The sequence below is a fragment of the Acinetobacter sp. 8I-beige genome (assembly GCF_902505955.1).
Taxonomy (GTDB): Bacteria; Pseudomonadota; Gammaproteobacteria; order Pseudomonadales; family Moraxellaceae; genus Acinetobacter; species Acinetobacter johnsonii.
In genome coordinates this window covers 1,377,162-1,434,832 of the sequence record NZ_LR732790.1, presented here as the reverse complement: position 1 = coordinate 1,434,832, position 57,671 = coordinate 1,377,162, and the positions used below count along the sequence as shown (strand labels likewise).

Annotated in this window: 56 protein-coding genes and 2 pseudogenes (1 of these 58 only partly in view); 35 read left to right on the top strand and 23 right to left on the bottom strand. The window is 41.5% G+C overall.

The genetic code is table 11. The features are described 5' to 3' along the window. Positions 1-1,113, bottom strand: partial view of a SmvA family efflux MFS transporter gene (locus GVX98_RS06820; protein ID WP_159127617.1) — the 5' portion only. The gene continues 378 nt to the left of window position 1, outside the view; only the first 1,113 of its 1,491 coding nucleotides appear in the window; the start codon lies at positions 1,111-1,113; its stop codon lies beyond the left edge, outside the window. 115 nt (positions 1,114-1,228) lie between these two features. Here GVX98_RS06820 and GVX98_RS06815 point away from each other — a divergent pair, with 115 nt between their 5' ends. The 8 genes from GVX98_RS06815 (at position 1,229) to GVX98_RS06780 (ending at position 8,857) form a co-directional block, all read left to right on the top strand. Beyond that, positions 1,229-1,822 carry a TetR family transcriptional regulator gene (locus GVX98_RS06815; RefSeq protein ID WP_159127616.1) on the top strand — a complete coding sequence of 198 codons (594 nt, stop codon included), beginning with the start codon at positions 1,229-1,231 and terminating at the stop codon, positions 1,820-1,822. Positions 1,823-2,345: 523 nt separating this feature from the next. Next, on the top strand, positions 2,346-3,332 hold the full coding sequence (locus tag GVX98_RS06810; RefSeq protein WP_159127615.1) for a quinone oxidoreductase: 987 nt from the start codon (positions 2,346-2,348) through the stop codon (positions 3,330-3,332). A gap of 24 nt (positions 3,333-3,356) precedes the next feature. Beyond that, positions 3,357-4,205 (top strand): TauD/TfdA family dioxygenase, encoded by an 849-nt coding sequence (locus GVX98_RS06805; protein WP_087014966.1) that lies wholly within the window; start codon positions 3,357-3,359, stop codon positions 4,203-4,205. Between the two features lie 60 nt (positions 4,206-4,265). After that, positions 4,266-5,369 carry a 3-keto-5-aminohexanoate cleavage protein gene (locus GVX98_RS06800; RefSeq protein WP_159127614.1) on the top strand — a complete coding sequence of 368 codons (1,104 nt, stop codon included), beginning with the start codon at positions 4,266-4,268 and terminating at the stop codon, positions 5,367-5,369. Between the two features lie 150 nt (positions 5,370-5,519). Further along, positions 5,520-6,860, top strand: coding sequence for an MFS transporter (locus tag GVX98_RS06795; protein ID WP_159127613.1), 1,341 nt, complete (start codon positions 5,520-5,522; stop codon positions 6,858-6,860). Continuing rightward, the gene (locus GVX98_RS06790; RefSeq protein WP_159127965.1) at positions 6,860-7,513 is read left to right on the top strand and encodes a DsbA family oxidoreductase; all 654 of its coding nucleotides are present in this window, start codon (positions 6,860-6,862) and stop codon (positions 7,511-7,513) included. The genes GVX98_RS06795 and GVX98_RS06790 overlap by 1 nt, the downstream gene beginning before the upstream one ends. Then, complete coding sequence (locus tag GVX98_RS06785) at positions 7,510-7,836, top strand: Rieske (2Fe-2S) protein (protein ID WP_159127612.1); 327 nt, start codon at positions 7,510-7,512, stop codon at positions 7,834-7,836. The genes GVX98_RS06790 and GVX98_RS06785 overlap by 4 nt, the downstream gene beginning before the upstream one ends. Then, positions 7,829-8,857, top strand: a complete 1,029-nt coding sequence (locus GVX98_RS06780) for a YeiH family protein (RefSeq protein WP_159127611.1) — start codon at positions 7,829-7,831, stop codon at positions 8,855-8,857. The genes GVX98_RS06785 and GVX98_RS06780 overlap by 8 nt, the downstream gene beginning before the upstream one ends. 165 nt (positions 8,858-9,022) lie before the next feature. Here the strand turns inward: GVX98_RS06780 and GVX98_RS06775 are convergent, their stop codons facing one another. Together GVX98_RS06775 and GVX98_RS06770 are read right to left on the bottom strand one after the other, a co-directional pair. Then, entirely contained in the window at positions 9,023-10,039 is a 1,017-nt protein-coding gene (locus GVX98_RS06775) for an AraC family transcriptional regulator (protein WP_159127610.1), read from the bottom strand. A gap of 322 nt (positions 10,040-10,361) precedes the next feature. Beyond that, positions 10,362-11,462: an OmpW family protein gene (locus tag GVX98_RS06770; protein ID WP_159127609.1), complete on the bottom strand. Its 1,101-nt coding sequence runs from the start codon at positions 11,460-11,462 to the stop codon at positions 10,362-10,364. A gap of 344 nt (positions 11,463-11,806) precedes the next feature. On the opposite strand from GVX98_RS06770, the gene GVX98_RS06765 reads away from it, so the two are divergent. The 8 genes and pseudogenes from GVX98_RS06765 (at position 11,807) to GVX98_RS06730 (ending at position 20,167) form a co-directional block, all read left to right on the top strand. Continuing rightward, the gene (locus GVX98_RS06765; RefSeq protein WP_159127608.1) at positions 11,807-12,394 is read left to right on the top strand and encodes an alpha/beta hydrolase; all 588 of its coding nucleotides are present in this window, start codon (positions 11,807-11,809) and stop codon (positions 12,392-12,394) included. A gap of 291 nt (positions 12,395-12,685) precedes the next feature. Beyond that, positions 12,686-14,521 carry a DUF1302 domain-containing protein gene (locus GVX98_RS06760; RefSeq protein ID WP_159127607.1) on the top strand — a complete coding sequence of 612 codons (1,836 nt, stop codon included), beginning with the start codon at positions 12,686-12,688 and terminating at the stop codon, positions 14,519-14,521. Positions 14,522-14,721: 200 nt separating this feature from the next. Beyond that, entirely contained in the window at positions 14,722-15,747 is a 1,026-nt protein-coding gene (locus tag GVX98_RS06755; RefSeq protein WP_159127606.1) for an AraC family transcriptional regulator, read from the top strand. 468 nt (positions 15,748-16,215) lie between these two features. Next, complete coding sequence (locus GVX98_RS06750) at positions 16,216-17,847, top strand: long-chain-fatty-acid--CoA ligase (protein WP_159127605.1); 1,632 nt, start codon at positions 16,216-16,218, stop codon at positions 17,845-17,847. A 42-nt stretch (positions 17,848-17,889) separates the two neighbouring features. Further along, positions 17,890-18,486, top strand: a pseudogene (gene prpB, locus GVX98_RS16980) (methylisocitrate lyase); the annotation flags it as partial. 37 nt (positions 18,487-18,523) lie between these two features. Beyond that, positions 18,524-18,901, top strand: a complete 378-nt coding sequence (locus GVX98_RS16975) for an isocitrate lyase/phosphoenolpyruvate mutase family protein (RefSeq protein ID WP_159127604.1) — start codon at positions 18,524-18,526, stop codon at positions 18,899-18,901. A 2-nt stretch (positions 18,902-18,903) separates the two neighbouring features. After that, positions 18,904-19,809: pseudogene (locus tag GVX98_RS06735) on the top strand (citrate/2-methylcitrate synthase); the annotation flags it as partial. Next, a complete protein-coding gene (locus GVX98_RS06730; protein ID WP_228716272.1) occupies positions 19,754-20,167 on the top strand; it encodes a citrate/2-methylcitrate synthase in 414 nt (137 codons plus the stop codon). The pseudogene GVX98_RS06735 and the gene GVX98_RS06730, both read left to right, overlap by 56 nt. A gap of 358 nt (positions 20,168-20,525) precedes the next feature. On the opposite strand, the gene GVX98_RS06725 is transcribed toward GVX98_RS06730, so the two are convergent. The 3 genes from GVX98_RS06725 to GVX98_RS06715 all read right to left on the bottom strand — a co-directional run bounded on the left by GVX98_RS06725 (position 20,526) and on the right by GVX98_RS06715 (position 22,408). Next, a complete protein-coding gene (locus tag GVX98_RS06725; protein ID WP_159127602.1) occupies positions 20,526-21,152 on the bottom strand; it encodes an aminotransferase in 627 nt (208 codons plus the stop codon). A gap of 78 nt (positions 21,153-21,230) precedes the next feature. Next, the gene (locus GVX98_RS06720) at positions 21,231-21,713 is read right to left on the bottom strand and encodes a CinA family protein (protein ID WP_159127601.1); all 483 of its coding nucleotides are present in this window, start codon (positions 21,711-21,713) and stop codon (positions 21,231-21,233) included. Positions 21,714-21,757: 44 nt separating this feature from the next. Continuing rightward, positions 21,758-22,408, bottom strand: coding sequence for a hypothetical protein (locus GVX98_RS06715; RefSeq protein WP_058869513.1), 651 nt, complete (start codon positions 22,406-22,408; stop codon positions 21,758-21,760). Positions 22,409-22,509: 101 nt separating this feature from the next. Between GVX98_RS06715 and ispF the strand changes: the two genes are divergently transcribed. After that, the gene (gene ispF, locus GVX98_RS06710; protein WP_004979990.1) at positions 22,510-22,998 is read left to right on the top strand and encodes a 2-C-methyl-D-erythritol 2,4-cyclodiphosphate synthase; all 489 of its coding nucleotides are present in this window, start codon (positions 22,510-22,512) and stop codon (positions 22,996-22,998) included. Here ispF and GVX98_RS06705 read toward each other — a convergent pair. From GVX98_RS06705 to GVX98_RS06680, 6 genes are all read right to left on the bottom strand, one after another. After that, positions 22,986-23,510 (bottom strand): protein tyrosine phosphatase family protein, encoded by a 525-nt coding sequence (locus tag GVX98_RS06705; protein ID WP_125273626.1) that lies wholly within the window; start codon positions 23,508-23,510, stop codon positions 22,986-22,988. The two genes, ispF and GVX98_RS06705, sit on opposite strands and share 13 nt — an antisense overlap. A 56-nt stretch (positions 23,511-23,566) precedes the next feature. Beyond that, on the bottom strand, positions 23,567-24,658 hold the full coding sequence (locus tag GVX98_RS06700; protein ID WP_004693350.1) for a 3-deoxy-7-phosphoheptulonate synthase: 1,092 nt from the start codon (positions 24,656-24,658) through the stop codon (positions 23,567-23,569). 139 nt (positions 24,659-24,797) lie between these two features. Beyond that, entirely contained in the window at positions 24,798-25,694 is an 897-nt protein-coding gene (locus GVX98_RS06695; RefSeq protein ID WP_151837202.1) for a sulfite exporter TauE/SafE family protein, read from the bottom strand. Between the two features lie 220 nt (positions 25,695-25,914). Continuing rightward, positions 25,915-26,394, bottom strand: a complete 480-nt coding sequence (locus GVX98_RS06690) for a hypothetical protein (RefSeq protein WP_228716271.1) — start codon at positions 26,392-26,394, stop codon at positions 25,915-25,917. Positions 26,395-26,589: 195 nt separating this feature from the next. Beyond that, the gene (locus tag GVX98_RS06685) at positions 26,590-26,886 is read right to left on the bottom strand and encodes a hypothetical protein (protein WP_159127600.1); all 297 of its coding nucleotides are present in this window, start codon (positions 26,884-26,886) and stop codon (positions 26,590-26,592) included. After that, positions 26,883-28,442, bottom strand: coding sequence for a PepSY domain-containing protein (locus GVX98_RS06680; protein ID WP_159127599.1), 1,560 nt, complete (start codon positions 28,440-28,442; stop codon positions 26,883-26,885). Before GVX98_RS06680 ends, GVX98_RS06685 begins: the two co-directional genes overlap by 4 nt. A gap of 683 nt (positions 28,443-29,125) precedes the next feature. On the opposite strand from GVX98_RS06680, the gene lpxB reads away from it, so the two are divergent. Next, positions 29,126-30,298, top strand: a complete 1,173-nt coding sequence (gene lpxB, locus GVX98_RS06675) for a lipid-A-disaccharide synthase (RefSeq protein WP_159127598.1) — start codon at positions 29,126-29,128, stop codon at positions 30,296-30,298. Positions 30,299-30,367: 69 nt separating this feature from the next. Here lpxB and GVX98_RS06670 read toward each other — a convergent pair whose 3' ends face one another. Together GVX98_RS06670 and GVX98_RS06665 are read right to left on the bottom strand one after the other, a co-directional pair. Beyond that, the gene (locus tag GVX98_RS06670) at positions 30,368-32,572 is read right to left on the bottom strand and encodes an OsmC domain/YcaO domain-containing protein (protein ID WP_159127597.1); all 2,205 of its coding nucleotides are present in this window, start codon (positions 32,570-32,572) and stop codon (positions 30,368-30,370) included. A 282-nt stretch (positions 32,573-32,854) separates the two neighbouring features. After that, positions 32,855-33,787, bottom strand: coding sequence for an AraC family transcriptional regulator (locus GVX98_RS06665; protein WP_159127596.1), 933 nt, complete (start codon positions 33,785-33,787; stop codon positions 32,855-32,857). A gap of 169 nt (positions 33,788-33,956) precedes the next feature. Here GVX98_RS06665 and GVX98_RS06660 point away from each other — a divergent pair, with 169 nt between their 5' ends. The 10 genes from GVX98_RS06660 to GVX98_RS06615 all read left to right on the top strand — a co-directional run bounded on the left by GVX98_RS06660 (position 33,957) and on the right by GVX98_RS06615 (position 47,242). Continuing rightward, positions 33,957-35,153 (top strand): alkane 1-monooxygenase, encoded by a 1,197-nt coding sequence (locus GVX98_RS06660; RefSeq protein WP_159127595.1) that lies wholly within the window; start codon positions 33,957-33,959, stop codon positions 35,151-35,153. A gap of 167 nt (positions 35,154-35,320) precedes the next feature. After that, a complete protein-coding gene (ybaK, locus tag GVX98_RS06655; RefSeq protein ID WP_159127594.1) occupies positions 35,321-35,788 on the top strand; it encodes a Cys-tRNA(Pro) deacylase in 468 nt (155 codons plus the stop codon). 415 nt (positions 35,789-36,203) lie between these two features. Continuing rightward, a complete protein-coding gene (locus tag GVX98_RS06650; RefSeq protein ID WP_159127593.1) occupies positions 36,204-37,988 on the top strand; it encodes an IucA/IucC family siderophore biosynthesis protein in 1,785 nt (594 codons plus the stop codon). Continuing rightward, positions 37,981-39,429: a lysine N(6)-hydroxylase/L-ornithine N(5)-oxygenase family protein gene (locus GVX98_RS06645; protein WP_159127592.1), complete on the top strand. Its 1,449-nt coding sequence runs from the start codon at positions 37,981-37,983 to the stop codon at positions 39,427-39,429. The genes GVX98_RS06650 and GVX98_RS06645 overlap by 8 nt, the downstream gene beginning before the upstream one ends. Further along, positions 39,426-41,261: an IucA/IucC family siderophore biosynthesis protein gene (locus tag GVX98_RS06640; RefSeq protein ID WP_159127591.1), complete on the top strand. Its 1,836-nt coding sequence runs from the start codon at positions 39,426-39,428 to the stop codon at positions 41,259-41,261. Before GVX98_RS06645 ends, GVX98_RS06640 begins: the two co-directional genes overlap by 4 nt. Before the next feature lie 28 nt (positions 41,262-41,289). After that, entirely contained in the window at positions 41,290-41,934 is a 645-nt protein-coding gene (locus GVX98_RS06635; protein ID WP_159127590.1) for a GNAT family N-acetyltransferase, read from the top strand. Continuing rightward, entirely contained in the window at positions 41,931-42,311 is a 381-nt protein-coding gene (locus tag GVX98_RS06630; RefSeq protein ID WP_004979960.1) for a hypothetical protein, read from the top strand. The genes GVX98_RS06635 and GVX98_RS06630 overlap by 4 nt, the downstream gene beginning before the upstream one ends. Then, complete coding sequence (locus GVX98_RS06625) at positions 42,299-43,558, top strand: MFS transporter (RefSeq protein WP_159127589.1); 1,260 nt, start codon at positions 42,299-42,301, stop codon at positions 43,556-43,558. Before GVX98_RS06630 ends, GVX98_RS06625 begins: the two co-directional genes overlap by 13 nt. Before the next feature lie 15 nt (positions 43,559-43,573). Then, on the top strand, positions 43,574-45,940 hold the full coding sequence (locus tag GVX98_RS06620; RefSeq protein ID WP_159127588.1) for a TonB-dependent receptor: 2,367 nt from the start codon (positions 43,574-43,576) through the stop codon (positions 45,938-45,940). Between the two features lie 75 nt (positions 45,941-46,015). Beyond that, positions 46,016-47,242 carry an MFS transporter gene (locus GVX98_RS06615; RefSeq protein WP_159127587.1) on the top strand — a complete coding sequence of 409 codons (1,227 nt, stop codon included), beginning with the start codon at positions 46,016-46,018 and terminating at the stop codon, positions 47,240-47,242. Positions 47,243-47,261: 19 nt separating this feature from the next. Here the strand turns inward: GVX98_RS06615 and GVX98_RS06610 are convergent, their stop codons facing one another. Further along, on the bottom strand, positions 47,262-47,963 hold the full coding sequence (locus GVX98_RS06610) for an LrgB family protein (protein ID WP_159127586.1): 702 nt from the start codon (positions 47,961-47,963) through the stop codon (positions 47,262-47,264). Between the two features lie 9 nt (positions 47,964-47,972). Continuing rightward, entirely contained in the window at positions 47,973-48,389 is a 417-nt protein-coding gene (locus GVX98_RS06605) for a CidA/LrgA family protein (protein WP_114837029.1), read from the bottom strand. Between the two features lie 100 nt (positions 48,390-48,489). Here GVX98_RS06605 and GVX98_RS06600 point away from each other — a divergent pair, with 100 nt between their 5' ends. The 3 genes from GVX98_RS06600 (at position 48,490) to GVX98_RS06590 (ending at position 52,358) form a co-directional block, all read left to right on the top strand. Next, a complete protein-coding gene (locus GVX98_RS06600) occupies positions 48,490-49,389 on the top strand; it encodes a LysR substrate-binding domain-containing protein (protein ID WP_159127585.1) in 900 nt (299 codons plus the stop codon). A gap of 205 nt (positions 49,390-49,594) precedes the next feature. Next, on the top strand, positions 49,595-51,736 hold the full coding sequence (gene mtlD, locus GVX98_RS06595; protein WP_159127584.1) for a bifunctional mannitol-1-phosphate dehydrogenase/phosphatase: 2,142 nt from the start codon (positions 49,595-49,597) through the stop codon (positions 51,734-51,736). A gap of 133 nt (positions 51,737-51,869) precedes the next feature. After that, complete coding sequence (locus GVX98_RS06590) at positions 51,870-52,358, top strand: helix-turn-helix domain-containing protein (RefSeq protein WP_159127583.1); 489 nt, start codon at positions 51,870-51,872, stop codon at positions 52,356-52,358. Between the two features lie 2 nt (positions 52,359-52,360). On the opposite strand, the gene GVX98_RS06585 is transcribed toward GVX98_RS06590, so the two are convergent. From GVX98_RS06585 to tusD, 4 genes are read right to left on the bottom strand one after another with little or no spacing between them, the layout of a single operon-like run. After that, the gene (locus GVX98_RS06585) at positions 52,361-52,672 is read right to left on the bottom strand and encodes a TusE/DsrC/DsvC family sulfur relay protein (RefSeq protein ID WP_159127582.1); all 312 of its coding nucleotides are present in this window, start codon (positions 52,670-52,672) and stop codon (positions 52,361-52,363) included. Between the two features lie 14 nt (positions 52,673-52,686). Beyond that, positions 52,687-52,968, bottom strand: a complete 282-nt coding sequence (locus tag GVX98_RS06580) for a DsrH/TusB family sulfur metabolism protein (protein ID WP_004979943.1) — start codon at positions 52,966-52,968, stop codon at positions 52,687-52,689. A gap of 10 nt (positions 52,969-52,978) precedes the next feature. After that, a complete protein-coding gene (locus tag GVX98_RS06575) occupies positions 52,979-53,329 on the bottom strand; it encodes a hypothetical protein (protein WP_004979941.1) in 351 nt (116 codons plus the stop codon). A gap of 44 nt (positions 53,330-53,373) precedes the next feature. Beyond that, positions 53,374-53,742, bottom strand: a complete 369-nt coding sequence (tusD, locus tag GVX98_RS06570) for a sulfurtransferase complex subunit TusD (RefSeq protein WP_004979940.1) — start codon at positions 53,740-53,742, stop codon at positions 53,374-53,376. Positions 53,743-54,024: 282 nt separating this feature from the next. On the opposite strand from tusD, the gene GVX98_RS06565 reads away from it, so the two are divergent. Further along, on the top strand, positions 54,025-55,044 hold the full coding sequence (locus tag GVX98_RS06565) for a site-specific integrase (RefSeq protein WP_159127581.1): 1,020 nt from the start codon (positions 54,025-54,027) through the stop codon (positions 55,042-55,044). Here GVX98_RS06565 and GVX98_RS06560 read toward each other — a convergent pair. Genes GVX98_RS06560 through GVX98_RS06550 form a run of 3 tightly spaced genes read right to left on the bottom strand, consistent with a single transcriptional unit; the run spans position 55,041 to position 56,270 of the window. Beyond that, on the bottom strand, positions 55,041-55,325 hold the full coding sequence (locus tag GVX98_RS06560; protein ID WP_159127580.1) for an HTH domain-containing protein: 285 nt from the start codon (positions 55,323-55,325) through the stop codon (positions 55,041-55,043). The two genes, GVX98_RS06565 and GVX98_RS06560, sit on opposite strands and share 4 nt — an antisense overlap. Further along, positions 55,325-55,567 (bottom strand): hypothetical protein, encoded by a 243-nt coding sequence (locus tag GVX98_RS06555; RefSeq protein WP_159127579.1) that lies wholly within the window; start codon positions 55,565-55,567, stop codon positions 55,325-55,327. The genes GVX98_RS06560 and GVX98_RS06555 overlap by 1 nt, the downstream gene beginning before the upstream one ends. Before the next feature lie 46 nt (positions 55,568-55,613). Further along, a complete protein-coding gene (locus GVX98_RS06550) occupies positions 55,614-56,270 on the bottom strand; it encodes a hypothetical protein (RefSeq protein WP_216070679.1) in 657 nt (218 codons plus the stop codon). 91 nt (positions 56,271-56,361) lie between these two features. Between GVX98_RS06550 and GVX98_RS16750 the strand changes: the two genes are divergently transcribed. Genes GVX98_RS16750 through GVX98_RS06540 form a run of 3 tightly spaced genes read left to right on the top strand, consistent with a single transcriptional unit; the run spans position 56,362 to position 57,457 of the window. Then, a complete protein-coding gene (locus GVX98_RS16750; RefSeq protein WP_171503306.1) occupies positions 56,362-56,532 on the top strand; it encodes a hypothetical protein in 171 nt (56 codons plus the stop codon). Positions 56,533-56,534: 2 nt separating this feature from the next. Further along, complete coding sequence (locus tag GVX98_RS06545; RefSeq protein WP_159127578.1) at positions 56,535-57,047, top strand: RusA family crossover junction endodeoxyribonuclease; 513 nt, start codon at positions 56,535-56,537, stop codon at positions 57,045-57,047. Further along, positions 57,044-57,457 (top strand): hypothetical protein, encoded by a 414-nt coding sequence (locus GVX98_RS06540; RefSeq protein WP_159127577.1) that lies wholly within the window; start codon positions 57,044-57,046, stop codon positions 57,455-57,457. The genes GVX98_RS06545 and GVX98_RS06540 overlap by 4 nt, the downstream gene beginning before the upstream one ends. Positions 57,458-57,671 lie beyond the last annotated feature (214 nt).

The following is a 57,671-nucleotide window of genomic DNA, read 5'->3' as shown; positions in this document are numbered from 1 at the left end:
TGTAGAAGACAATAATGCAATTTCAACACTGATACCCATCAACACCATCCATACCCAAGCTTGAATATAATGTGCACCAAAATCGGTCATGGCTAAACCAAAGAAACATACAGCACACATTAACATGCCTACTGTTGCTACAGGACGTAAGCCGTAATGATTCATCAGAACACTGGTGAAAGGACCACCAATACTGATAGCTATCATAAACGGTAAAATAAAAAGTCCCGCTTCAAGCGGTGTATAGCCATATACAAACTGTAATTCTTGAGAAAGCAATAATTCAAAACCTACCAAGGCAATCATGGCAACCATTGCCATCACGATACTGGTTGAAATGACAGGATTCTTAAACAGACTAAAGTCAATCATGGGTTGATCTGCACGAAGTTGATGCCGAACGAAGCCCACCAATAAGCATAATCCAACAGCAAAAAACAACACCATCCAAAAACTAAAAGCGTAGATTGAGGTTTTAATCGAATAGATCAGCATTAAAATCGCGATCACTAAGATTAGTGCTTGTAACAGGTTCAAACGCTGTTTGGTTTGCACTGTTTGTTTAGGAACCAGCCATAAGGTCAAAATGAGTACAAGAATAATAATGGGTACATTAATGAGGAATACTGCACCCCATGAAAAGTGTTCCAATATAAAACCACCTAAAAGAGGACCAAAAGCAGCGCCACCGCCACCAACGGTTCCCCAAATCCCTAAAGCATAATTTCGCTGTTTTTCATCTAAGAAGGTGTTTCGAACACCAGCCAAAGTTGCCGGTAAAATCATGGCTGCCCCGACACCTAAAAAGGCTCTGGCTGCAATCAACATATAAGCTGAATTTGCAAATGCGGCCATCAATGAAGCCACACCAAAAATACTTGCGCCAATTAACATCAGGCGCTTAAAGCCAATGCGATCTCCCAACGCGCCCATTGGCAGAATTAGCCCAGCCATAATCAGCGAATAAATATCGATGACCCATAACATTTCATTGGCTGACAAAGAGAGTGTTGAACTCAATGTCGGGATCGCAACGTGGAGTACTGTTGCATCAATCGAAACAGGTAAATAAATGAGTACGATGATTGCCAAAATCACCCATTTGCGGGACATAAAACACCTAATTAAAGTTGGACGCTTGTTCAAGTTTGCTTATTATATCCATACTTGAACAAGTGTCCAACTTTGTTTAATATCTGTTTTGTAAACTCTGTTGAATACTAATGCAATGAACTATTTAAACCGTGAACAGCGTCGTACGATGATTTTAGATGCAGCAAAACGCGTAGCACTACTAGAAGGGCTTAATGGTTTAACTGTGCGTAGGATTGCCGCTGAAGCCCAAGTTTCGACAGGGCAAGTGCATCATCATTTTGAATCAAGCTCGCACTTAAAAGCTGAAGTATTTATTGAGTTGATGAATCAGCTCGATCAAGTGGAAGATCAAATCACAACCAATAGTAGTCTTGAACGCATATTTTTATTGCTCGGCATTGAAAATATTGAACAAACACAACCTTATTTACGTTTATGGAATGAGGCTGAGATTTTAATTGAACAGGATCAGGAAATTAAAAAAGCTTATAAGGTAACAATGGAACAATGGCATAACTCTTTAGTGGCTACCATTGAGCAGGGGATTACTCAGCAAGAATTTAAAGTTTCTACAGTAAGTTCTAGTCAAGACATTGCTTGGCGTTTGATTGCTTTTGTTTGCGGTTTAGAAGGGATCTATCAACTCGGCTTAAAGGGCTTAGATCAGCATTCTTTTAAGCACCATGTTGAAATGGTACTAAAAATGGAACTGTTTCAATACCAGTAAGTTTCAGCTCGATGTTTCATTGTTTAAGACATTCGGTCTTCCTATACCATGAGCTTTTGTTTAATCCACATTAGTCCAGCACGTGGGAGAATCTGCACCTCGTGCCTTGTCGAAAGAGTCATACCTGCTAAATCATCTAATTCATATCTCTATTTTTAGTATCTAGATTTAAGATGGTTTGAAAATAAAAAGAGATGGGACGTTTAGTGATGACTTACTGTTGCTCAAACTTGGTGTGTTGCTGGATACTTTAAAGTACAGCATGGGTTGATAAATTTGTGCTACGAAGCATTCATTTCAAATGTAACCATATAAGTATTTAAATAAATGATAGTTGTAATAAAAATGATTGATTTTAAACAATTTATATATAAAAAATTTTAAGTGGTTTGGATAGTCTAACTGCATTACGATGTCGTAAAATGCTAAGTGAATGTCGCCTTATGTAAAGTGTTGCTCTATTGAGTGTTGTAGTTTTGATGTGTGATTAATCACTGAATAAAAATATAGCATGGATAGAAAAATGACGTCGAATAAAGCAATACGATTCTATGGGTCGGGTGTTCCTGAAGTAATGCGCTACGAAGATATAGAAGTAGGAAAGCCAGCCGCAGGGCAAGTTCTTCTACGTCATGTGGCAGTAGGGCTAAATTATGCTGACACTTATTTCCGTGACGGTACCTACCAAATTCCACTGCCAAATGGCATGGGTGTAGAGGCTTCAGGTGTGATTGAGGCTGTAGGTGAGGGGGTTACCGACTTTCAAGTGGGTGACCGTGTCACTTATACCGGCTTTTTAAATACCTTGGGTGCTTACAGCACATCACGATTAATTGACGCAAATGTTCTGATCAAACTTCCTGAAGGTATCTCATGTGAAACTGCGGCTGCCATGACCATGCGTGGTTTGACGTCTGCCTATCTCATGCGTCGTATTTATGATTTTAAAAAAGGTGACTCGATCTTATTACATGCCGCGGCAGGTGGTGTGGGCTTAATCGTTTCACAGTGGGCGAAGTTGCTGGGTTTAATCGTGATTGGTACAACGTCATCTGACGAAAAAGCGGCGATTGCAAAAGCTTATGGTTGTGACCATGTCATTAACTATAGCCATGAAAATGTAGCTGAGCGTGTGCGCGAATTAACCCATGGCATCGGTGTCAATGTGGTCTTTGATAGTGTGGGCAAAGACACTTTTATGTCGTCATTAGATTCGTTAAAGCGTCGCGGTTTAATGGTGTGCGTGGGTACAGCTTCTGGACCGATTCCAGACTTTAATCCAGTGCTGCTTGCCATGAAAGGCTCGCTATATATTACACGTCCTGCACTGGCGGATTACATTGCCGACCCTGCTGAAAAGCAAGCTTTGGCCAATGAGCTATTTGACCATGTCGCAAGTGGTCGAATCAAAATTGAAATTAATCAACGTTATGAACTTAAAGATGCCGTACAAGCACACCGTGATTTAGAGGCACGTAAAACAACGGGTTCATCTATTTTCGTTATTTAAGTTTGTTATTAGAAAGGATTTCTTATGCAAATTGAACAATTAAGCTGCAATATTGGCGCAGAGCTCAGCGGCATAAATTTGGCAGATGCGATTCACGATCAAGATTTATTTAGTGAAATTCGCTCGAACCTTCTTAAGCATCGAGTGTTGTTTTTTCGAGATCAAGATTTAACTCGTGCTGAACATGTGGCATTTGCAGAGCGTTTTGGGCAGTTGGAAGACCATCCTGCGGTAGGGAGTCATCCAGATCATCCGGGTTTGGTGCAAATTTATAAAAGCCCAGATAGTCCGATCGATCGTTATGAAAATGCGTGGCATAGCGATGCCAGCTGGCGTGAAATTCCGCCAATGGGTTGCGTATTACGTTGTGTCGAAGCGCCACAGGTCGGTGGAGACACCATGTGGACCAATATGATTTTGGCTTATGAAAACTTACCTGAAGAGATCAAAGCTAAAATTGATGGTTTGCGTGCACGTCATAGTATCGAAGCCAGTTTTGGTGCAGCAATGCCAATTGAAAAACGTCTAGCATTGAAAGCACAGTTCCCCGATGCTGAACATCCAGTAGTACGTACTCACCCAGAAACAGGCGAAAAAATCCTGTATGTGAATGCATTTACTACTCATTTTACCAACTACCACACCAAAGAGCGCGTCCGTTTTGGGCAAGATGCTAATCCAGGGGCAGCTGATTTACTACGCTATCTCATTTCACAAGCCTCCATTCCAGAGTACCAAGTTCGTTGGCGCTGGAAGCCAAACAGTATTGCCATTTGGGATAACCGTAGCACACAGCATTATGCTGTGATGGACTATCCTGCATGCCACCGAAAAATGGAACGCGCGGGCATTATTGGCGACCAGACGTACTAAGTTTGAACATTAAAATATTTAATTAAATTCACAATTTGAACAATATAAAGGAAGATGCACATGCAATTCTTTGACGATTCTTTGCACCCAGAAAATATGGATAAAGTGGTTATTACGGTTGCTCCTTATGGTCCAGAGTGGATGCCAGAAGATTTTCCAGAAGACATCCCTGTCACGATGGACGAGCAAATTCAAAAAGCAGTGGAGTGCTATGAAGCGGGTGCAACTGTACTGCACTTGCATGTACGTGAACTGGATGGCAAAGGCTCAAAGCGTTTGTCTAAGTTCAATGAGCTAATCGCAGGCGTGCGTGAAGCTGTACCTGATATGATTATTCAGGTCGGTGGTTCAATTTCATTTGCACCTGAAAGCGAAGGTGAAGCTGCGCTTTGGCTCAGTGATGATACCCGTCATATGTTGGCAGAACTGACTCCAAAACCAGATCAGGTGACGGTTGCAGTGAACACCACGCAAATGAATATTATGGAGCTGCTGTACCCAGAGTACTTAAAAGGCACGTCACTTGAGCATCCTGCTATTCAAGAAGCGTATGCAGAAATGACAGTACCCGCAGGACCTGCATGGTTGACTGAACACTTAAAGCGTCTCACTCAAAATGGTATTCAGCCACATTTTCAGCTAACCGGTATGCACGGCTTAGAAACCTTAGAACGTATGGTGCGTAAAGGCTTATACATGGGACCATTGAACCTGACGTGGATTGGCATAGGTGGTGGTTTTGATGGTCCAAATCCATTTAACTTCTTTAACTTTATTCACCGTGTTCCAGACGGCTGCACCTTAACTTCAGAATCATTACTGAAAAACGTTTTGCCGTTCAACACCATGTCTATGGCCATGGGTTTGCATGCACGCGTGGGGAATGAAGATACGATTATTGATCACCGCGGTGAGCGTTTTGGTTCAGTGCAGCAAATTGAACAAACGGTTCGTATTGCCCATGAGCTTGGTCGTGAAGTGGCGACTGGCAAAGAAGCGCGTGAGATTTACCGTATTGGTGTGCAGTACAACAGTATTGAAGAAACCTTGCTGGCCAATGGTATGGCGCCGAACCGTAAAGCGGGTCAAAAAGGTGTTCCACAACGTATTCATGAAGTTGCATCTGAGCAAAACTCATATGAAATGAATCGTAAAGCCGGTTAATAAGTCACGATTAAAACAAGTAAATGAACATAAGCCGAGTCAAATGGAATGTTGACTCGGACTTAGTTAAAAAGATGATTGTGCTGCGGATCAAGTGCAATTTTTATGAAGAATGAGAATTAGAACGTATAAGAAACACAAGGAGGTCGTATGGGCGCGCATCAATATGCCAGTTCTACAGATGGTTTAGATACATCGATTGAAGTACCACGTAAGTATGCGTGGTTGGTTTTTGCTTTAACTTTTGGCTTGCTCATCTCTGACTATATGTCACGCCAAGTGCTCAATGCGGTCTTTCCTTTGATCAAAAGTGAGTGGACACTGAGCGATAGCCAGCTCGGTTTACTCAGTGGCATTGTGGCGTTAATGGTGGGCTTATTGACGTTGCCTTTATCCATTTTGGCAGACCGATTTGGTAAGGTGAAAAGCTTAACACTTATGGCCGTGCTATGGAGTTTAGCCACTTTAGGCTGCGCTATTGCGGAAAACTATGAACAAATGTTCATAGCTCGTTTTATGGTCGGCGTGGGTGAAGCAGCGTATGGCAGTGTCGGTATAGCAGTCGTGGTTGCGGTTTTCCCACGCGATATGCGTGCCACTTTAGCCAGTGCTTTTATGGCGGGTGGCGTGTTCGGTTCATTTTTAGGCATGGCGCTTGGTGGTGTGATGGCTGAGCATTTCGGTTGGCGCTGGGCATTTGCAGGCATGGCTGTATTTGGGCTGATTCTGGCCTTTTTATATCCAGTCATTGTGAAAGAAACAAAAATTGGCAAGACTTGTCGTCAACTTCGCGCAGAACAAAAACACGATAAATCGACCAACCCATTACGTTCTATTTATTCTAGCCGCTCAGTCATTGCAACTTATATTGGCAGTGGTTTGCAGTTGTTTGTGGGTGGCACGGTGATCGTTTGGTTCCCGAGTTATCTCAACCGTTACTACGGCATGAGCACCGACAAAGCTGGGTTAATTGCAGCACTTATCGTGCTCAGTAGTGCGGTTGGCACCATTCTTTGCGGCATGTTGTGTGACCGCTTAGGTCGAGATCGTCCCGTTCGCAAAGTAACGTTAGCCATTGCATTTTGCTTGATTGGCTGTGTGTTGTTATCCATTGCATTTGCTATACCTGCGGGTAATGCACAGTTACTGATGATCTGCCTTGGGATGTTTATTGCACTAGGTACCAATGGCCCATCAAGCGCCATGGTCGCAAACCTCACACATAACTCTGTTCATAGCACAGCTTTTGCAACATTAACCTTAGCCAACAATTTCCTAGGTCTAGCTTTGGGGCCTTTAGTGGTCGGCAAAGTTTCAGACCTGATCGGACTACATAGTGCGTTTCAACTCATGCCGCTGATGAGCATTGCAGCTGCGGCGGTATTTTTCTACGCAAAACAACATTATGTACGCGATGTTGCCCGTTTTAATGCGCAGGCAATACCGCTGAATATTCAACACAACCCAGCATTAGATACGGATGATAAGTGATGACTCGTGAAATCAATATTGAAGTTTTTTTTGATTTTATTTGCCCGTGGTGCATGATCGGGAAACGTCAGTTACAGGTCGCAATAGAAAAATTACGATATAGCCATCCCGACGTCATTGTGAAACTTCAGTGGAAGGGGGTGCAGCTTTTGCCACATATTCCTATGGATGGCATTCCTTTCAATGCATTTTACTTACAAAGACTGGGCAGTATGACCGCTGTCCGGATGCGTCAAGCACAAGTTCGTGAGGCGGCCAAAGCGGTTTCGATTGATCTCGACTTTGACCGTATTCCACGTATGCCAAATACAGCCAAAGCACATAGTTTTTATGCAAACGCAAACAAAATATGTGATGCAGCCCAGAGTGATCGACTCCTCGAAGGGCTGTATTCTGCCTATTTTCATCATTCAGAAAATATTAGTGACACTGAGGTGTTGCGTAAAATTGCCACGTATTGTGGTTTTTCTGAGGAGCTGATTGAGGAGCTCTTACAGAAACCGCATATGCCATTTTTTAATGGTGATACGGGAGGGAAAGGCGTGCCGTATTTTGTTTTTGATCGTAGCTTTGCCATGGTCGGTGCCCGTCCTGCGGATGAACTTTATCAAGCCATGCTCGATGTTCTGGTCGAACGGAGAGAAATAGCATGACTACACATTTTGAAGTCCCTCAAGCCAAAGTTCCTGCTTTAGGTGAACGTTGCTTCTTGCAAGTTGGTGATAAGACATTGGCTTTGTTTAACGTTGCACATCAGCTCTATGCCATTGATGACAGTTGCCCACATCAGGGCGCGTCCTTATGTGGCGGCAAGTTAGAGGGAAAAGTCATCCAATGTTGTGCGCACGGGCTGCGTTTTGACTTGGCCAGTGGCTACCTCCTCAATTCCACGAAACTCCGTGTTGCGTCTTATCCTGTACAGAAGGTTGGAGAACAGGTGTTGATCGTGCTAGATAGCGGAGAACAACATGAATAGTTCAAGCCAATTTAGCCTCAGCTATGCAGATAATATTCGTCAGAAAGTTCAAACTTTGGCACCTGGTTTTAGCATCAGCTTGGTGGCAGCGGCAGCGGCAAGTTTTTTATCGGAACACTATGGTGCTCCTGTCATGCTGTTTGCCTTATTACTGGGTATGGGGCTGAGTTTTTTGTCGGTTGAAGGCCGTTGTAAAGCAGGTATTGAGTTCACTGCACGAACGGTGATGCGCATTGGTATTGCACTGCTTGGAATGCGGATTACTTTAGCGCAAATCACCGCATTGGGTTGGCAGCCTATTGCACTCGTGATCACCTTAATTATTGTCACGATTTCAGTTTCAATTATCGTTGCAAAGTTAATAGGCTTTCAAAAACTATTTGGTATGCTGACAGGCGGTGCAACGGCCATTTGTGGTGCTTCGGCTGCGCTGGCTTTATCGGTTGCTTTACCGAACCACCCACAAAAAGAAAAGGCGACATTATTTACGGTGATTGGCGTTTCAGCGCTGTCCACCATAGCCATGATTGTGTATCCGATGATTGCAGAATGGTTGGCCTTGTCACCGACTGAAGCCGGAGTATTCTTGGGTGCAACTATTCATGATGTTGCTCAGGTGGTCGGCGCGGGCTATAGCATGTCGACTGAAACTGGCGATACCGCAACGGTGGTAAAACTGATGCGTGTAGCGATGTTATTGCCTGTGATTATTTGCGCAGCCATGATTACACGCATGCAGGGCGTAGAGTCTACAGGGCCGCGTCCGCCATTATTACCATGGTTTGCTGTTGGATTTTTAATTTTGGCCTGTGTAAACAGTACAGGCTGGGTGCCTGTGGTGGTTCAAGGTGGTATGAATGAGTTGTCGCGCTGGTGTTTGATTATTTCAATCAGTGCATTGGGTATGAAAACACAGTTTAAAGAACTCGCGACAGTAGGTATCAAACCGATCTTATTGATGGTGGGAGAGAGTATTTTCCTTGTGGTCTTGGTACTTTTGTTGATGCATTGGATGTTCTAATGACTTTACAACATTGAGCTACTCAGTACGTTATTTGCCAGTCAATGATTGAAGCGCACAGACTGGCAAAATGCTGTATTACATTGGCGTTTAAATGATTAAAGCTGATTCATTCACATAGGATGAATCAGCTTTAATTTCAAGTAGATCTATTTCATGTGCTTATTAATGAGCAGAACCTTTATGATCATTTCTCCAAGCTAGGGGTGAAACGCCAAATTGACCAATAAACCAACGGGTGAAAGAACTTGGCATAGAATAGCCCAAAATGTCTGAGACTTGTCCCAAAGAGTAGTTCATATTTTGCAGATAGCGGAAGACTAAAGCCCGACGTACATCGTTGGTTAAAATACTAAAACTGGTTTGAGAGGCTTCTAATCTGCGCTGTAAGGTTCTGACATTGATCCCATGTAAATTTGCCACTTGATCAATCGTGGCACGTCCCATAGGTAAAAGGAGATAAATACTTTTTCGAATATCGAAAATGATAGAGGATTCATTTTCATTTTGCAGCAAATCAATATCAAGATAGCGCTTCGCATGATCTGCCATGGCGGTGTTGGCTTGTGGGTTGGCTTTATCTAGCTCTGCTACTGTACAAACAATACCATTAAATTCGCTACCAAACTCTAAAGCGCAACCAAAAACTCGCTGGTGAATAGCCAAGTTTTGAGGTGCGCTATGAGTGAAATGTACACCCAAAGGACGCCACTTTTGCGAAAGCAACATGGCACAAAAACGATGGGTGACACCCAAAGCCAATTCAATGGCTTGGCGGCTGTATGCGGTCGATGCGCCCACAACTTCCAAATGAATAATCACGGTATTTCCAGCTTCTTCAATATACATCTCAAGCGCATTGTTAATGAAGTTTCTATACATAACAATGGTTTGTAGCGCATCTCGTAAAGTGTGCTGATAACTTAATAATAGACTCAATTCACCAAAGTCGGCAATCTGACGCTGTTCCGCCATAAGCAGTCCAAATACTTCGCAGCCGCTCATTTCAGCAGATTGTTCTAACAGCGCAATGGCTTTGTCGACAGGGATACGTTGTTTCGGGTCATTGAGCTGCGCAGGATTAAGTCCTGCATTAGAAAGCAAATAATAAGGATTGAAGTTGAATTGTTGGCTAACATTCAAATAATTTTTGAGTACAGCCGTATGGGCAAGTGGAATCACTTTAAGCTCCCTATTTTTACTTCAGTCGTCCTGACTGAACTTATTTTTAAGCAATATCCAGTACTATAAAAGTATCAGTTTCTGTACTTAAGTTGTGCGGATTTTTGATTAAAATAGACTTTATTTTATCAAGAAACTGTTCAAATTTAAAAATGACTAATTCCTATATCGAATAAGAATTAGCCTTTAAATGAAATGCGATAGCTTGAGCCTCAAACGAGAGTATTTTCAGAGATTGATTTGGGTGGGCAAAGTGACCAACCTGAGTTGCTAAAAATCTGAGTTTGATGCTTCATTTGAGGTGTTCAGTATTTTCTAACTTTTAGAAACGATAGCCAACCCCGACATAAGTCACTAATGGGTCGAGATCAATCTTGGTGGTGGACTTAATTAATTGTCGACCTGTAGAGGTGTCGGTGACAGTCACAGTTGCGACGTTATTAAAGTTAGGCATATAGCTGAGTGAACCTGTACTAAACCAACGGTCGGTAAAGTCATAGGTAAAGCCTGCGGTCAGTACAGGTGCAAAGGCATCACTGGTTTTGACTTTCACCTCAGGGGTTGCTGTAGAGCTGCCTTTGCCGCCATGTAGTGCTTCACCTGCGCGGCCATTCAAAATATTGTCAATCATATAGCCCGCTTGGATCAGATCTTCTTCGACACCGCCATTGAGCTTTAATTTATTGAAATGTCCATACACCACGCCCGCACCTACAAAAGGGCGGAACTTATTTTTACCCGAAGTACCAAAGTGGTATTTTGCTGTGACTGCTGGTGTCCATGCGGTCACTTCAGCCACCGTGCCATGCGCACCAAGGTCTGTAATTAAAGTGTCTTTGAGCAGTTCTAAACCATCAAAATAGGTAGGTGGTGTATGTGCAGGTAGGTGAGACGAATTCGACGTAGATAAAGCCGTTGCACGAATTTCACCTACGCCTTTGACATCGACTTTAGGAGGAATTCCTCCCACTAGCTCTAAAGAGACATTGTCATTGACAAAATAACTTAAAGTCAGACCCAAGGTATCGGTATCATCAATTTCCATACCACCATCAGCGGTATAGTCCGAAATGCCCGTGATATTGGATCTAGCACCATTCATAAAACTATCAGGCACTTTATAGTTTGGGTCTTTCTGACTATTTCGGACAAAGGCATCAAACATGATTTTCCCCAAACCAGTCAATTCTTTGCTGTTGGTTGCATATTTACCAAGATCGGCCCCATATAAAGAGCCGACACCATAACTACCGCCTTCTTCAACCGCCGTTGTGACATGGGTGGAGTTTGCCTTCCCCTGAGGCATGACATGCATCCAACCTGCACTAACAGCCCAACGTTTAAAGTTTGTAGAATCCGCATAAGCAAAATTTACTGACAATAGGCATGCAAAAGGCACGACTATTTTACAGATTTGACTCATTTTAATTTCCTTTTCATTTGCTATTTTTTTTATGGTTTCAGCGGATCCTTTCTGAAACGCAAGCGTATTATTGAGGCAGTTATTTTTTTAAGCAATCGGCAAAATTTGAAGAAAAACGTGAAATGTGTTGCATAAATTAAACTAAAAGTTTCACTTATATTATTAAAATCAGATATTTAAAATATTCATGGGGTGTATTCTAATATGTTATAGATTTGATGATTTGTCATCAAATGAAAAGCAAATGTCGCCCTATGTATATCGAAATGGCGACCATCCCTCTATGTTGGATATAACAATGCGCCGCATTGCTTAAAAAGCATTAGGCTTAAATAGGTGTATCCATGGAAAAAATATTTACACAGGCAACAGTCCTCATTATTCCGGGTTTGCGTGATCATGTTGCTGCACATTGGCAAACATTGCTTGAGGCGAAACTCGTAAAAGTTCGCGCCGTCCCGCCAGCAGAAACGGACAAATTGAATTGTGCAAACCGCGTTGCTCGCATTGAAGCCGAGCTGAAAAAAATTGAAGGGCCGGTTATTTTGGTGGCGCATAGCGCAGGTGTGTTGATGACTGTACATTGGGCTGCGTTGCATCAGCATGATATTCAAGGGGCGTTGCTGGTTACACCACCTGATTTGGCGGAAAGCTGGTCTGAGCATTATCCAAGTCCTGAGATTCTTAAAAACGAAGGATGGAGCCCATTACCGACACAAAAACTGCCATTTCCAAGCATTGTGGTGGCGAGTACCAATGACCATTTAGCGCAGTATCAAGCCGTTGAAGCAATGGCAGAGATATGGGGTAGTCAACTGGTCAATGCAGGTGCTGTAGGGCATTTGAACCTAGCAGCAGGTTTTGGCGATTGGCCGCAGGTGGAACAGTTGATCTTGCAGTTGGATGCTTTACGAATAGAGCAAGTTTCTTAGTCAAGGCACAGATTTCACCTTTGCATTTCAATCTCGAAAAATCAATCCATGCAAATGACCTAAAGACAAATTTGCATGACCAAAAGACAAATTTGAACATTTTAAAACAGTTAATTTAAATCCAGAGCCAAAGGATGGCTTTACAGAATAAATAGAGATGTGGAGAGAAAATGTTGAGTTTAAAGAAAGGTTCTTTGTGGAAGGTGGCGGTGTAATCGCCAGTAATTTTCAGCATTTGTATGGAAATAAAACACAGTATTTAAAAATAAATCATATCGATATGGAGATGATATGGTCGGTCAATTTGTGTCTTTAAATAGACAAAATCATCATATTTCATTGATGAAAAAAACGGTTCTTTGTTTAAGCCTTGCTTTAGTCATCTCAGAAGTTTCAGCAGCGAGTTTTGATCTCAATGAGGAATGGAAGCTTGAAACCAAAACCGCACTGAGCTTTGGGACAAACTGGAGTACCCAAGAGGCATCTAGTTCACTGGTCTATAAACCTGACGCAAACCATATTGGAAAAGAAGGCCATAGTATTGATATCAATGGTGATGATGGTCGCGTGAACTTTAATGAAGGCGATGTGATTTCACAAGTGGTGAAAGGTTTTACCGAGCTGAACTTAAAAGGAAAACAGCAGGGTGCAGTAGTCAGTGCGAAGTATTGGTATGACCATGCTTATGAAACAGGTGAAGGTGATTTAAAAGCTTTTGATGATTCGGCGTGGCCCCGACTGGCGAAATTTAAGGGCATCGACCTGTGGGATGCCTATGTTTGGAAAAACTTTGCTTTAGATAATGGGCAAAGTGCCAATATTAAACTGGGCAAACATACCTTGCAGTGGGGTAAATCACAGTTCTTCCAAAATGGACTCAATAGTGTCAGTGCTTTTGATTATGCTGCGATGAACCGTCCAGGTGGTGATGCACGAGAGCGTGTGATACCAACAGAAATGTTTTCCTTTGAAGCGGGAATCAATGAACATTTGAAATTTGAAGGTTTCTATCAGTTTAAGTTTAGACCGTCTGTGGTCGATGGTTGTGGGACATTCTTTGCCATTTCAGACTTTGTGCCAGAAAACTGTGGGCCGATCGTTATTACCGTGATGCCGGGCGATAAACTTACCGACACGGCTTTAGATGCCAAATCTTATATCCCGCGTAGTGAAAGTCGTTATGCCAAAGACAGCGGACAGTATGGTTTTTCTTTAAAGCAAACGTTGCCCAAGTTGAACAATGCTGAGCTTGGGCTATATTTTGCAAATTATCACAATCGAACCGCGAATTTTGACGGGACCGCTGTCACTGCGGCAGGACCTGCAAACTTTAGTACCGCGCAGTTTTTCTCGATCTATCCTGAAGACATCAAAATGTATGGACTTAGCTTGGCAGGCAAAGTCGGTACGACCTCTGTGTTTAGTGAGTTAACCCATAAACCCAACCAGCCTTTGCAGTTTAATGGCACGGATATTGTCTATGCACAAGTCTTAGACAAAAATACCCCACTAACAGATGCAGGAACATCGGCAGAGTTTGGGCAATATTTGCAAGGTTATGCCCGTGCACCCGTGACCCAGTTTTCACTCGGAGCCGGTAATAGCCTAGCAAATGTCCTTGGAGCCAATACCTTTACTTGGGCTGCCGAATTGGCGGTGAATCATATCGGTGAGATTGGGAATAACCGTTTTGGTCGTGTCGGTGCTTTTGGTCGTAGTGAACTGTCATCGGGTGCTTATGATCCAGAAACCAAAGCCAACCAATGTACGCCTTATGGAACGGCACATCTGTCGAATGATGAAATTGACCGTTTAAATGAACGCTTTTGTAATACTGAAGGCTTTTTTACAGAATGGTCATATGGATACCGTTTGCGCGGTGCTTTAGTTTATAAAGATTTGCTGCCTGCAACTGTGATTACCCCGAGTGTGTTGTTCCGTCATGATGTCGATGGCTTTAGTCAAAAATTTCAGGAAGGTCAAATGAGTGTTGCCGCAGCTGTGTCTGCAACATACCGACAAAGATATACCGCAGAAATGGCCTATACCAGTTTCTTTGGTTCAAATGACTTCAGTACCATCGATGACCGAGATTTCGCCTCGCTCGCATTCAAAGTGAATTTTTAAAAAGAGCTAGGATGTTTGTTTGAAAGTGAATATTTGGCTCATCTGAAGCATGGTCTAAACAAACCATGCTTTCGTTGTATTTGCATCAGATTACATTGCAATCCAAATTTTGAAAGCATGTTTGAAGTATTAAATATTCAAAATGAAGAAACATATCAGACAGTCATGTGCTGAATATATCGACATATATAGAGGGAACTATGCATAGTATCGATTTAACACGACAACCACAGTCCAATCCCATTGGTATTTTGAACCTGATTGCCAACTATTTAGAAGAACATAGTTTCGATGCACGTACTGTATTTGAACATTTTGGGATTCAGCGCGAAGATTTAAAGAACAATTTATTGCCAATTTCTCTACAAACACAGGGCAGTATTTTTCAAGCCGTTGAAGCATTAACAGGCTGTGATCATTTGGGTTTAGTCATTGGAAAAAAAGCACAATTTTCAAATATTGGCCCATTACGTTTTCTGGTGCTGAATGCCGCGACCATGCGGGATGCTATGCAGAGCCTCTTTCAATACGGCAGTATGTGGTACAGAGGGCAAAAGTTAGATTTGAAAGAAGATGATGGCTATGCACGTATTTGCATGCATATCGATGGTGATATTCCTGGAAAAGAACAATATCAAACTGCTTATTTGGTTGCGATGGTGTCTATTATCGAGCTGATTTTGGGGAAATCTTGGCGTCCAGCATTGGTGCGTATTTCATATCCAAAGCCGAAGTGTGCGCATCTGTACGAAAAAGCATTTGGCTGTCCTGTGTGGTTTAGTCAGTCACAGCATGAAATTTTATTTCCGCAGGAACAACTGGATCAAAAAAGAGCAGGGCATGATCGTCAGTTAGATCAATTTTTGCGTCAGCATTTGTCTGAACTGCAAAGCCATGATCGTGTCGATATGATTGGTCAAATTTGTAAAATTATTGAGGAATTATTGCCGCACCGAAGTTGTAATGTCGAACGTGTGGCTGAATATTTCTCGATTCACCGTTTTACGCTGTACCGTTACTTAAATAAACATCAGACCAGTTTTGAAGCCTTGCTTGAAGCGACACGCAAGAAAATTGCAGCGGAGTTACTCAAAAACAAAAAACTCATGATTATAGAAGTAGCCAATCAAGTTGGTTATGACGACCAAGCTAATTTCACTCGTGCATTTAAGCGTTGGTATGGCATTACCCCCGGACGTTGGAGACGTATGAATCTGCATGCTTAAAGTGTGCCGATTAAGCTTCATTCTTATTTCTTAAAATATGCTTTCGGCATTTGATGGGTGCTTAAAATCATTCAATCTGTCCACATTTGCACTATCTCTTTAAATTTCTCATAAGACGTCTTTTCTTGAATTCTCTAGAGTGTACCTCTATTCCAGCTTGACCTTACGCAACGTGTTTTTCATTCAAGGCTTAAAAAATTATATGAAATCAGGAGCATGTCTCTCAGATTCGTTTTGAGTTAATTATCACTTTTTATAATATTGAATATTTTTATAAATAATTAATTAAAACAATAAATTAGAAGATTTAAGTTTTTTGTGTATAAGTGACCAAATGACTAAATAACGCAACCAAATGACAAAATGAAGATGGAAAAAGACAGTATTTTAAAAAACAAATGACCAAGACCGATGATATGCGGATCTTAAACAATAAGTCTAAAAAGATTTTAAAAAAGGAAGTTTCTGATGATTGGAAATATGATGTTTCAACCTTTGTTGATTAGCAGCCTGATTGAACATGCTGCTCGTTATCATGCAGATACAGCCATTATCTCTAAAAATACTGATGGGTCGATGCTGCATACAGACTGGGGACAAATTGCTAAAAACTCAAAGCGCTTTGCCAATGTATTGCAGTCATTCGGTTTTGCGGTCAGCGACCGTGTGGCCACCATTGCATGGAATAATCATCGTCACTTAGAAACGTGGTATGGCATATCAGGCAGTGGGTTGGTTTGCCACACCATTAACCCGCGACTTTTTCCTGAGCAGCTCAGTTATATTATCAATGATGCGAATGATAAGGCACTGATTTTTGATAAAACCTTTCTAAATCTAGTGTTATCGATTAAACCATCCATTCCCTATGTAGAGCATTTTATCTGCCTCGATGCTTATGATGAAGACATTCAAAAAGCTTTACCTGAAGTGCTGTTTTATGATGAGTTAATCGCACAACAAAGGGAACATTTTGAGTGGCCTGAACTGGATGAAACTAAAGCCAGTTCACTGTGTTATACCTCGGGTACGACAGGGAATCCTAAAGGGATTTTATACAGCCACCGTTCTACTATCTTGCATAGTTACGCAACCTGTTTACCCGATTCATTTAATTTTTCAGCACAAGATTGCATTTTGCCGGTTGTTCCTATGTTCCATGTCAACGCATGGGGCACGCCATATGCAGCGGCTATGGCCGGTTGCAGTATGGTGCTACCGGGGCCAATGTTAGATGGAGCAAGCTTGGTTCAGCTGATTGATCAATACAAAGTGACGACAGCTTTAGGTGTACCAACTATTTGGCAAGGGCTGCTTACAACAGCGAAGCAATCTGGCAGCAAGTTAGACAGCTTAAAATGCAATGTGGTCGGGGGCGCGGCTTGCCCACCGTCAATGCTTAAAACGTTTAAAGAGGATTTTCAGTGTGAAACCATTCACGCATGGGGCATGACGGAAACCAGTCCTTTGGGTGTGGTGAATCAACTTAAGGCCAAACATTTGCAGTGGGATAACTCGGCCCAATCGAGCTTGCGCTATGCACAAGGCCGCCCACCATTTGGGGTCAGCATTCGAATTTGTGATGCTGAAAAGGGCAGCACTGAATTGGCTACAGATGGACAAACCACAGGACATTTGCAAATTAAAGGGCACTGGATCGTAGAGTCTTATTTTGATCAATTTAACAATGCACTCACCGCAGATGGCTGGTTTGACACGGGTGATATGGCAACCATTAACCCAGATGGCTATATGGTCATTAGTGACCGTTCTAAAGATTTGATCAAATCAGGCGGAGAGTGGATTTCCTCAGTTGAACTGGAAAATATTGCCATCGCACACCCTGAAATAGACATGGTGGCAGTCATTGCTGCGACACATCCAAAGTGGGATGAACGACCTATACTCATTGCGAAAAAGGCCGCAGTCAGTCAGGTATCAGAAGCTGAACTTTTAGATTATTACACGGACAAAATTGCGAAATGGCAAATTCCTGATCGCGTGGTTTTTGTCGATAGCATTCCTGTCGGTGGCACAGGCAAAGTCCTGAAAAAAGATTTACGAGCAAGCTATGGCTCAATTTTACTCGCAGTGGAATAAACAACACTTCACATTCATTCATAACGCGTCAAGGAAAGGACGATGACAGAACAAAAATCTGCAGGCTTAAGATTTAGACAAGCACTGGAAGTGGAAAAACCATTACAAATTATCGGTACAGTCAATGCTTATGCAGCAATGATGGCGAAACAGGTGGGCTACAAGGCCATCTACCTTTCGGGTGCTGGTGTAGCCAGCTACTCTTATGGATTGCCTGATTTAGGCATGACCAGTCTGGATAATGTTTTGGAAGATGTACGCCGCATTACCGAACGTGTAGACACCCCGTTACTGGTCGATATTGACACCGGTTGGGGTGGGGCATTTAACATTGCCCGCACTGTGAAACAAATGATTGCTGCAGGTGCAGCCGCAGTTCACATCGAAGACCAAGTGGCCCAAAAGCGCTGTGGCCACCGCCCCAACAAAGAAATCGTCACCCAACAAGAAATGGTCGACCGCGTAAAAGCCGCAGTCGATGCTAAAACCGATGCAAACTTTGTGGTGATGGCCCGTACCGATGCCCTACAAAAAGAAGGCCTACAAGCGGTGATTGACCGTGCTTGTGCTTGTGTAGAAGCCGGTGCCGATGCGATCTTTGCCGAAGCAATGACTGACATTACTATGTACAAAACCGTCTCGTACCGATGCCCTACAAAAAGAAGGCCTACAAGCGGTGATTGACCGTGCTTGTGCTTGTGTAGAAGCCGGTGCCGATGCGATCTTTGCCGAAGCAATGACTGACATTACTATGTACAAAACCGTCTGTGATGCAGTTGGTGTCCCTGTATTGGCCAACATCACCGAATTTGGCGATACCCCATACTACACCAAAGAACAACTGGCAGAACAAGGCATCTCGATGGTGCTGTACCCACTGTCACCGACCCGTGCCATGCAAAAGGCAGCACTGGAAGTCATGCATGCCATTCGCAATGACGGCACCCAAGGCAACGTCCTCGACAAAATGCAACAGCGCAAAGAACTTTACGAATTTCTCGATTACCACACCTTTGAAAACACATTAGACAAGCTGTTTAAACAGGAGAATTAAAAATGGCTGAAGGAAAAGTCCTCACAGGCGCAGGATTACGCGGACAAGTCGCAGGAAAGACAGCACTATCAACCGTAGGCAAAAGTGGAGCAGGTCTAACCTACCGTGGTTATGACGTCCAAGACTTGGCTGAAAACTGCCAGTTTGAAGAAGTGGCTTACATGATTTTCTTTGGTGAACTACCCACAGCAGAACAGCTCACTGCTTACAAAGCTAAACTCAAATCACTGCGCCAATTGCCACAAGCACTCAAAGAAGTACTTGAGCGTATCCCAGCAGACTCACACCCAATGGATGTGATGCGTACAGGCGTATCAATGCTAGGTAACCTAGAAACAGAACAATCTTTTGCAGAACAGCAAGATGTTGCAGACCGTATTCTCGCAACGCTTCCAGCGATCATTTGCTACTGGTACCGTTTTAGCCATGATGGCGTACGCATTGAAGAAAACACCGATGACGATTCAATCGGTGCTCAATTCCTACACCTACTACGTGGTGAAAAGCCGAATGAATTGCATGAGCAAGTGATGAATGTCTCATTGATCCTCTATGCAGAGCATGAATTCAACGCATCGACCTTCACAGCACGCGTATGCGCATCAACCTTATCCGATATGCATTCATGTATCACTGGTGCAATTGGTTCACTGCGCGGTCCATTACACGGTGGCGCAAACGAAGCAGCGATGGAAATGATTGAAAACTGGACGTCACCTGAAGAAGCTGAGCGAGAAATGCTGGGCAAACTGGAACGTAAAGAAAAGATCATGGGCTTTGGTCATGCAATCTACAAAGACAATGATCCACGTAATGGCATCATCAAAATCTGGTCTGAGCGCTTAGCGAAAGATGTCGGTGACACGGTCCTGTACCCAGTTTCAGTACGTTGTGAAGAAGTGCTTTGGTCATGCAATCTACAAAGACAATGATCCACGTAATGGCATCATCAAAATCTGGTCTGAGCGCTTAGCGAAAGATGTCGGTGACACGGTCCTGTACCCAGTTTCAGTACGTTGTGAAGAAGTGATGTGGCGTGAGAAGAAACTATTCTGTAACGCTGACTTCTTCCATGCATCGGCATACCACTTCATGGACATTGCGACCAAATTATTCACACCAATCTTCGTGATGAGCCGTGTCACAGGTTGGGCTGCACATGTGATGGAACAACGTGCGGACAACCGTATTATTCGCCCAAGTGCGGACTATACGGGGCCTGAGCTGCGTAAAGTAGTACCGATTGAAGAACGTTCAGCGGCTTAATATAAAGCTCTGATACATTATAAAAAGCCTCTTCGGAGTAATCCCAGTCAGTAAAGGGTTTTAGAAGTAAAGCCCTTAGCTTTTTAGTTATGTACAACGGAGTCTTATATTTTTAAATCATATACTTGGAGCTCATCTATTACTTTGGATAAGCCCAAAGTAATCAAAAGCATTTGTCATCCGCAAAACTCGCCAAATCCATTTTATTGATTAATTAATCGCAGAAAACTTACTTTTTTAAAATAGTTTTGCCTCGAACAGTTGCGGATGACGTTTCCGTGTATTGAATAACATCATGAATTTAAAAATAAAATCCCAGTCAGTGTCTTCACTGACTGTCATTACCTCTTCTGAGGCTTTATTTTTTAGGCATCAATAAAACAGGATCTTCAATGTTATAACCTGTTTCAAAAGGAATTCCGAGATATTGAACAGTTACCAGCGCTTTTTGTTGATTAGGAACTTTATAACTTTGCGAAATGCGCAGCCCATTTTTATAGTCCACCGCTTTGTGTACTGGACTTTTCAAATTGCTGTATTTCACTTGATATTGATAGCTAAACTTCGGGATGGAGAGTTTAGGATCATACCAAGAAGGTTCTTTTGAAGTCTTTTTACTAATAACTTGAATTTTAACCTGCTTGGGCGGAATCGGCGTTAAAGCTTTGAGCCGTTTTTTTATTTTTGCAATGTTACGGTCAAACTTCTGACTATCTTGATCATAGTCAATTTTTTGAGTTTTTGGATTGATATATAAAGATTTCACTTCAATCGGCTTGGAGGGTGTTTTACTGTTGAGTTGATAATAATACAATTGTGGCAAACGACCACGACCATCTAAATAATGTCGCATCACATAAATTTTCTGATCAGCTTGGTCAAGTCCTAAAACTTCAATATTTTGTGGTCCCCCTACAGTTGCAAAACTGTGGCTTGAAAAAAATAAGGTGCTGAAAACTAGCGGATGGATTATTTTCATCATCATGAGGCGCTTCACATTTTTATTGATTATGGTTCAGTTTAAAGGTTTTAAATGTAGAAAAATCAAATTTAGTGTAAAGATTTAAGCATTTTGAACACGTTCAATGACCATTTGAGCTACGTTTTTCGTAAGTTGATCAAGTCGCTCAAGCGCACTGCCCAGTAGTAAATAATGGTAAGTGCTTAAAGTGTTTTGATAATGAATGCCAATATAAAAGGTGCCTTCAGGTTTCTCAGGCGTCGCACTTCCACCAGGTTTGAGCAAACCTGTACAGGAGACAATAATATCGGCATGACGAAATAGTCGATGACCGTGAAGTGCCATAGCTTCAGTGACTTCAATCGACTCCGCTGTGTATTGCTGAATAAGTGCAGGATCAATCTTTAAAATTTCACATTTGATACTGGGGTCATAACTGACCAGTCCACCCAACAAAATGTCTGCTCCGCTATGTTTATAAATCGAAAATTGACTGGATAGATAACCTGAACTGGCACTTTCGATAAAAGCAATGGTCAATTTTTTTTGTTCTAGAAGGTTGCAGCATTGCTTGAGTACTTGCACGACTTTAGCCTCCCGATGTTCATTATTTTGATCTGTTTGACAGCTTAGTCATAAACACGGTACACACCGACAAAACGATTACATGCTTTACTTTCACTTTTTACAGAAAGGATGGCTTTTTGAAAGTTGAACTGGTAGTGGCAGTTGTTTTCATTATCGGTAATATTTTGTTTCTGATCGGGTGTGGTATAAGCCAAAAATGAAATGGTTTGGGTTTCTATGCGGTTATTGGGGCTACGATATGCAATACCTTCGATCTTAATTTTATCTTTGGATAGCTGATGAACTTGTAGGTGCACAGGTTGCTTGGCAATGACCCCATGTTCAAATTTTAAATAGTGTTGCGTCAAACTTTGATTTAACGATGTATAGAAGTTGAGATCATCAATTCTAAAATCCATCTGCTGCTGATAGCAAGCTAAGGATTTACATTGCTGTAGGCGGTTTAACCATAGCTGATGGGTATCGACCAATAAACGCTGCGGCGCATCACTGATTAAAAAAGCAGTCATGGATTGCGTGTCTAATTTTTGTCGAATGTCTTTAAATTGATCGCTACAGATCTTTTTAAGGCTAGATGAAGTCGGATCATCACAGTCAATGACTTGAGCATAACTAAAGCTGGTACAAAGACAACTTAGACACACTAAAATACTAAATTTTTTCATAAGTTTTATGTCGGTTTTCAACAGCATGATCGCTTATACTTTCACTATGTTGCGCTGCTTGTAACTATAGCGAAAGAGAAAGCGTGAATACAAGATTTCAATCATTTATTTCTTAAAGGAAACTGAGCATGGTTGCACATATTCGAATTGGACAGGGACTTGATGTACATGCTTTTGAAGAGGGTGAATTTGTCACACTGGCAGGTATTCAAATTCCGCATACACACGGCTTAAAAGCACATTCAGATGGTGATGTGGTTTTGCATGCTTTAACAGATGCATTATTGGGTGCGTTGGCTTTAGGCGATATTGGTCAGCATTTTCCCGATACCGATCCTCGCTTTAAAGGAGCAGACAGTCGAGTATTACTCAAACATGTCTATCAACTCATATTAGATCGTGGTTATCAGTTAAATAATGCAGACATTACTGTGGCATGCGAACGACCGAAGTTGGCACCGCATAATTTAGCGATGCGCCAAAGCATTGCAGACGTTCTTGATGTTGAAATCACGCAGATTAGCATCAAAGCAACGACCACGGAAAAACTGGGCTTTACGGGTCGTCAGGAAGGTATTTTATCTACAGCTACAGTGCTGATTTCTCACGCAAAATGATCAGGATTGATCATAGCCAGCTTTAATTCTTGTGTTGCTTTACGACCTTGAAGTTGTAAGGCAACAGCATGCGCCAAACCTGTCCATGTGTCATTCGGTTCCCAAATTTGATGCATGGCTTCATGTGCGGTTGGCATATCGATATTCATATAATATTGACGATATAAATACATCAAACTACTGACTCGATAATTTTCTGAACAATGAACCCAAATAGTTTGTTCTTGCACCAAATGATCAATCATATCTAAGACCAATAAGCATTGATCATCAGATGGTGTATCCCATGAAATAGGCACTTGTATATAGTTCAAACCGAGTTCTAAACAGATGTGATCTTCATTGACTAAATGGTTATTGCTATTACTGAGCGCAAGATTGATGACCGTGTTTACGCCATATTCTTTAATTTGCTGTAATTGCTCAGCAGTCGGTTGTCCAGAAGTAAACAAATGCTCGTGGATAAATTGAAAGTTAAGTGTTTGGCTTAAGTGTGTTTCAATAGCGTTCATAATTATTTCTTAATCTTAGAATGAAAAACGCCATCCGAAGATGGCGTTTTAAAAACTTAACGGTTCGGTAAAACGTCTTTGAGTGCTTCGTGCATCTCTAGTAATACCTTTTCTGTGGTATCCCAGTCAATACAACCATCGGTTACTGACTTGCCGTATTCAAGGTCGCATAGGTTTTCAGGAATTTCCTGACGACCACCTTTCAGGTGACTTTCAACCATAATGCCAATAATAGATTTATTTCCATCAATAATTTGTTCGGTAATATTTTTAAGAACAAGTGGTTGAAGAAACGGGTCTTTGTTCGAGTTTGCATGACTGGTGTCAATCATGATTTTGGTACTAACTTTCGCTTTAGCCAATGCTGCTTCTGCTTCTGCTACAGAACCAGCGTCGTAGTTTGGCTTGCCATTACCACCACGAAGTACCACGTGCGCATATGGGTTACCTGAAGTACGAATCACGGAGACTTGGCCTTGGTTGTTGAGACCCAAGAAGTGGTGACCATGTTTCACCGACTGCATGGCATTGGTTGCAACAGTTAAACCACCATCTGTGCCATTTTTGAAACCTACAGGTGAAGAAAGACCTGAAGACATTTCACGGTGTGTTTGGCTTTCAGTCGTACGTGCACCAATCGCTGACCAAGAGATTAAGTCTTGGTAGTACTGTGGTGAGTTTGGATCGAGTGCTTCAGTCGCACATGGCAAGCCTTTTTCATTTAACTCAACCAAAAGTTTACGACCAATGCGTAATCCTTTTTCAATGTTGAATGAGTCATTCATGTCAGGGTCATTGATCAGACCTTTCCAACCCACTGTGGTACGTGGTTTTTCAAAATAAACACGCATTACGACATAGATTGAGTCTTTAATTTTATCGCTTAAAACTTTTAAACGGTCTGCGTATTCGTGAGCAGCGACAGGGTCATGAATTGAACATGGGCCAATCACCACAAAAATGCGTTTGTCTTTACCATCTAAAATATTGCGAATCGTTTCACGACCGTGAAGTACAGTTTGATATGCAGACTCAGTGAGAGGCAATTCAGTTTTTAATTCCGCTGGGGTAACTAGCGGATGAATGCTTTGTAAATTCACGTCATCGATGTCGTTTTGGGTAATAGAGTTTGACTGTAGAGTATTCATTGCCGTCACTGGTTCGATCGTATTAAGTTGCTTTATAAGCTGAATATAACACGGTTTAGCTGATAAAAGGTTATAAAAAAGTCGAATGAATCTTTGAAAAAAAAGTGATGAATCTTAGGTTTATTTTAAATCAGAATGCCTACACTGAGGCATTCTTAACTGTTGAAATTTGAACAACTTGAGCAGTTTCGGCAGGCTTCACAGGTTTGGCTTTGATCGGATTCAACATGAAGTTCACACCCAGCGCAAACAGGGTAATACCCAACACTTTACGGATGATTTTTTCAGGAAGGCGTGAACTAATCAGGGTTCCAATAATAATTGCTGGAATAGACCCCACCAATAACCACATAAGGAGGTGGAAGTCCACATTGCCTGAAGTCATGTGACCCATACCTGCAACGAACGTAAGTAACACCGCATGCACAACGTCAGAACCAATAATACGAATCATCGGTAGATTTGGGAACATAATGACCAAAGCCATGATTCCGAAAGCACCTGCACCGACTGATGACAATGTCACGAAGACCCCAAGAACCACACCCATTATCACAATGTACTTACGTTTATTGCTGGTTTGAAGCTGAACTTTTTCTAAGTCTTCGGTCATGTCTGGGAGTTCATCTTTACGTAATTTGTTGAAAAATTTTTCAATTTGATTACGAAAGACAATCGATAAACCTGTAATGGTCAACATGAAGCCTAAAACCATGGTGAGCACGGCTTTATAGTGGGTAGACTGGCTCAAATAGTTGTCGAGTACCCAGTGCGTTGCAAAGGAAGCAGGAATACTGCCAATTGCAAGCCAAAGCACAATCGGCCACACAATATTTAGCTTTTTGGCATGTACAAATGAACCACAGAATTTTGAAATTGCGGCATAGAGCAAGTCTGTACCAATGGCAATGTGAGGTTCAATTCTGAAAAGGCTGATGAGGATCGGTGTCATTAATGAACCACCACCTACACCAGTAATTCCCACACAAAAACCGACTAAAACACCTGCGAGAATAAATTCGAGTGGACCAAACATTGTTATATGCCAAAATATCAAAAAACGTGCATATCTTATGACGTTTTCATATAAGTCGTTGTCTTGATTGTTGATTTACTTATTCTAAAAAGAGATATAGAAAAGATTATTTGAGCTGTAGCCGCGTTTTTATTTTTATGTCTACAATTATCAGTAACCATAATAGATTAAGACTTATGAGTGTTCGTATAACATAAAGAGGGGCTAGCTGATGCTTTTTCTATTGCTCAAAATTCGCTGCGGTCGTGCTATAGGTCATATCTAAGTGTTGCAGACGTGAATCAGCTAATGTGATCTGATGAATAAATGCCTCCGTTTTGGTATTTTTTAGGTTCCAAAAAATACGCTCCAAATAGTAAACCTCGACCTGCTTTGCCGTAAATTGGTGACGATGCGATGACTGGTCACATAGTGTTTCAATAGGTTCTCCCATTAATACGCAGTTTGCGATCCATAAATGATGCTGTTGTTTAAATTTCAACGTGCTGATTCGTCCTTTACCGACTTCGGCGGTGATTTGATTAAAGGTTTTGCTCTGAATCTGAGAGGGGGGCCAGCTGCTTGGGAAACAAATAAATACAAGCAAATTGAAAATGAGGGAAATAAAAAGTGTCCAGCCAAAATGATGCTTCGACCAACTGCAGAGCTGTTGAAAGGGTGTAATGATTTCTTGTTGTAACCAAGCTAATGTTGAACGCAATGTTTGCCCTGAGAAAAGAGGTGTAAAAGTTCTATTATTGAGCGCGTTATAACTAAAAACTCACGGCGCTTCAACTTAAATGATTTTGATCAGTCTCTAAAATTCTGTTGAGATGGTTCTGGCTCATATATTTACACACCTTTTTATTTGGCTCATGATCGAAATAAAAAAGTGTGTGAGTTGTAGAGTAAATACTTACTTAGATTGAGCTGTTTTTTTGGGTTTTAAGTCATTGATGCTCAGAATCAGTATAAAAAGTATCGGGGTTGCAAATACAAATAAACTGACACTTCCCACACCGCGACCCGTGTATTGAATCAATAAAGTTAATGCCGTGGCCAGTACACCAAAAGCCAGATATCGGCAGATTTGATAATGTTCCGCACACTTGGCCCAACGTGACTTTTGAGTTTTAGGGCGCTGCTTATCGCTCACCAGAAATAACACATAGCACGCGAAAGTGATGAGAAGTCCTACAATCAGGTAGATCATGAGTTGGACTCCTGAATCGTAGGGTTGACATATTTTTTCTGAATTTTTTGTACAGCTTTTTGTTGAATGGGCTGAACTTTTTGATGTAAGAAAATAGCCAATATCGCAAGGATGAAGACCATAAGATCAACTCGCAAGAATAACCAATATTCATTTAAGTCATGCACATATTGGTGACTGATTAAATAGTAAAGATTGAAAATAGGCAAAGATACAGCCAGTAAAATGAAGACCTTCAATTGAGTTTTCCAAAGGTGTTGCTGTGGAGTGAGCAATGCAATGACTAAACTAAGTAACCAAGTGCCGAAAAATGCGTAAATTTCGTAGTTGGGTTGACCAGCTTCTAACTGAAGTAAACGGTTTGCACAAAGATAATTGAGCATAGCAATCGGCAAGCCAATGATGGCAGCCGTATTTAGGCGGTTAACCACATAATGTCCAAAGTGGAAACTTTGTTTCTTATTTTGCAGCTGACGTTTTAAGCTCCAGAGTAAAAGCCCAGATGCAATCATGGCACAGCCTGAAAGCCCTGAGAAAAATAACGCAAAGCGTAATAGAGGCTGCGCAAAGTGTGCCATATGTAAACCATACACTCCATTATTGAGCGTGGCAATTGCACTATTATTCCGAGTGTCACCGAGCAGGGCACCAGATTCGCCGTTAAAGCTGAGTTGGGCTTGGTTTCGCGTGATGCTTCGGTCAGTTGACTCAACCAAGTTCACTTGAGCGATATTGGTATTGGGGTGTTTGACCGTAATATTGCCAATTTCTGTTTTACCCCAACGCTGCTCAGATTGTTGTATGAAGTATTCAATTGGTCGCATCGTAGCAGGTGTCGGTTTAGCCTCAGAGCTGATGCTAATATTTCTAATTTCATCAAAATATTGGAACGGTTGCTCTGGGTAAAGTTTCTTCATGCCATTGGGAAGAATGAGATAAAAGAAAATGGCTAAACCAGTGAATGTAATGGTCAGAAAAAAGGGTAAAGCAATGACAGAGGTAACATTGTGAAAGTCTAGATACGAGCGTTGACCCTTGAAGGCTCTAAGGGTAAAGAATTCGGTGAATATCTTTTTGTGTGTGATGATGCCTGAAATGAGGATGATTAACATTAAGAAGGCAGCAATCGTGACTAATAGCCTACCGATAAAATAGGGCACACCATACAGCTGATAGTGAAAGCCATAGAAAAACTCACCGCCTTGGGTTGCAGATAAGGTGACTTCTTTACCCGTGTTCGCATCCAAAGTCTTATTTTCGTAGCCACCATCGGCCTTTTGCCAGTAGATTTTATTAACAGGTGAACTCGGACTAGCCACGCCGATATACCAACTTTGCGCATCTGCGGCATTTTTTTGTAAGTATTGATATGCCGACTCCATCGCTGTGTCTTGTTTGAGTTGCATGGTGGCAAATTGAGGTTGCATCCACAAATTTATTTCATGACGATAATAGGTCGCAGCACCTGTTAAAAATATGGCAAATAATAACCACCCCAGTGTTAGTCCAAGCCAAGAGTGTAGCCATGCCATTGATTGGCGAACAGATTTTTGCATGGTTTAACCTACGAACTTCAGCAATAGAAAAAAGCAAAGGGAAAGCGAAATGGTTGAAGCGCTTAACTTTTTCAGGGATTGAACACAAAAGCTTACAATGACAAAAATGGTAAAGAAAATAAGAGATAGAAAAGCCGCCAAATAAATGGATTCTGCTTTAGCTAAGTGAGGGTAAAAACTGAGTGTAAGCAGTTCTGATAACATGAATGTACATAAATAGCCTAAGCCAAATGCGATCAAAAACCGGAACATAACGGTTATAGGGTATTTAAGCTGACTTAGGGGCATAAAGATCACATGAATGAAGTCATAAAGGGGGCTTAACGTTGTACTCACTAAGCATTGAACCTAAATTTAATATTTAAGCAAAACACAATCATCTCTATTATGCGTATGAGCAATCTACGTAGCCAAAATACTAGTATGAAGCAGCGTAAGTTGAGCAACAGAGTGCACATAAATTAACGATAATGATTCTCAGTAATTTTATGTTCTAATAGGCATCTTATGCAATATTTAAATGATCGAAAATTGAAATTAACTCGACTTTTTTTGTGCTCTTCATATGAATCAAATAGGTCACTCATTTTATATCTAGACTATAAAATAGAAAGAGTCGACCAATACCCATCCCAAAAGACGCTATGTTATGATGCATGGGTTGAAAAATAAGGAATAATGCTTTGCAAAATCGGAAACTTAAAATTGGAATCGTAGTGGGTGAAGTATCAGGTGATACTTTAGGTGCTAAACTTATTCGCAGTTTTCGTGAGCAAGGAATTGATGCAGAATTTGAGGGCATTGGTGGCCCGCAAATGATTGCAGAAGGTTTCAACAGCTTTTATCCGATGGATATTTTGTCTGTTATGGGGCTGGTTGAGGTTCTTAAAGACATTAAAAAACTTTTTGCTGTACGTGATGGACTGGTAGAGAAGTGGACAGCCCATCCTGTCGATGTGTTTATTGGGATTGATGCACCAGACTTTAATCTGCGCCTTTCAAAAAGTTTAAAACAAAAACAACTGCCAATAAAAACCGTGCAGTACGTTAGTCCTTCCGTTTGGGCATGGCGTCAGGGACGGGTTCATGGCATCAAAGCTTCTATTGATTTGGTATTGTGTTTATTTCCGTTTGAAAAAGCATTTTATAAAAAATGGGATGTTCCTGCTGCGTTTGTAGGACACCCCTTGGCAAGCCAATTGCCTTTGGAAAACCCAATTTTACAAGCCAAAGAAGAACTGGGTTTAGATCTGACCCAAAAGCATATTGCCTTATTGCCGGGAAGCCGACGTGGTGAAATTGAAAAGCTCGGTCCACTGGTTTTAGATGCTGCAAAATTGCTCTACGCCAAATATCCAAACTATCGCTTTGTGATACCTGCTATCAACGATGCACGTAAGCAACAAATCGAAGCTTTGCTTGCCCAGTATCCAAAAGCACTGGTCAATCAAATTGACTTGCTTGAAAACTCAGGCACCGAATCGAAAATTGGGCGCCAAGTTATGAACGCCGCTAATATTGTGGCTTTAGCATCGGGTACAGCGACTTTAGAAGCTATGCTGTTACACCGTCCAATGGTGACCTTCTATAAGTTGAACTGGCTCACCTATCATGTGGTGAAATTCTTGATCAAGATTCAATATTATTCATTGCCGAATATTATTGCAGGCAAGAAAGTGATACAAGAATTAATTCAAAAAGATGCAACGCCTGAGAAATTGGCGGCTGAAATTGAAAAATTAATGAATATAGAAACCGCACAGATTCAGGCTATGCAGCACATTACCATGCATAAACAGTTACTTGCAGGTAATAGTGAAAATCCTGTTGAGGCGATTTTGAATATTTTAGATTAATTTTCTTTAAGACATCGTGATAGTGCAGTAAGAAACAACCCAAACGTATTTGGGTTGTTTCTTTTTATTTTAAGGTTTTAGTCCAACAGCCTTGGCACGTGCAGCGTGTAACTTTTTATAACTGTCGATTAAACGTAAGTGACGGTCTAAACCTTCAAGCTTCATACTTGTTTCTGTTAAACCATAGAAGCGAATACGACCTTCAACTGTGCCTATTACTGCATCCATACGTTCATCACCGAACATACGGCGGAAGTTTGCTTCATACTCTTCCAGTTCCATATCGTCATCTAACATCACTTCGAGCACGACATTCATGCATTGGTAGAACAGACCACGTTCAACGGTATTGGTGTTGTATTGTAAGAATGCTTCAACCAAGTCTTTCGCTTCCTCAAACTGCTCTAATGCAAGATAGATCAATAGTTTAAGTTCAAGCAGAGTCAATTGACCCCATTCGGTATTGTCATCAAACTCAATCCCGATCAAAGTCTTGATTTCAGTATAGTCATCTAGCTCACATTCTTCCAAACGTTCAACCAGCGCTTCGAGTTGTTCATTGTCTAAACGGTGTAAGTTGAGGATGTCTTCACGGTAAAGCAGTGCTTTGTTGGTGTTGTCCCAAACCAAGTCTTCAACCAAGTAAATTTCTGAGTAACCTGGCACCAAGATACGGCAGGCTGTTGCACCTAAATGTTGGTAAATGGCCATATAGACTTCTTTGCCCATATTTTCCAAAATACCGAACAGTTCATCAGCCTCATCAGCATTTGAGTTTTGGCCTTGATTGGTAAAGTCCCACTCGACAAAGTCATAGCCCGATTTGGCACTAAAGAAACGCCATGACACCACACCACTTGAGTCAATGAAGTGTTCAACAAAGTTATTGGGTTCGGTGACCGCATTTGAGCTAAATGTTGGGCGAGGTAAGTCGTTCAGACCTTCAAAACTACGACCTTGTAGTAGCTCAGTTAAGCTACGCTCAAGCGCAACATCAAAGCTTGGGTGTGCACCGAAAGAGGCGAATACACCACCTGTACGTGGGTTCATTAACGTCACACACATTACAGGGTATTGACCGCCTAGAGAAGCATCCTTCACCAGTACAGGGAAACCTTGCTCTTCTAAACCTTGGATGCCCGCTAAAATACTTGGGTATTTCGCTAAAACCTCTTGTGGCACATCTGGCAGGGTCAGTTCACCTTCCAAAATTTCACGTTTTACCGCACGCTCAAAAATTTCAGACAAACACTGTACTTGTGCCTCAGCTAAGGTATTTCCTGCACTCATTCCGTTACTAAGGTACAAGTTTTCAATCAAGTTTGATGGGAAGTAAACCACTTCCGCATCAGACTGGCGAACAAAAGGTAAAGCGCAAATACCACGCTCGGTTTTCCCTGAGTTGGTGTCGTATAAATGCGTACCTAATAGTTCTTCTTCAGGGTCATAAATTTCAAGGGTGTACTCATCCAGAACACCTTCTGGCATTTCACCATTTGGACCTGGCATGAACCATTTTTCATCTGGATAGTGCACAAACTCAGCATTGGCAATGTCTTCACCCCAGAACTGGTCGTTATAGAAGAAGTTACAGTTCAGACGTTCAATGAACTCACCCAGCGCAGAAGCTAAAGCGCTTTCTTTGCTTGAACCTTTGCCGTTGGTAAAACACATTGGCGATTGAGCATCACGAATATGTAAAGACCACACATTTGGCACAATGTTACGCCAAGAAGCAATCTCAATTTTCATGCCTAGACCAGCCAAAATACCTGACATATTGGCAATGGTTTCTTCTAAAGGCAGGTCTTTACCCGCAATGATGGTGCTGGTTTCAGAAGCAAGGCTTGGAATAAGCAGGGCTTGAGCGTCAGCATCAATGCTTTCTACTTCTTCAATAATAAACTCAGGACCTGTTTGAATCACTTTCTTAACCGTACAACGGTCGATAGAGCGCAAAATACCTTGGCGATCTTTTTCTGAAATGTCTGCAGGGAGTTCAACTTGAATTTTGAAAATTTGTTTATAGCGGTTTTCAGGGTCAACAATGTTGTTTTGTGACAAACGAATGTTGTCGGTTGGAATGTCACGTGCCAAACAATACACTTTGACAAAGTAAGCAGCGCAAAGCGCAGAAGATGCTAAAAAATAGTCAAATGGACCGGGTGCAGAGCCATCACCTTTGTAGCGAATCGGTTGATCGGCAATGACTGTAAAATCATCGAACTTCGCTTCTTGGCGAAGATTATCGAGATAATTAACCTTGATTTCCATGCTGGCACCTAAATTTTCTTATATGTCAGCATGGACATACAAGAGATAAAATATTGAAAAATAAGCCGAATCACGGATGGAAATTGGACTTAAAAAAGTGTGGCTAGAGCGAAAAAGAACAAACAAGCAGTGGTTTGAAGCCATCTCTAGCAAGGATGCGGGATATTATAGTGTGATTTTCACAAGATGCTAATCTTTGTCTGCAAGTTCAAGGTATTTATCTCGGTGCACAAAGACATAAGCAGAGTGAAGACTGCTATTAAACCATTAAGGACGAGCACTTTAAGTTGGGTTTGGATTATTTCTATATTGGCTAGGGCTCATTTGATACTGTCGTTTAAAGGTTTGGCTAAAAGCCGTTTCTGAGTTGTATCCGACCCGATGTGCAATTTGCTGAATTGTACCTTGTCCATTACGCAGGTATTGGGCGGCTAAACGCAGACGGTGTTGTTGCAAATAAGCCAAAGGGCTTGTGCCTAAAATTTGGCTAAACAATGTGGCAAATTTAGACCGTGACATACAACACTGTTCCGCAAGGGACTCAACTGTCCAAGGCTGTGCGGGTTCCGCATGAATTTTTGCAAGTGCATTGGAGAGTTCAGGATGAGATAAAGCACTCAGCCAATTGTTCGAGTCTTGCAGCGCATCAATATAATCACGCACACATTCAATTAATAAAATACTCACCAAATGATCCAAAATTTTGTCACGACCCGGGCGTATGCGTTGGACTTCTAGAGCGAGAAACTGTAGCCCAATTTGCAACCATTCAGGAACCGTGCTGAGATCTTGGTGTTGAAGGTGAATAAACGCGGGTAAGGCCTGTACCAACGGACGCGCCATAATGGGGTCCATATGTGCATGTAAGGCCAAGATCACGGTTTTTTGTTGTGTCGCATTACTCCCAAAAGAGACTTCTTTGTGTTGGTTTTGGGCAAATAAGTCAGAAATATCGAATACTTCCAATAGTTGGTCGGTGGTTGAGGATCGACACTCATGACTTGGCCCTGAAGGCAGTAAGATCAAGTCTCCCACTTCAGCAACAATAATTTGTTTAGAATCTAAACAAATGGTGAATTGTCCTTGAAGTACCGCATAGGCCATCATGGTGGATTGTTCTGTGTAGCGAAAAGCCCACTCACCATGCGGTTTAAGGTAGAGGTACTCAGATTGGTTGAGGTGTATATCTTCAAAAATTTTACTTAAAGCATCCATACTTTACGGTTTCTAGTCTTTATTTCTTAGGCTTAATATTTGATTTAGGGTCAATTTTAGTCATTTCAGGCCAAGGACGATTACACTGTTTTCTTGGACGTTAGCAACTGTTCTTTATGACCCATTTCTAGAAATATAAAGGCATAACAAGAAAATTGGAAGAATGGTAATGAATGCATCAGTGAAAATGACGAATTCTAGCGTGGTCGTCAAAAATGCAGCAGGGATCGATAAAAAGCGTTTTGGCTGGTTATTGAGTCCTGGGCTTCCTGTGATTGGTATGGGCATTTTAGCGGGCTATCATTTTGGCCCGAAACCCACCAAGAAAATCTTCGCTTTGGGTGGGCCGCTGTTACTGCATGTGATTATTCCTGCGGTAGATGGTCTGGTCGGTGCGGATGAAAACAACCCTTCGGATGATGAAATTAAGGTCTTGGTAAATGACCCGTACTATGACCGTATTGTGAAATTGTTCATTCCGCTACAAATGGCAGCCAATTTGTTTGCAGGTTATGTGGTGACTCGTCAAAATGTATCGATGCTCGACCAAATATTATTGGGTGTCTCCATGGGGGCAATTAATGGAGTAGCGGTAAATACAGCACATGAGCTGTGCCACCGTCCTAAAAAATCAGATCATTATTGGTCGCATATGACTTTATCGCCGTTGGTCTACAACCATTTCCGCATTGAGCACCCTTATGGGCACCATAAACGTGCTGCAACGCCAGAAGATCCTGCTTCATCGAAAATGGGAGAGACTTTTTATGAGTTTTGGCCGCGTACCGTTTTTGGTGGGTTGAAGTCGGCGGTTGAAATTGAACATAAACGCCTAAAACGAAAGGGTTTGTCTTTCTTCTCCAAAGAAAATGAACTGTTTCATGGGTGGGCGATGAGTGCTGGTTTTCATGCAGCCATGTTGAAATTGTTTGGTAAAAAAGTGACGCCATATCTAGTGACACAAGCATTTTATGGCGTGAGTCTGTTTGAAATTATTAATTATATTGAACACTATGGTTTAAAGCGCAGCCAAAAGGAAGATGGCAGCTATGCGCGAACCATGCCAGAACACAGCTGGAATAATAACAACATTGTGACTAATTTATTCTTATACCAGTTACAACGCCATTCAGATCATCATGCCTATCCAACCCGCCCATTTCAGGCATTAAGGCATTTTGATGAAGCCCCTGAGCTACCGAGTGGTTATGCCACCATGTTAATTCCAGCGTTAATTCCAAAGCTGTGGTTTAAAATGATGGATCAACGAGTGTTCGATCACTACGAAGGTGATTTGACCAAAGCCAATATTTTGCCAAAATGCCGTGCTCAAATCTTTAAGAAATTTGGATTAAGTGCGGACTAAAATGTGATATTTCAGCGATAACAAGCTGCATACATAGTTGATATCGAACTTACAGTCATTGATTTGTTGAGTGCCTGTAAGTTCGATGCTCATGATAGGCGTACCGCTAAACTTTTTTTTTGAATAGGCATATAATGCTGGGTATGTAGTGAAAATATTGAACAGAAATGACACCTGCAACCAAACTATTAAAAGCCAATAAAGTCGATTTTTCTATTCATGAATATGAACATGATGCCAATGCAAAAAGCTTTGGGCTTGAAGCCGCGGAAAAATTAAATCTACGTGTCGAAGAGGTGTTTAAAACACTTTTAGTGACCGATGAAAAAAACTATTTTGTTGCGATTCTTCCTGTACACCATCAGTTAAATTTGAAAAAAGTTGCACAGGCAGTGGGGGCAAAAAAACTAAAAATGTCCGACCCTAAAGATGCAGAAAGACTGACAGGTTATTTGGTCGGTGGGATTAGTCCTGTTGGACAGAAAAAAAGGTTAAAAACCGTGATTGACCAAAGCGCAGTACAGTTGGAAAAATTATATGTCAGTGGGGGGAAGCGCGGCTTAGATATCGGTTTAAAACCGCAGGATTTAGCAAAAGTACTTTCAGCCACTTTTGCTGATGTACTGGATCAATAAAGAGCAGTGACGTCTTCGCTGCTTTATCTATATTAATTTAGTCTTGAGTTCTTTTGAGTATTAATTTGAGCACAAATGAAAACTCATTCAGGTGACTGAATGGGCTTTTCCTTATGAAATATAGGGAAATTTTATAGTTCGAATCAATTATAAATTCATAAACTATCATTTAAAGCTATGGTGTAATTTTATATAGGCTTTATTAGAAAAACTGATTAAATTTTAAAAAGTATTAAAAAACAATAATATATGTTGTTGTTGTGCGTATATTTCCAAAAGTAAACAAAATTGCAAAGATAAATGATAATAATTACCATTAACATGCTTTTGCAGCGTTGGCCAACGTGAACACCTTTAAGAAACATAATTACATGAAATGAGCTTGGAATAAGCTTTAAAAAGAGGAAATGGTCAGATGAAAGAGCTAGCCAATCGCTTGGCGATGCAGCATCTTGTCAATGCATACTCACAAGAAACAGGCCAAGCGAGCTTGTTTGAGAAGTATCAACAAAATTCAACTCAACTCGCGTTTAGCCAAGGTTTGACGCTGTTATCTTTGCCACTGAGTTTAATCCAAGCACAGCTTTTTGTTCCGTTAAGCTATGTCAGTCGTGTTGGGCGACATCGTATTGCGGCTTTACCGCAAATTTTTCAAAAAGGCCAAAAGCTTAACTTTAGCGCAGCAGCCATGGTCAGTCTGTTACTAGAAGAGTTAGTGCAACAATCCGAAGGCCATGTCGATGCAGCATCCTTGGTTGAGCGTTGGATTCAAAGTCGTGATGCATTACAACAGTTTTTAAATATTCGGGCAGAGGATTTTGATGCGCTAGTACAGCTTGAACAAGGTTTTATAGAGTCTGAACAGGCTTTGATTTTAGGTCATAGCATGCACCCTGCACCGAAAAGCCGAACAGGTTTTGTCCATGAGGACTGGCAAAAATATTCACCAGAAGCTTGTGGTCAGACCCAGCTGCATTATTGGCTGGTGGCACCTGAATATATTGCAGAAGGAACAGCGCTTGAGCAGGTTTTTTCAATACAACTTAAACAAGAAATCAAATGGCATTTGTCTGAATCGGAACTTGAAACCTTAGCTGCATATGCACATTACAAACTGCTACCACTGCATCCATGGCAAGCCCGCTATTTACAAAGCAAAGTATGGTTTAAAATTTTAAAAGCTAAACTAAAAATCATCGATTTGGGCGAAAAAGCATGGATATTTTCACCAACCACTTCTGTACGTACTTTGGCTAGCTTTAACGCGCCGTGGATGTTAAAACCATCGCTTTCAGTGATGATTACCAACTCTATCCGCGTCAATTTAGCAAAAGAATGTCACCGCGGTGAAATGACGCATCGGTTTTGGCACAGTGAGTTAGGGCAAAGTATCTTAAAGCAATGTCCAACCCTAAAAGCGGTGAATGACCCGGCGTGGATTGCTCTTCAGTTGGATGATGAAATCATCGATGAAACGATTTGTATTGTACGTGATCAGCCGTTTACTCCTGAACAGCAGGTCACGTGTATTGCTTCATTGTGTCAGGATCATCCCGTAGAAGAACGTAATCGTTTTAATGCATTATTTGATCAGATTGCTTTTCAACAAAAGTTAAATGATAAAGCGAAAATCGCACATGATTGGTTTAAGGCTTTCTTAAACATCAGTCTGAGCCCACTCATGTACGTCTACCATCGTTATGGTATGGCCTTTGAGGCGCATCAGCAAAATGTCTTGGTTGAGTTGAAAGATGGCTGGCCATATTGGCTATGGCTACGGGACAATCAAGGCTTTTATTATATCGAAGAATTCGCAGGTGAAATTTTACAACAATTTCCAGAACTGCATGATAAAGCCCATGCAGTAGGCTCCAAGACTTTTGTCGATGAGCGCTTTAGTTATTATTTCTTTGGCAATACCTTGTTTGGCATCATCAATGCCATCGGTGCAACAGGTTTTGTAAGTGAGCAAGATTTACTGTCTATTTTACAACAACATCTCTTTGACCTGTTGAAACACTATCCAGAGAGTAGTTTGATTCAAAGTCTGTTGTATCAACCAACCCTGCCTTATAAGGGTAACTTACTGACCCGTTTATATGAACTGGATGAATTGATTGCACCCGTTGAAAATCAGTCTGTCTATATTCAGTTAGCCAATCCGCTCTATATCAAACAAGAGGATGCCCTCTATGCTTGATTTTATTGCGATTGGTCTTGGGCCATTTAACTTAAGCCTAGCCAGTTTGTTGCATGAAAAGACTGAACTGCACTATCTGTTTTTTGAAAAAAAAGCGCAGTTCGACTGGCATGCAGGTATGCAACTTCCCAATACGGTCTTGCAAGTTCCATTCATGGCGGATTTGGTGTCGATGGTCGATCCGACCAGTCCGTTAAGTTTTTTGAATTACCTAAAATCACAGCAGCGCTTATATAAGTTCTACTTCCTTGAGCAGCCTCATATTCCGCGCCGTGAATACAACCATTATTGCCAATGGGTGGCAGATCAACTGGGTCATATACAGTACCAATCGACGGTCAAGGCCATTTATGCCAAGAACGAAGGTTTTGAGGTGGTGGTTGAGCAAGGCGGCCGTTTTATTCGTTACTTGTGTCGAAACTTGGTGATTGGTTCGGGCAACCAGCCTTATTTGCCTGAATGTTTACGTAAGTTACAACAAGTGCCTGAAAAGTGTATTCATTCAGCAGATTACTTAACCCATAAGAAAGACAAGCTCAAAGGTAATGTCGTGGTTTTAGGCTCAGGTCAGTCTTCTGCTGAAGTCTTTTTAGATTTGTTTGATCAGCAGTATCAACATGATCATGTACCAACGGCTGACTTTAAGCTGCATTGGCTGACGCGTTCCAATGGCTTTTTCCCGATGGAATATGCACCATTGGGCTTGGAACATTTTAGTCCGAACTATACCCAACATTTTTATAGACTTTCAGAAACACAAAAAGCAGCGCAGTTAAGAGATCAAGGCTTGCTGTACAAAGGCATTAGTGCCAAAACCATACGTGAGATTTACCAAAAACTTTACCACCGTAGTATTGCCTCTGCTACACAAGCAACACATTTGCATGCACAAATTCAGTTACTTGATGCTGAGTTACTGGAAAGCCAGCAGATTCGCTTGAGCCTTGAACATACGGTAACCAAGCAACGTTTTTATATGGATGTTGATTTTGTGGTGGCATCTACAGGTTATTACAGCTCTGAGATTTCATTTTTAAAATACTTAAAGCCCTTGATTGCAACAGATCAAGCGGGCCGTTGGCAAGTGAGCCAAGACTATCGCTTGCAGCATACAGCAATGGGTGAAATTTATGTGCAAAACCAAGAAATGCACAGTCATGGTGTAGGTACACCAGATTTAGGTTTAGGCGCTTTTCGCGCTGCGACCATTGCCAATCAACTACTGGGTTATCAGCTTTATGAGCTGGACAGTAATGAACAGACCTTTCAGCATTTCAGCGCTGAGCAGAACCCCGAAATGTATGTGCAGAATGACACATCTATTACACGAACAGCAGCTCTAGCACCATCGATTCCTAAATCAAAAAATATTGAGCAGCGCAAAATACAAACAGGGTCACATCCCTCTATGCAGCCTTATACATTCGAGAAAATCATATGAGCTTTGCACAACTTCAAGTGAATCAGAAACAGTGGCGTTTGGCAGGACAGCGCTTAATTGAAATGGCGATTGCTGAATTTTTATATGAAGAAATTATTCAAGTAACTCATTTAAAGGACAATCGTTACCAGCTGACGTTGGATGATCAAACCTATACTTTTAAAGCACAAAACTATTTATTGGGACATTGGCAGATTGAGGAGGGTTCAGTACGTGAGTTGAGCGCGGTTGGAGACCTGCCTGCATGGAACTTACATACTTTTATTCGTGCGTTTTCAAATCAAACCGAAGTTAAGCCTTTTACCAAGGCATATCTCATCAAAGAAATGAACAATACGTGGTTAGCCGAGGCGCATTTATTTGATGAAAGTCGTTTAAGCAGTGAAGCAGTATTGACCACATCGCATCATGAAATTGAAGGTATGCTCCGTGGTCATCCGTGGTTGATTATGAGCAAAGGTCGTATGGGTTTTGGTTATGACGATTACTTAAGTGCCGCTCCTGAACTTTCGCCAACGGTCAAAGTGCTGTGGCTCGCAGTGCATCGTGATTTGGCAGAGTTCCGTTCTACCGAGGAGTGGCAAGCAGGGAGACTTTATCAATATGAGTTGGATGCAGAAGAGTTAGAGAGCTTTGAACAACAGTTACATGAAAGAGGCTGCTCTTGTCGTGACTATTTTCTTATTCCAGTACATGCATGGCAGTGGCATCAATGGTTAGTGCCAACCTATGCCAATGAAATCGTGGATCAGCGCATTATTGAATTAGGCGTTGGGCAAGATGATTATGTGCCTATGCAGTCGATTCGCACACTTTGCAATATCAGTCAGCCTGAGCGTCATTATGTCAAATTACCTGTCAGTATCTTCAATACTGCGGTGTATCGTGGGTTGCCGTCTAAACGAAACTTAGCAGCTCCAGCCGTCACAGCTTGGTTAAAGCAGATTCAATCTCAAGATTCAGACTTGAAACAGTCAGGCGTTGCATTCTTAGGTGAAGTTGCAACTTTGACTATTCATCAGCCTTGTTTTGATCAGATTGAAGGTGCGCCGTATCAGTTTAAAGAACTGTTTGGATGTTTGTGGCGTGAAAGTGTAGATCCAGTGATTGGAACAGGTGAACAGGCACTTTCTCAAGCGGCTTTATTACATCGAGATATCAATGGCCAGTCAATATTAGCTGTGTTGATTCAGGCGTCGGGTTTGAGTCCATTACAGTGGTTAAAACGCTTTGCCGAAGTATCTGTTACTCCACTCTTAATCTGCTTGTACAAATATGGCTTGGCTTTTTCTCCACATGGGGAAAATACCATGCTTATTCATGCCAATGGCGTACCGCAGAAAATGGTGCTGAAAGACTTTATTGATGATGTCAATTTGGTTGATGAAGACTTTCCAGAATTGGCCAGTTTACCTATTGAAGGGCAAATTTTACTGCGTCATCCTGCGCATGAACTCAGCCATTTTATTTTCACTGGGCTATTTATGGTGCATTACCGTTATATCTGTAATGTATTTTTACAAGACTACCCTGAGCATAGCGAAGTTGAATTTTGGCAAACCATTTCATCGGTCATTGATGCTTTTCATCAGGCGCATCCAGAGTTGGCAGAACGCATTGAAAAATTTGCCATGTTTAGAGCCGAATTTGAAAAAATTTGTTTAAACCGAGTGCGCCTATTTACCACCAGTTATAACGATGAGGCAGAACGTCCTGTCCCTGTATTTTTAGATCCAATTGCCAATCCTGTCAGCCCTGAAACTTTAAAACGATGGTTAGAGCAGGTATCTAAGTCAACTGACGATACAACCACAAAGCGTATTGCATCATAAAAAACCAAAAAATTTAGCAGACTACCATATGAAAACACTTTCACAGCAACTTCCCGACTTTTACGAATACTATGAGAATGAGACGCAATTTTACTTGCGCCAAGTACAGTATCCGCAGGACTTAGCACTGTTACATAAATGGATGCATGAGCCTCATGTTATTCCACAGTGGCAGCTGAATAAGTCTGAAATTGATCTCGCGGTGTATTTTGAAAAAATGCTGGCCGATGACCATCACAGTTTGTTGATCGTTGGGGTGGATGGGCAGGATGTGGGTTATACCGAAATCTATGAAGGCAAGCGTGACCGTCTAGGACGCTATTACGATGGTGATGATTTAGACCTCGGGTGGCACTTACTGTTTGGTGAAAAGTCGGCTTTTGGCAAAGGCTACTTGCGTCCAGTAATGCGGCTATTAGGTTTCTATATTTTTGAAAATGCACCCTCCGACAAAATTGTCGGGGAGCCTGACCATACGGTTAAACCCTATGCCGCAGTGGTCGAAGAAATGTGCTATGAGGCGCAGCGCTTGATCCCAATGCCTGAAAAAACGGCCATGTTGTATTACTGCTTTAAACAAAAATTCTATGAAAAATTTGGAGGGTATTTAACTGATTCAAATGCATTTATGCAAAACCATAACCCACTCAATAGGACTGAGGAAATTACATGAGCTATAGCTCAGAACATATACAAATCATGGACATGCGCTTTTCGGCGCATGTCACTGTCGCTGAATTTGAACAATGGCTTAGCCAAGTCGAACGTTTTTTCTTAAAGAAACAGCATTTTGTTTTGGTCATGCAAACCGATATCGGTACGGAATTTCCTGAGGAATACCGTCAACTGCAAGCGGTTTGGTACAAAAAATACAAACAACTTTTTTTTCAATATTGCTTGGGTCTGGTTCGAATTGCACAAGACCCAACCGATCAACAACGACTGAATACACCTTCACTGCATGCTGCATGGCGGGTGCCTTACTACGTCACACTTGATCATTCTGATGCACTGCAATGGGCAGTGCAGAGGTGGATATGCAAAACCTAAATATACAAAGAGCAACACGCCAAATCTCAGCTTTGAGCTTAGCCGTTGTCATTGTTTTATATCTGGCACATGCCTTGCCTTTGTATTTTTACAATGTGGCATTGCCCGCTATTTTGCGACATCAGGGGGTAGATTTACGTTGGATTGGAATGCTGTCGCTGCTTTATATTCCATGGGCGTTTAAGTTTTTATGGGCACCACTCATCGACCGGCTTTATATCAAAAAGTTAGGTAAACGAAAAACATGGTTGCTCTTTACACAAGTAGCACTGGTACTTGGAGTATTGGCCTTGGCCTTTACCCAGTTCTCTTACGGGCTGGTGGTGTTTGTTGTGATTGGTTTGTGGATTTCAAGCTTTGCGGCGACCCAAGACATTGCCATAGATGGTTATACCGTAGAAACTTTTTCAGCGTCTGATTACCGCCTAGGCAGTATGGCTCAGAGTATAGGAGTCGCTTTGGGGAGTATGTTGGGGGGCGCAGCAACACTGTGGCTCTACCAGTACTATGGCTGGGAAAGTGCATTGGTATGTTTAGCACTTATGACCGCTTTAACGATGTTTGCTGTTTTTTATATTCAAGAAAATACAAACGAACAGACAAATATTGCCAAACAAGCTCCAAGCTTAGTCCGTGCTTTTAAACGCCCTGAAATTTTATCTGCCTTGGCACTGATCCTGTGTTATCGCGTGGTAGAAGCACCGGCAATGGCGATGCTCAATCCAATGCTGATTGACCAAAAATGGACGCTTGCCCAAATTGGGCTACTGATGTCTGTGATTGGAGCAGGTGTTGGTTTGTTGGCTGCTGTGAGTGCCGCATTTTTACTGAAAAAAATTCAGGCTACACAATTGCTTATTTGGGCGGGGTGGTGCCGAACAGCGTTGTATGGGCTGATTGGTGCAGCCATTATTTTGGGTTGGTTAAACCAGTGGCATCTGCTCTTGGGGGGATTTGTCATTGTCATGCTTGCGATTCGTTATGTCGCGATGACTTCGTTATATGCCTATTTCATGCAAAGCAGTTCCAAAGAACAGGCAGGCACTGATTTCACCATTTTAGTGTGCTTTGAACTGTTGGTTTATTTCCTCGGGGGAGCCGTATCGGGCTTTTTAGCCAAAGCACTTGGCTATGGCAATTTTTATGTGGTGTTGGCGGTTGCGTCTGTAGTCAGTGTACTACTGAGCCAATACATCATTGCACGTCATCAAAAAACTCAACAAAAACTGTTGAATCAAGAAATTTAATAAAAGGAAAAAGAAATGAACCGTTTTATGTTACCTACGCAGTTGACTTGTTTAACACTGGCTGTATGTACACAGTTATATGCTCAAGATAACGTTCTAACAAATTCAGCAAGTCAGACGAGCAGTGTTGGGGTCCAACAAAAAGAAACCACACAACTTGCACCGATTGTGGTGACAGCAACCCGATCCGCAAAGAGTATTGCGGATAATGCGGGGACAGTTTACAGCATTGACCAAGCTGAAATTGAAAAACAGGCCAATGCTGGCAAGAGCATTGCCGATATTTTGGGAACACTGGTTCCATCTCTTACACCGAGTAGCGGAACAACCTCAAACTATGGCATGACCATGCGTGGTCGTGTGGTGCAGTACATGATTGATGGTGTGCCACAAACGGGTTCACGTGATGGTTCGCGCCAACTAAATAGCATTCAACCGTCTATGATTGAACGTATTGAGGTGGTTTCAGGGGCGACCAGTATTTATGGCGCTGGAGCAACAGGCGGGATTATTAATATTATTACTAAACGTGGTGGTCAAGACCCAATTAGCTTTGAAACTAAAATTGGGGTAACGGCGGGTAATAACTTTAAATCAGATGCTATGGCTTATGAAGCATCACAAAGTGTCTTATTTAATCAAGGTGCATTGCAAGGAGCTTTCGGTGCAAGTTACACCACTCGCGGTGAAATTCAGGATAGCCATGGCAATCGCATAGGACCTGAGGTTGCACAGACAGACCGCCAAGATACGGACACATTAGACCTCAATGGTCGTTTGACGTGGAATATTTCAGATAGTCAAAGCTTAAGTTTTGGTGCGCAATATTTTAAAGATGAACAAGACAGCGAATATGGGGCAGACTATGGTACATACGGTCCTTATAATTTAGCCAATCTTATTTTTAGAACAGCGCCGTCTTTAAAAGCAGTCAAAGGTCTAGAATTGTCTGAGCAGCCACAGACTGAAAGATGGGGTGTTAATACTCAATATCAAAATGAGGATATCTTGGGACATGCTTTAAATGCAGAGGCTTATTACCGTAAAGAAAAAGGCCGTTGGTTCCCAACAGTTTCACCACTTGGTAATAGCTCTTTAAATGGTGCATTAGCACAACTTTATCCGAACTATGCAGACCCAAGGTCACCAGATTTTCTAAATGCAATTCGTTATGGTTATGGTGTAGTGCAATCCTCTAATGAAATTGATGTTGCTGGTACGCGTTTGATGTTGAGTAAAGACTTTACGCTCAATGACCGTATTTTAAACTTGAATTATGGTGTGGACTATGAAAATGAAAAAAACAAAGCGTATGTAACCCGTTATGACTTTGATGATTTCTATAATAGTAATGGTTTAAAGCATACCGCAGTCAAAGATTATAAATTTGGACCTGATTTTGAAAATAATAAACTCGGTTTCTACTTGCAAGGTGATTATAACCTGACAGATCGCTTCAACATGCAAGCGGGTATTCGCCATGAAAGAATTGATAGTGAAGTCTCTGATTCAACACCATATCGAGAAGCTATTCCTGCCGATATTTTGGCAGAATTAGGTTATGGCTATGATGCTAAGGCTCTAAAAGGTGGAAAGATTAAGCACGATGCAACTTTATTTAATATCGGTGGTGTTTTCCATTTAACCGATGCTCAGCAAGTCTTTGCGAATTTTTCACAGGGCTTTAGCTTACCAGATGTACAACGTATGCTTCGCGATGTACCAGCCAGTTTTGTAGTAACGAGCAATAATATTGAGCCGATTAAAGTCAATAACTATGAGTTGGGTTGGCGTTTGCAAGCTGAATCAGGTTCGAATTTGGGGCTAACAGCTTTCTATAATGATTCAGACAAGGTGGTTAAGTTCAACGGTATTCCAAACTACAACATTGAAGTAATTGATACGGACGAGCGCGTTTATGGGGTTGAAGGAAATGTATCCTATCGACTACAACCGAATTGGACAGTGGGTGGAACCATGGCTTATACCCGCGGACAGTTTAAAAATACCGCAGGAAAGTGGCAAGAGCTAGACGCAATTCGTGTTGCACCACTGAAAGGCACGGCATTTTCTGAGTGGCAGTTTAACAACGATATGAGCCTGCGCGTTCAATCTCTTGCTATCGGTGGTACAGATAAAGCCAAAAAAGATGCGGTAAAGTATGGTTCAACGCTTCCTGCTGAAATCAAAGGTTTCGCAACAATGGACGTTATAGCCAATGCCAAAGCAGGTCCTGGTACTGTGGGCTTTGGTGTGTATAACGTATGGAATGCAGACTATAAAACTGTATTTAGTCAGGCTGTCGCACCAATCTATGGCGCCATTTCAAGCTTAGCAGCTCAAGGTCGAACCTATGGTCTGAGCTATATATTAAAATATTAATTGCACAACCAGAGGTAGCTTTCAGCTACCTCTTTGCTTTGTAATCTCGCTTTAAGAAATGGTTTAAATAATAAAATGAATAGCAATAACAAAATCTTTATTGCAGGCAGCCTTGCCAATGGCGCTTGTTTTTCGATGATTTTACCTTTACTTGCACCGTTTATTCGGCAACTGGGGCTGACTGAACTGCAAGGTGGAGCATTGGTTTCGGCTGGTGCTTTGGTGATGGCCATTTCAGCTATTTATATTTCTAAACAAACTCAAAAATTCAGCATTTATCAATTGTTAAGTATCGGTTTTATCGGTATGGCAATCACTTGGGGCTTATTTGCGGCGGTACTCAGCTATGGACTGAGTTATGCCATTTCATTTGCTGTTTTGTTTAGCTTACTGATATTGACCCGTGCCAGTACTGGCTTTTTTATGGCGATGCCACAAATTGCGCTGCAAAGTTATGTTATGACGGCTTTTCAAAGTGAGCAGGAACGTAGTCAGAATATGGCGAAGTTTGGCGCGCTGAACAGCTTAGGTGTGGTGATTGGCCCTTTAGCGACGACATTATTGCTGACATGGAGTATGTTGACACCGTTATGGGGTGCAGTGGCTATTTTAACGGCTATGGCGGCTTGGATTGTACTGGGCTTTCAAAGGAAGCAAGCATCACAGACACAAGAACGGGAGGATACCACAGCTAAATTACAAGACTACCCGACAGAAAAGCTGCAATGGTCAAAATTAGGGATTTGGTTGTTGCTGGGTTTTAGCTTATATGTCGCTATTGTCACCCTGAATTTAACTGCTGGTTTTTATATCCAAGATCGATTCCATTTCGACACGTATCAGAGTGCAGTGTATTTTTCTCAGTGTTCATTGATTGTGGGGATAGCGCTCGTTTTGATGCAATTGGCGATTTCAAAATGGTTTAAGTGGTCGATTAAACAATTGCTTTGGGTCGGTCTTGTGACGATGGTTTTGGGTTTAATACTTTCACTGAGTGCCAGTCAGATTTGGACTTTCCAAGCGGCTTATATTTTTTACGGAATCGCCGTGGCCTGTTTAATCCCAGCTTTTACCACAGGGGCAGCCCAAACCGCACCAACCACGCTACAAACTAAAATTGCTAGTTTATGCACAGCTACGCAAGCACTGAGTTTCGTTTTTGCACCTTTACTAAGTACAGGCTTATATCAGTGGAATCAACATTTACCCTATTATTTTTTATTGGCATTGATGATGGGGCTAATGCTGTACTTTAGCTTCAAACATATACAAGCAAACAAGGATCTCAGTAGTGTGGTATGAGATCCTTTATTGATGATGTTTAACCAAGAAGATAAACGACAGCGTGAATTAAACTTGGGCCAAAAAGAACCATAAAGATACCTGCCAAAACCATACTGAGGCAGGCCGCGACGCCTTCTTCTTTATGACGTTTGAAAGCAGTGCTGGTACCAAAACCATGTGCGGCACTACCCAATGATGCACCTTGAGCAAATTTAGAATCCAATTTTAGAACAAGCAATACGCTGTTAGCCAAGAGTCCACCAACGATACCTGTAATCACAGTGAATAAAATCACCAGCTCGACTGAGCCTCCGACGGCTTGCGTGACTTCCATGGCAAAAGGGGTAGAGATAGAGCGGCTCATCAGACTGTAACTGGTCACAGCATCAAAATGGAACAAACGTGCCAAGTAAAAAGAGCTGACTACGCCAACCAACATACCCACGATAATGCCTAAAGCAATCGAAAAAGCATGCTGCTGAATGACTTTGCGATATTCATAGATCGGGATGGCAAATGCGACCGTTGCAGGACCTAACATCCAGACTAACCATTTGCTGTAGTACATATAGTTGTCGTACTGAATATTGAAAAACGCCAGACATAAAATAATCAGACAGGGAATAAAAACCGCTGGTGAGAGCAATACATACGGGTGTTTCTGATAAAACTTTTTACCCCAAAGATAGGCCAGTAACGTTCCGATAAAACAGATCAAGGCAACGAAATGAATATGCATGATCGTTCCTTAAATTTGACTTTTCAGCTGATGTGATTGCTTCGGCTTTTTTTGAAACTTGGCCTCAAGCTTAAAGCCCAAGAAAACACAGTAAGCAGTACAGGTCATAACGCAAATGGTCCCAAGGACAATAGATAAAACCAGTTGCCAACCTTGGGTGAGAAAAAGATGTTTATATTTGATTAAGCCAATAATACAAGGAATAAAAAACAATAACAGTTCAGCTAAAAGTAGATCCGAACCTGACTTAATCCAGTCCAGCTTAAATACACCCGCTAACAGAGAAATAAGTAAAAGCGTTAGACCCACGACCCCACCTGATATCGGTAAAGACAGGGCGACTTGTATCAGCGTTCCGATATACCAAATCCCAATCAGCAAACCTACTTGAAGAGTAGAACGATAAGGCAATTTGAACGAACGCATTGGAAGACCACAGGGTATAAGTTGTTGGTGTTATTTTAAGTTTGACCTGATCTTATAATTATGAATAATAAAATAATAATTATGCTTATTTGGAATAATTTTGGATTTTAAAGCGCTAAAAATATTTGTGCAGCTGGTGAAAAGTCACAGTTTTAGCCTTGCTGCGGAGGAACTATCTGTCACTCAACCCACTATTAGTAAATCTTTAAAACAATTAGAAGACGAGATAGGACTGCCTCTATTTCATAAAGGCGAGGCAGGGCGTAAGCGAGAAGTCAAACTGACCTATATGGGAGAACAAGTCTATTTACATGCTGTGCAGATTTTGCAGCAGGAGCAACAGATCTTTGAAGCTGCAGATCAAATTCGTGGGTTGAAACAAGGTGTGCTGAGATTGGGTTTACCACCTTTAGGCTCAGTATTGTTGAGTTCCTTAATTGTTAAATTTCACAAATTGTATCCCAACATTGAGTTGAACTTTTTAGAAGTCGGTGCAACAGGCATTGAAGAAGCCATTTTGGCCAAAAAAATTGACGTTGGGATTTTATTGGGCGAGTTAAAACCCAGCATTCAAGGCATTCAAATTATCGATTCACCTTTGTGTTTGCTTTCTAACTACGATTCACAGTGGAGAAAGCGCGATGTGGTGCAGTTTGCTGAACTTCAAGAAGAGTCATTTTTACTGTATGCAGACACCTTTACTTTAAACCATGTGATTCTAGATGCGGCGATGGCGGCTGGTTTTGAACCCAAAGTGTTATGCAAAAGTAGCCAGTGGGACTTTATTGCCAAAATGGTCGAGTCAGGTGTCGGTATTGCTTTATTGCCGCAAATTTATTGTGAGCAGTTAGATCGCGTAAAATTCAGTGTCAGTTTAGTGGAACAACCTAGCTTGAGGTGGAACTTAAATATGGCATGGAATTCAACCGTAGTGATGAATCCTGCAACTCGTGCATGGTTATCGATCGTTGATGAATATAAAGATCAAATTCATTTTTAGATATTTCATCTTCAGACACGCTTTATTAAAAAATGATCACTCTAGTTACGTTTTGATTACCTAGTGTTACCTTACGTTTACAAAAAAATGTCTAAATACTAATTTATTGGTTAATAAGTAAACAAAAATGTTTCATAAAATCAGATCAGAGTCTCTGTGCCCGATTTTTGTATAGTCTAAGTGCAAACATAAAAACGGAGGCTAAATGTTCAAATTTAAGAATGATATTGTGCACGGTGCGCTTTTTGACATGGATGGAACAATGTTTGATACCGAGCGTTTACGGTTTCAAACCTTGAAACAGGCATCCAAAGAGCTAATTGGGGTTGAGTTTTCAGATGCCTATCTTATGGCATGTTTAGGCTTAAGCGCCCGAAGTGCGGAAGCCTTGGCGCAAAAGCAATATGGACAGGAAGTTCCCTATGCAGAGATTCGTAAACGGGCAGATGAATTAGAATTAGAAACAGTGCGCCAATATGGTGTGCCGATTAAAAAAGGTTTGGTACAAGTTCTAGAACGCTTACGTAAAGCAGGATTACGTATGGCCGTGGCGACCTCTAGTCGAAGAGCGATTGCTGAAGAGTATTTAATCAATGCCAATGTTTATAAGTTTTTTGATGTTTTGGTCTGTGGTGATGAGGTTGAAAAAGGGAAACCACATCCTGAAATTTTTTTAAGTGCAGCGCAAAAACTGAACCTGGAACCTGCGCAGTGTTTTATGTTTGAAGACTCTGAAAATGGTATCCGCTCGGCACGTGATGCTGGGGGCATCTGTGTACTGTTTAAAGATATTAAAGAACCCAATGCAAGCATGTTGGCACATACCAATTATTATTTTGAAAATATGTATGACTATCTAACGGAATTAGATATCTACAGCTCACATCTGGAAATGCCTAATTTACAAGAAAGCTTTCCCCAAACTTTAAATCAACTGACCGTGGGAATTCATGGATTTGGTGCCATTGGCGGAGGCTATATTGCACAAATCCTGTCGCATTGGGATGGCTATACGCGTCCTAAAAAAATCTATGCATCTACCCGAAACAGTTTATACCGTTCAGCTGTAAACGCTTTTGGGGCGTATTGTATTCGCTATGGGCAAGTGTCTTATGATGAGCGTATTGAAAATATGCATATTATTGATGCTGAAGACTTACAGCAGATGCATGCCATGTATGTCGAGTCGAGTTTAATTGCGATTTGTCTAGCTGAAAATGCTTTAGCCAGTGAAGCAGCGACCATTGCACAGGGCCTCTATGCACGCTATCTGGCGCAAGATGAGCAAGTTCAAACTCCACTGACGCTGTTAATTATCTTAAATAAAATTGGTGCCAAGCAGTTAGTTTTAGAGCAGGTACGTAAAGCATTGGTAGAGTTAACAGACCATGCTGTTGCTGATTTTATTTTAGAGCAGCACTATTTCTGCGATACGGTAGTCAACCGCATGGTGTCTAAGCTGAGCGATAAAAACCTATATCGTCAACTGTGCATTAAATACAATATTTTTAAGCAATATCAACTTGATGACGAGAGTAATCAAATTGAAGTTGAAGATGTCAGTAAACTCAGTGCAGAACAAGAACGCCGTGCCAGTGAATATGTAGAAGATTTAAGACAAAATTTTCAACCGAGTCATATTTTACAACATATGGATTTAATTCTTTTCAATGCTGAAATGGATATGCCGATCTATGTGGAAAACAAAAGTCCCTTACTCAGTAAAATGCGTCAAATGATCTTGGTAGATCAAATTTCAGATATTCAGCTCATTAAAAACCGCTTATGGAATGGCGTACATGCCATGACTGCGTGGTATGCCAGCCTACTCGGGCATCAGACCATTGGTGTAGCGATGGGCGACCCGCGAGTACAGTACTACGTTGAAAAACTGCTTGCAGAAGTAACGCAGGGTCTGACGCATTACCTGCCAAAACGCAAAAATGATTTAACGCGCTTAGCCCGAAGTTTTGATCAGTCTTGCCAGTATGCCTATAAAGATCCATGTAGTCGGGTTGGGCGTGATCCACTGCGTAAGTTGAGTGCATTTGAACGTGTATTTTCATCGGTCGCGTACAATGTCTCGCATGGATTTTCTTTTGAAGCACTATTAAGTGGTGCGATCTTTGGCTATTTGTATTTGATGGAAGAAGAGGAACAGCCCATAGATCTGTTGTTAGGGCATTTGAAGAAACAACTTCAACAGATGAACCTGTCAAAAGCGCACAAAAAAGCGCTGTATTATGTTATTCAAAAACGTCTCAATGAATATCAAAAAGGTGAGCTGGGAATGGAAGACTTTATGATCCCTGACCAACCCCAAAATACTGAAATGAGCTGTGCTTAAGCCTTCATGACGTTCAGATGTTTTTGAGCCGACTTAAATGTGAAAACAACATAAGAAAAGCTGGGTAAAAAGAGCTTTTCTTATGGTCTTAAATCTTTTAACGTTAGACCTAAGAGAGACTTGGTTTTTTACAATGAAATGGGATGAGATCGGGGAACAACCGTGTTCAATTGCACGAACGCTGTCAGTGATTGGCGATCGGTGGACGATGTTGATTTTACGAAATGCATTCTTGGGTGCACGCCGTTTTGAAAGTTTTCAACAAAACTTAGGTGTCACTCGCCATGTGCTTTCTGAGCGTTTAAAGCGCTTGGTTGAACATGATATTTTGGAGAAAAGACCCTATACAGATCGTCAAGAGCGCTTTGAATATTGTCTGACTGAAAAAGGTTTGGCTTTATACCCAGTGCTGATGTCCATGGCAACATGGGCCGATCAATGGATGGACGAGGGCTTAGGTCGTCCCATGCAATTTATTCATAAAACCTGTGGGCATAGCATTCAGCCACATTTGGTTTGTAACGAATGTAGTGATGCCATACATGCCAAAGACATCAAAGCGATACCGACACAGGTTTATGTCGATGCTTTAGCAGTTCAATCAGACATTAAACAAGCTTAATCTTATAAACAGTTTGCAGGTTTTGGCACGCCTGCCAAACGGCTCAGATGGCGCGCTACAAGTCCAGTATTAAACTTTTCTTGCAGTATGGCATTATTGATGTCTGCACTGACTGTTTTCATTAAAAACTTAATCAGCGGACGTGTTGCAGGTGAGTGTCCAAACTGTTGGTAAAATTGACGCACTGCTATGAGGATTTCAAAGTGCCAATCAGTTAATTCAAGCTCTAAAGATTTTGCTAACTCTTTTGCAACCTCTTGATTCCAAATGGTGTAATCAACCAAATGACCATCTTGGTCTAATTCTAAATTCATCTAAACACTCAAAATTATTTTAAACTGATACAACGACTATGGTTTAAGCATAGCTCAGCAAACCTAGCATAGCTGATGGTTTCTAGGTTACTCGAATGGATAGCAGCAATATTTTCAGCATCCTGTTCAAGCACAAATACACAAGCTAGCTGCTGAATAAAAGTATGCTGTATATACAGGGCTGCATCACCCATTAAAACCACATCATCCCCTGATTGATATAGGTTTTGTAATTTACTCAGCGCTTGTTCCGTCGCGGAAAATGGAGACTGCACGAGATAAAGTGTTTTGCTCATAGTTGTTTCCTTACCAATATAATACATGGGCAAACTGTTGTATTAAATTGGCATTAAGTTCAACACATTCAATTTCTTGCTCTGTTTGTTGAACAAAGGCAGAAGCTTGATTCTTAGTTTCAATCCAAATTGGGCTCAGGTCATAAAACTCAAAGCTATCAACCATGTTGGAAGCCAGTTTAAAAGCATGCTTTAAGGGTTCAAATGACTGAGCATTGTTTAATAAGCTGAGTGCCGCATCTTGTAATAAGACCTTGACTTCACAGCCAAAAGTCGCAAGAACCATCGTTGCAGACAGGCTTTCATGCACCTGCAAAGAGTTCAAATTGGCTTGGGTTAAAATAACCAGTACAGATTTCACACAATATACCTTTTAAAAGCAACAAATTCTTGAAAACTTAGCACTTAGAATTGAATTAAGCGCTCTGCAGACTGAACGGCATCGGCCAGTTCCCCTAGGCCTACCAAGTCAAAACCTGTAGCAAGATTATGCTGTGCTAACTGATGACGCTGTGCATTTTCGGCATCGGTAATTCCTCGGGCCAAAGCTGCACTTACACAAACAGGCAGGCGAATGGCGAGTTTTTGCCACTCAGAACATAGATTCCGTTGGTCGTCAGGTACCCATTGCAGGGCATTGGCAACTTGAACAGCATCTTGGTAGAAAAACACTCGAAAGGGTTCATTTTTCGTATGCAGTGCTTGCGCTAAACCTAGAGCATGCCATGCATGAATTGAACTCGGTGCGGAGGTAATTAGTAATAAAGTACTCATCAAACTTCACTAGAGGAATGTCCAAACCTTGCTTGGTACATTCGGACTTCATAATAAAAAGGTAGTATACAATGATTTTAGGTGGTATCTAAAGAATTTAGCACCAAAGATAAAAATTAATTTAAAAATAAATATTTAAAAACAATAAGTTATTAACTTGATTTGAATATCAAACAACAAAAATCCATTTTCTATCTGCACGAAATTCCCTGTATTTTCTTTCCTTTTACTACATTCTCGATAGAATAAAAGGCAATCTGCACCAAATCTACACCAAGAAAAATGAAGCTTCCGAAACCAATACAACGTGGGTCAACTTGGCGTATCACTGTAACTTTTGACAAGCAGCGATACTCAGTGACGAGAGATACAGCAAAAGAGTGTGAGCACTGGGCATCAATCAAGCTGCTGGAGCTTAAAACAGGTAAGGCTAATCTAGAACAAGGAATAAAGCCAGCATACCCATTTCGGCAATTATGCGATAAGTACTATCAAGAGCATGGCAGGCATATGCGATCTGCTAGAACAATTATGCTCAAGATTAAAAACCTTGATCGCATTGCACCCAATGTTGCCGATAAGTCTATTTACGATTTTAAACCCAGCGACATTGTTGAGTGGAGAAATAAACGGAAAAAGGAAGTCAAAGTATCAACTTTAAGAAATGAGCATGCTATCTATTCGGCTGTTTTCACTTATGCCTTGAAAGAGCTTTTTTTAATTGAGTCGAATGTTTGGCAAACTGTACCGATGCCAAGTAAGGAAAAATCACGAAATCAGCGAATCATGCCTGAACAGCAAGGAGTATTGCTCAAAGCGCTGGATTGGGATGGTGTGTCTACACCTGAGAAGTCAAAGCACTATGTGGCATGGGCATTTCTATTTGCGCTTGAAACAGCAATGCGACAAGGTGAAATACTGGCAATGCGTAGAACAGACTTGAGAGATGGTTTTGTACATCTGCCAATGACTAAAAATGGCGAGTCTCGAAATGTACCGTTATCGAAAGAAGCAAAGCGCCTGCTTTCATTATTACCTTTGGATAGCGATGTTCTGGTACCGATCGACAAGGATATATGTTGTGCAACTTGGGTGAGGGCTAAAAAAAGAGCGAATCTACCTCACATCAATTTCCACGATTCACGACATGAAGCAATCACAAGAATGGTTAAGGTTCGGAAATTACCAGTTGAGGTTTTAGCAAAGATCACCGGGCATAAAACGATTGGGATATTAATTAACACTTACTACAATCCAGACGCTCAGGACCTAGTTGAAATGTTCAATGACAGTGAGAGCTAATTAGCTCTCGGTCTGCCTCTTTTATTTTTTGTTGTGAGTATGCCATGCGCTAGGCGAGGGTTGTACAAGCATTTGCCTTGTGTACCTTGATTAATAGATGCAAGGCGCTCACGGATGGTTGTCGTTGATAGATTGTATTTTTCCGCTAATTTAGCAGCAGATACTAATTCTATCTCAACTTCTTTCAGTTCTTTGACAATACCACCACCAATGTTCTGCCCAAGCATGACTTGTGGTGGGGAGTCAGCCTCAATAGTGATTGTATATTTTAATGCTCCCATTAAGACACCTCCTTCAAGCTTTGTGCTACTGCTGGCGGCAAATCTTGAGATAATCCCTCATACCAATAGATGTCACTATCCTCACCACGTGCATCCATTTCACCATCATGACCACAATTAGAACACTTAACTTTATCCCCATCATTGAACGTACCAACGATTGAAGATGTTGAGTAGATAACTGCTTCAGCATGACCACAGTTAAAACAATTTGAACCCCAGTCCATTTTTATTTCAATCATGACTTAGCTCCTTAAAATTGGCCGCACTTAGTACGGCCTTATCTGATTAATTACCGAAAAGCTCTGATTCGCGTTTTTGTGCAGCATTAGTAATGAGTTGTTGGTCAGGTTCTGACTGCTCTTCATACATTGGATCTATAAAAATGTTGTTAATTTCATCTTGGTTTTTAGCTGCTTCAATTTCAGAAATCGCTTTATCAGCCCAAGGGGTATCGTCTGTATCAAACATGGATAGCTGATTTTCTAAAAACTGTTTACGTGCTGCATAGACGTTAAGTACATCATTCATATGGTCAGGCGTAATGTTCGGCTTATTGTCTCGAATGGTCTTTGCAACGGCTTCCAGTTCAGTAATATTTTGGGCATTACCGATTTGGATTTTTAAACCGCCAATGATCTGAGCTGACTTAATCTCGTTTACAGCTGGCGCTTCTTGAGTTGACGCTGGCTCATTTGCTTTGAGTTCTGCTAGACGTTTAGCTATTGCCTCATGAAGCGGGGCACGCTGTTCGGCAGACCAAGCATTTGTATATTTAACTAATGCACCAACCTCATTTGCCGTCTTTGCTACTTTAGAGCGTTCGATAAGGTCTGCGAGAAGTGTCTGATATTTTTCATCATCTTCTTGAATTACAGCTTTTTTGGTTTGGGCTCGTGGTTTTTTCTCTTGGGCCGGTTCTTCTACTGGTGGTGCTTCTCCCATTTAGCTCAAATATCCGTAAACCTGAATACGCAGAGAAATATGGTCCATATCTGCACGAGCTTGGTTTTGTGGTTGATCTAGGGGCAAGCCTATGAACTCTCAAAGCAAACCTGTAGGGGCAACTCACTACGAAGCAGACGGCACAGTTTGGAAAAACGAAAAAGGACTTTGGATGTTTTGGTGTGAGGGCTGGGGATGGTGTCAGTACGTTGGTAAGGCCAGTCATGCATTCCTGAACAAATTAACTGAAATCGGGGCTTAATCATGAGAATGAGTGAAAGAGAGCTAGAACTTCATTTAAAACGTCATGAAAAGCGAAAAAATCAGGCATTGCAGCAATCTAAGCAGAAAAATGATGCAAGGGTACATGAAGAAAATCAAAAAGCCTTAGAGGCGATTACAGAGCCAAATACGAAAGGAGAGGAAAAAGTAATTTTAAAGTGTGAAATTCCATCTACTCCACCATCGGTAAACAATTATTGGGTGGGTACTGGACGTACATGCAAAGTTAGCGATCGTGGTCGTGATTTTCATGACCTCGTTGCTATGACTATCCCTCAATTAAACACCATGGCACGTCTAAAACTAGATGTGACTTTTCACTTTCCCAATAAACAACGCCGTGACATAGACAACTTTTTAAAAGCAACGATCGATAGTCTTGTGAAATGCGGCTTGTGCGTAGACGACGAGCAATTTGATGAATTAAGCGTAAAGCGTGGGGAAATTATCAAAGGCGGTCTTATAAAAATTACAGTTCTGGAGCTTCAAAAATGAGTGATTTAGTTGTTGATTCTATAGTATTTGCACAGTCTCCTCGCGCGCGCACGCGTTTTATCAATCAGCGCACAAAGAAGAAGGTTAAAGAATTTCTAGTCAAACGACGTGGCTATAAGCGTCCAGACTTCAACCGAATGATCTTGGATCTAGGCCGTTTGAAATGGACACATGAAAAGATTGCAGACGTGCTACCAGTGTCTAGTGCTTCTACGGTCTCAGAATGGGCTAGAGGCGGTATTCCGAACTATGACAATGGAGATGCACTTATTGAGCTTTGGCGTTCAGAGACAGGTATTCAGCGCTTTCCACGTGATGGGGAATGGGCAACGTACAAGTACAAGATCGGGCAGTTGGATATGTTTGATGATTGGGACGAGTTGGACGGGGTTATTGAGCAGTTTGAGTGAGATAAATGCTTAAAATTAAGGATGAAATAATTTAAATATTGGCTATAATCTCGGCAAAAATTTACTAGATAAGATTATGCTTAAAGAAATTAAACTACCTTTTAATACAACTTTGTTAGAAGTTCTAACAATTTCATTTTTTATGGCGGTCGGTTACTCAGTACTTTATAAATATTTTTTTTATAATAATTTAGGGGTTGAATGGTATATTTAT

What these genes read in the sequence shown, in the direction of transcription:
- GVX98_RS06780 (WP_159127611.1), top strand. Translation starts at nt 7,829, where the DNA reads ATGAATAGTTCAAGCCAATTTAGCCTCAGCTATGCAGATAATATTCGT.
- ybaK (WP_159127594.1), top strand. Translation starts at nt 35,321, where the DNA reads ATGACACCTGCAACCAAACTATTAAAAGCCAATAAAGTCGATTTTTCT.
- GVX98_RS16750 (WP_171503306.1), top strand. Translation starts at nt 56,362, where the DNA reads ATGAACTCTCAAAGCAAACCTGTAGGGGCAACTCACTACGAAGCAGAC.
- GVX98_RS06760 (WP_159127607.1), top strand. Translation starts at nt 12,686, where the DNA reads ATGGTCGGTCAATTTGTGTCTTTAAATAGACAAAATCATCATATTTCA.
- mtlD (WP_159127584.1), top strand. Translation starts at nt 49,595, where the DNA reads ATGTTCAAATTTAAGAATGATATTGTGCACGGTGCGCTTTTTGACATG.
- GVX98_RS06650 (WP_159127593.1), top strand. Translation starts at nt 36,204, where the DNA reads ATGAAAGAGCTAGCCAATCGCTTGGCGATGCAGCATCTTGTCAATGCA.
- GVX98_RS06620 (WP_159127588.1), top strand. Translation starts at nt 43,574, where the DNA reads ATGAACCGTTTTATGTTACCTACGCAGTTGACTTGTTTAACACTGGCT.
- GVX98_RS06550 (WP_216070679.1), bottom strand. Translation starts at nt 56,270, where the DNA reads ATGGGAGAAGCACCACCAGTAGAAGAACCGGCCCAAGAGAAAAAACCA.
- GVX98_RS06580 (WP_004979943.1), bottom strand. Translation starts at nt 52,968, where the DNA reads ATGAGCAAAACACTTTATCTCGTGCAGTCTCCATTTTCCGCGACGGAA.
- GVX98_RS06795 (WP_159127613.1), top strand. Translation starts at nt 5,520, where the DNA reads ATGGGCGCGCATCAATATGCCAGTTCTACAGATGGTTTAGATACATCG.
- GVX98_RS06685 (WP_159127600.1), bottom strand. Translation starts at nt 26,886, where the DNA reads ATGATCTACCTGATTGTAGGACTTCTCATCACTTTCGCGTGCTATGTG.
- GVX98_RS06695 (WP_151837202.1), bottom strand. Translation starts at nt 25,694, where the DNA reads ATGTTTGGTCCACTCGAATTTATTCTCGCAGGTGTTTTAGTCGGTTTT.
- GVX98_RS06540 (WP_159127577.1), top strand. Translation starts at nt 57,044, where the DNA reads ATGAGTGATTTAGTTGTTGATTCTATAGTATTTGCACAGTCTCCTCGC.
- GVX98_RS06635 (WP_159127590.1), top strand. Translation starts at nt 41,290, where the DNA reads ATGAAAACACTTTCACAGCAACTTCCCGACTTTTACGAATACTATGAG.
- GVX98_RS06810 (WP_159127615.1), top strand. Translation starts at nt 2,346, where the DNA reads ATGACGTCGAATAAAGCAATACGATTCTATGGGTCGGGTGTTCCTGAA.
- GVX98_RS06790 (WP_159127965.1), top strand. Translation starts at nt 6,860, where the DNA reads ATGACTCGTGAAATCAATATTGAAGTTTTTTTTGATTTTATTTGCCCG.
- GVX98_RS06755 (WP_159127606.1), top strand. Translation starts at nt 14,722, where the DNA reads ATGCATAGTATCGATTTAACACGACAACCACAGTCCAATCCCATTGGT.
- GVX98_RS06700 (WP_004693350.1), bottom strand. Translation starts at nt 24,658, where the DNA reads ATGAATACTCTACAGTCAAACTCTATTACCCAAAACGACATCGATGAC.
- GVX98_RS06800 (WP_159127614.1), top strand. Translation starts at nt 4,266, where the DNA reads ATGCAATTCTTTGACGATTCTTTGCACCCAGAAAATATGGATAAAGTG.
- GVX98_RS06640 (WP_159127591.1), top strand. Translation starts at nt 39,426, where the DNA reads ATGAGCTTTGCACAACTTCAAGTGAATCAGAAACAGTGGCGTTTGGCA.
- GVX98_RS06725 (WP_159127602.1), bottom strand. Translation starts at nt 21,152, where the DNA reads ATGATGATGAAAATAATCCATCCGCTAGTTTTCAGCACCTTATTTTTT.
- tusD (WP_004979940.1), bottom strand. Translation starts at nt 53,742, where the DNA reads ATGAGTACTTTATTACTAATTACCTCCGCACCGAGTTCAATTCATGCA.
- GVX98_RS06785 (WP_159127612.1), top strand. Translation starts at nt 7,510, where the DNA reads ATGACTACACATTTTGAAGTCCCTCAAGCCAAAGTTCCTGCTTTAGGT.
- GVX98_RS06565 (WP_159127581.1), top strand. Translation starts at nt 54,025, where the DNA reads ATGAAGCTTCCGAAACCAATACAACGTGGGTCAACTTGGCGTATCACT.
- GVX98_RS06660 (WP_159127595.1), top strand. Translation starts at nt 33,957, where the DNA reads ATGAATGCATCAGTGAAAATGACGAATTCTAGCGTGGTCGTCAAAAAT.
- GVX98_RS06670 (WP_159127597.1), bottom strand. Translation starts at nt 32,572, where the DNA reads ATGGAAATCAAGGTTAATTATCTCGATAATCTTCGCCAAGAAGCGAAG.
- GVX98_RS06545 (WP_159127578.1), top strand. Translation starts at nt 56,535, where the DNA reads ATGAGAATGAGTGAAAGAGAGCTAGAACTTCATTTAAAACGTCATGAA.
- GVX98_RS06605 (WP_114837029.1), bottom strand. Translation starts at nt 48,389, where the DNA reads ATGCGTTCGTTCAAATTGCCTTATCGTTCTACTCTTCAAGTAGGTTTG.
- GVX98_RS06770 (WP_159127609.1), bottom strand. Translation starts at nt 11,462, where the DNA reads ATGAGTCAAATCTGTAAAATAGTCGTGCCTTTTGCATGCCTATTGTCA.
- GVX98_RS06590 (WP_159127583.1), top strand. Translation starts at nt 51,870, where the DNA reads ATGAAATGGGATGAGATCGGGGAACAACCGTGTTCAATTGCACGAACG.
- GVX98_RS06705 (WP_125273626.1), bottom strand. Translation starts at nt 23,510, where the DNA reads ATGAACGCTATTGAAACACACTTAAGCCAAACACTTAACTTTCAATTT.
- GVX98_RS06610 (WP_159127586.1), bottom strand. Translation starts at nt 47,963, where the DNA reads ATGCATATTCATTTCGTTGCCTTGATCTGTTTTATCGGAACGTTACTG.
- GVX98_RS06805 (WP_087014966.1), top strand. Translation starts at nt 3,357, where the DNA reads ATGCAAATTGAACAATTAAGCTGCAATATTGGCGCAGAGCTCAGCGGC.
- GVX98_RS06630 (WP_004979960.1), top strand. Translation starts at nt 41,931, where the DNA reads ATGAGCTATAGCTCAGAACATATACAAATCATGGACATGCGCTTTTCG.
- GVX98_RS06560 (WP_159127580.1), bottom strand. Translation starts at nt 55,325, where the DNA reads ATGGGAGCATTAAAATATACAATCACTATTGAGGCTGACTCCCCACCA.
- GVX98_RS06585 (WP_159127582.1), bottom strand. Translation starts at nt 52,672, where the DNA reads ATGAATTTAGAATTAGACCAAGATGGTCATTTGGTTGATTACACCATT.
- GVX98_RS06680 (WP_159127599.1), bottom strand. Translation starts at nt 28,442, where the DNA reads ATGCAAAAATCTGTTCGCCAATCAATGGCATGGCTACACTCTTGGCTT.
- GVX98_RS06625 (WP_159127589.1), top strand. Translation starts at nt 42,299, where the DNA reads ATGCAAAACCTAAATATACAAAGAGCAACACGCCAAATCTCAGCTTTG.
- GVX98_RS06615 (WP_159127587.1), top strand. Translation starts at nt 46,016, where the DNA reads ATGAATAGCAATAACAAAATCTTTATTGCAGGCAGCCTTGCCAATGGC.
- GVX98_RS06730 (WP_228716272.1), top strand. Translation starts at nt 19,754, where the DNA reads ATGTCGGTGACACGGTCCTGTACCCAGTTTCAGTACGTTGTGAAGAAG.
- GVX98_RS06765 (WP_159127608.1), top strand. Translation starts at nt 11,807, where the DNA reads ATGGAAAAAATATTTACACAGGCAACAGTCCTCATTATTCCGGGTTTG.
- GVX98_RS06665 (WP_159127596.1), bottom strand. Translation starts at nt 33,787, where the DNA reads ATGGATGCTTTAAGTAAAATTTTTGAAGATATACACCTCAACCAATCT.
- GVX98_RS06815 (WP_159127616.1), top strand. Translation starts at nt 1,229, where the DNA reads ATGAACTATTTAAACCGTGAACAGCGTCGTACGATGATTTTAGATGCA.
- GVX98_RS06715 (WP_058869513.1), bottom strand. Translation starts at nt 22,408, where the DNA reads ATGCTGTTGAAAACCGACATAAAACTTATGAAAAAATTTAGTATTTTA.
- GVX98_RS06750 (WP_159127605.1), top strand. Translation starts at nt 16,216, where the DNA reads ATGATTGGAAATATGATGTTTCAACCTTTGTTGATTAGCAGCCTGATT.
- ispF (WP_004979990.1), top strand. Translation starts at nt 22,510, where the DNA reads ATGGTTGCACATATTCGAATTGGACAGGGACTTGATGTACATGCTTTT.
- GVX98_RS06555 (WP_159127579.1), bottom strand. Translation starts at nt 55,567, where the DNA reads ATGATTGAAATAAAAATGGACTGGGGTTCAAATTGTTTTAACTGTGGT.
- GVX98_RS06645 (WP_159127592.1), top strand. Translation starts at nt 37,981, where the DNA reads ATGCTTGATTTTATTGCGATTGGTCTTGGGCCATTTAACTTAAGCCTA.